This is a genomic window from Stenotrophomonas sp. A3_2, from assembly GCF_036624925.1.
In the GTDB taxonomy this organism is placed as follows: Bacteria; Pseudomonadota; Gammaproteobacteria; order Xanthomonadales; family Xanthomonadaceae; genus Stenotrophomonas; species Stenotrophomonas hibiscicola.
Window position 1 is genome coordinate 1 of the sequence record NZ_JAZKVY010000261.1, and the last position, 57,671, is coordinate 57,671.

Annotated in this window: 46 protein-coding genes and 2 pseudogenes (1 of these 48 running past the window's edge); 21 read left to right on the top strand and 27 right to left on the bottom strand. The window is 65.7% G+C overall.

All coding sequences use genetic code 11. The features are described 5' to 3' along the window. A pseudogene (locus tag R5H29_RS12030) lies at window positions 1–207 on the top strand (2OG-Fe(II) oxygenase family protein); the annotation flags it as partial. A 96-nt stretch (window positions 208–303) separates the two neighbouring features. Here R5H29_RS12030 and R5H29_RS12035 read toward each other — a convergent pair. After that, on the bottom strand, window positions 304–1,281 hold the full coding sequence (locus tag R5H29_RS12035; RefSeq protein WP_050563262.1) for an isopenicillin N synthase family oxygenase: 978 nt from the start codon (window positions 1,279–1,281) through the stop codon (window positions 304–306). Window positions 1,282–1,433: 152 nt separating this feature from the next. Between R5H29_RS12035 and R5H29_RS12040 the strand changes: the two genes are divergently transcribed. From R5H29_RS12040 to R5H29_RS12050, 3 genes are read left to right on the top strand one after another with little or no spacing between them, the layout of a single operon-like run. Next, window positions 1,434–3,320, top strand: a complete 1,887-nt coding sequence (locus R5H29_RS12040; protein ID WP_332329224.1) for a DUF3413 domain-containing protein — start codon at window positions 1,434–1,436, stop codon at window positions 3,318–3,320. Window positions 3,321–3,340: 20 nt separating this feature from the next. Continuing rightward, on the top strand, window positions 3,341–4,486 hold the full coding sequence (locus tag R5H29_RS12045; protein WP_058981121.1) for a glycosyltransferase family 4 protein: 1,146 nt from the start codon (window positions 3,341–3,343) through the stop codon (window positions 4,484–4,486). Then, complete coding sequence (locus R5H29_RS12050) at window positions 4,479–5,336, top strand: polysaccharide deacetylase family protein (RefSeq protein WP_021203418.1); 858 nt, start codon at window positions 4,479–4,481, stop codon at window positions 5,334–5,336. The genes R5H29_RS12045 and R5H29_RS12050 overlap by 8 nt, the downstream gene beginning before the upstream one ends. Before the next feature lie 79 nt (window positions 5,337–5,415). Here the strand turns inward: R5H29_RS12050 and glmM are convergent, their stop codons facing one another. The 5 genes from glmM to trpB form a co-directional block, all read right to left on the bottom strand. Continuing rightward, entirely contained in the window at window positions 5,416–6,777 is a 1,362-nt protein-coding gene (glmM, locus tag R5H29_RS12055) for a phosphoglucosamine mutase (protein WP_111102200.1), read from the bottom strand. Beyond that, window positions 6,777–7,652: an acetyl-CoA carboxylase, carboxyltransferase subunit beta gene (gene accD / locus R5H29_RS12060; protein WP_019660593.1), complete on the bottom strand. Its 876-nt coding sequence runs from the start codon at window positions 7,650–7,652 to the stop codon at window positions 6,777–6,779. Before accD ends, glmM begins: the two co-directional genes overlap by 1 nt. 214 nt (window positions 7,653–7,866) lie before the next feature. Continuing rightward, window positions 7,867–8,676: a tryptophan synthase subunit alpha gene (gene trpA, locus R5H29_RS12065; protein ID WP_019660594.1), complete on the bottom strand. Its 810-nt coding sequence runs from the start codon at window positions 8,674–8,676 to the stop codon at window positions 7,867–7,869. Window position 8,677: 1 nt separating this feature from the next. After that, on the bottom strand, window positions 8,678–9,367 hold the full coding sequence (locus tag R5H29_RS12070) for a hypothetical protein (protein WP_058981118.1): 690 nt from the start codon (window positions 9,365–9,367) through the stop codon (window positions 8,678–8,680). After that, window positions 9,364–10,581 (bottom strand): tryptophan synthase subunit beta, encoded by a 1,218-nt coding sequence (gene trpB, locus R5H29_RS12075; RefSeq protein ID WP_014647880.1) that lies wholly within the window; start codon window positions 10,579–10,581, stop codon window positions 9,364–9,366. The genes R5H29_RS12070 and trpB overlap by 4 nt, the downstream gene beginning before the upstream one ends. Window positions 10,582–10,677: 96 nt before the next feature. Between trpB and R5H29_RS12080 the strand changes: the two genes are divergently transcribed. Beyond that, window positions 10,678–11,565 (top strand): LysR family transcriptional regulator, encoded by an 888-nt coding sequence (locus tag R5H29_RS12080; RefSeq protein WP_111102201.1) that lies wholly within the window; start codon window positions 10,678–10,680, stop codon window positions 11,563–11,565. Between the two features lie 48 nt (window positions 11,566–11,613). On the opposite strand, the pseudogene R5H29_RS12085 reads toward R5H29_RS12080, so the two are convergent. The 9 genes and pseudogenes from R5H29_RS12085 to prmB all read right to left on the bottom strand — a co-directional run. Then, window positions 11,614–12,042 (bottom strand): annotated as a pseudogene (locus R5H29_RS12085) (peptidoglycan-binding protein); the annotation flags it as partial. Window positions 12,043–12,110: 68 nt separating this feature from the next. Further along, on the bottom strand, window positions 12,111–12,767 hold the full coding sequence (locus tag R5H29_RS12090; protein ID WP_019660598.1) for a phosphoribosylanthranilate isomerase: 657 nt from the start codon (window positions 12,765–12,767) through the stop codon (window positions 12,111–12,113). Continuing rightward, window positions 12,764–13,534: a tRNA pseudouridine(38-40) synthase TruA gene (gene truA, locus R5H29_RS12095; RefSeq protein WP_019660599.1), complete on the bottom strand. Its 771-nt coding sequence runs from the start codon at window positions 13,532–13,534 to the stop codon at window positions 12,764–12,766. Before truA ends, R5H29_RS12090 begins: the two co-directional genes overlap by 4 nt. A gap of 32 nt (window positions 13,535–13,566) precedes the next feature. Further along, complete coding sequence (locus R5H29_RS12100) at window positions 13,567–13,929, bottom strand: VOC family protein (protein ID WP_332329225.1); 363 nt, start codon at window positions 13,927–13,929, stop codon at window positions 13,567–13,569. 26 nt (window positions 13,930–13,955) lie between these two features. After that, on the bottom strand, window positions 13,956–16,016 hold the full coding sequence (locus R5H29_RS12105) for a FimV/HubP family polar landmark protein (RefSeq protein ID WP_329842549.1): 2,061 nt from the start codon (window positions 16,014–16,016) through the stop codon (window positions 13,956–13,958). Window positions 16,017–16,146: 130 nt separating this feature from the next. Continuing rightward, window positions 16,147–17,175 carry an aspartate-semialdehyde dehydrogenase gene (locus R5H29_RS12110; protein ID WP_134734795.1) on the bottom strand — a complete coding sequence of 343 codons (1,029 nt, stop codon included), beginning with the start codon at window positions 17,173–17,175 and terminating at the stop codon, window positions 16,147–16,149. A gap of 90 nt (window positions 17,176–17,265) precedes the next feature. Beyond that, on the bottom strand, window positions 17,266–18,303 hold the full coding sequence (locus tag R5H29_RS12115; RefSeq protein WP_171952904.1) for a D-glycerate dehydrogenase: 1,038 nt from the start codon (window positions 18,301–18,303) through the stop codon (window positions 17,266–17,268). Beyond that, window positions 18,296–19,399, bottom strand: a complete 1,104-nt coding sequence (gene aroC / locus R5H29_RS12120; protein WP_019660604.1) for a chorismate synthase — start codon at window positions 19,397–19,399, stop codon at window positions 18,296–18,298. The genes R5H29_RS12115 and aroC overlap by 8 nt, the downstream gene beginning before the upstream one ends. Further along, window positions 19,396–20,325 (bottom strand): 50S ribosomal protein L3 N(5)-glutamine methyltransferase, encoded by a 930-nt coding sequence (prmB, locus tag R5H29_RS12125; RefSeq protein ID WP_021203410.1) that lies wholly within the window; start codon window positions 20,323–20,325, stop codon window positions 19,396–19,398. The genes aroC and prmB overlap by 4 nt, the downstream gene beginning before the upstream one ends. Before the next feature lie 122 nt (window positions 20,326–20,447). On the opposite strand from prmB, the gene R5H29_RS12130 reads away from it, so the two are divergent. Both R5H29_RS12130 and asd read left to right on the top strand, forming a co-directional pair. Beyond that, the gene (locus R5H29_RS12130; protein ID WP_021203409.1) at window positions 20,448–21,098 is read left to right on the top strand and encodes an SCO family protein; all 651 of its coding nucleotides are present in this window, start codon (window positions 20,448–20,450) and stop codon (window positions 21,096–21,098) included. After that, window positions 21,095–21,937: an archaetidylserine decarboxylase gene (gene asd, locus R5H29_RS12135; RefSeq protein WP_021203408.1), complete on the top strand. Its 843-nt coding sequence runs from the start codon at window positions 21,095–21,097 to the stop codon at window positions 21,935–21,937. The genes R5H29_RS12130 and asd overlap by 4 nt, the downstream gene beginning before the upstream one ends. A gap of 107 nt (window positions 21,938–22,044) precedes the next feature. Here the strand turns inward: asd and R5H29_RS12140 are convergent, their stop codons facing one another. Together R5H29_RS12140 and R5H29_RS12145 are read right to left on the bottom strand one after the other, a co-directional pair. Then, window positions 22,045–22,392 carry a ribonuclease E inhibitor RraB gene (locus R5H29_RS12140; protein ID WP_019660608.1) on the bottom strand — a complete coding sequence of 116 codons (348 nt, stop codon included), beginning with the start codon at window positions 22,390–22,392 and terminating at the stop codon, window positions 22,045–22,047. A gap of 24 nt (window positions 22,393–22,416) precedes the next feature. Further along, window positions 22,417–24,021 carry a transglycosylase SLT domain-containing protein gene (locus R5H29_RS12145; protein ID WP_021203406.1) on the bottom strand — a complete coding sequence of 535 codons (1,605 nt, stop codon included), beginning with the start codon at window positions 24,019–24,021 and terminating at the stop codon, window positions 22,417–22,419. Window positions 24,022–24,143: 122 nt separating this feature from the next. Between R5H29_RS12145 and R5H29_RS12150 the strand changes: the two genes are divergently transcribed. Together R5H29_RS12150 and greB are read left to right on the top strand one after the other, a co-directional pair. Then, window positions 24,144–25,649 carry a helicase HerA-like domain-containing protein gene (locus tag R5H29_RS12150; RefSeq protein ID WP_171952905.1) on the top strand — a complete coding sequence of 502 codons (1,506 nt, stop codon included), beginning with the start codon at window positions 24,144–24,146 and terminating at the stop codon, window positions 25,647–25,649. Between the two features lie 93 nt (window positions 25,650–25,742). Beyond that, entirely contained in the window at window positions 25,743–26,249 is a 507-nt protein-coding gene (greB, locus tag R5H29_RS12155) for a transcription elongation factor GreB (RefSeq protein WP_164144886.1), read from the top strand. 157 nt (window positions 26,250–26,406) lie between these two features. Here greB and R5H29_RS12160 read toward each other — a convergent pair whose 3' ends face one another. The 3 genes from R5H29_RS12160 to R5H29_RS12170 form a co-directional block, all read right to left on the bottom strand. Further along, a complete protein-coding gene (locus R5H29_RS12160) occupies window positions 26,407–27,237 on the bottom strand; it encodes a DUF3025 domain-containing protein (RefSeq protein ID WP_134734801.1) in 831 nt (276 codons plus the stop codon). Beyond that, window positions 27,237–28,598, bottom strand: a complete 1,362-nt coding sequence (rimO, locus tag R5H29_RS12165) for a 30S ribosomal protein S12 methylthiotransferase RimO (RefSeq protein WP_021203404.1) — start codon at window positions 28,596–28,598, stop codon at window positions 27,237–27,239. The genes R5H29_RS12160 and rimO overlap by 1 nt, the downstream gene beginning before the upstream one ends. A 218-nt stretch (window positions 28,599–28,816) precedes the next feature. Next, window positions 28,817–29,119 carry a hypothetical protein gene (locus tag R5H29_RS12170; protein ID WP_021203403.1) on the bottom strand — a complete coding sequence of 101 codons (303 nt, stop codon included), beginning with the start codon at window positions 29,117–29,119 and terminating at the stop codon, window positions 28,817–28,819. A 228-nt stretch (window positions 29,120–29,347) separates the two neighbouring features. Here R5H29_RS12170 and R5H29_RS12175 point away from each other — a divergent pair, with 228 nt between their 5' ends. Genes R5H29_RS12175 through R5H29_RS12185 form a run of 3 tightly spaced genes read left to right on the top strand, consistent with a single transcriptional unit; the run spans window position 29,348 to window position 30,621 of the window. Further along, window positions 29,348–30,019, top strand: coding sequence for a dienelactone hydrolase family protein (locus tag R5H29_RS12175; RefSeq protein ID WP_171952907.1), 672 nt, complete (start codon window positions 29,348–29,350; stop codon window positions 30,017–30,019). Then, window positions 30,016–30,438 carry an HIT domain-containing protein gene (locus tag R5H29_RS12180; RefSeq protein ID WP_019660615.1) on the top strand — a complete coding sequence of 141 codons (423 nt, stop codon included), beginning with the start codon at window positions 30,016–30,018 and terminating at the stop codon, window positions 30,436–30,438. Before R5H29_RS12175 ends, R5H29_RS12180 begins: the two co-directional genes overlap by 4 nt. 15 nt (window positions 30,439–30,453) lie before the next feature. After that, window positions 30,454–30,621, top strand: coding sequence for a LiaI-LiaF-like domain-containing protein (locus R5H29_RS12185; protein WP_005410498.1), 168 nt, complete (start codon window positions 30,454–30,456; stop codon window positions 30,619–30,621). A gap of 95 nt (window positions 30,622–30,716) precedes the next feature. On the opposite strand, the gene dcd is transcribed toward R5H29_RS12185, so the two are convergent. Together dcd and apbC are read right to left on the bottom strand one after the other, a co-directional pair. After that, on the bottom strand, window positions 30,717–31,289 hold the full coding sequence (gene dcd / locus R5H29_RS12190) for a dCTP deaminase (protein ID WP_005410499.1): 573 nt from the start codon (window positions 31,287–31,289) through the stop codon (window positions 30,717–30,719). Between the two features lie 75 nt (window positions 31,290–31,364). Further along, the gene (gene apbC / locus R5H29_RS12195; protein ID WP_031270225.1) at window positions 31,365–32,219 is read right to left on the bottom strand and encodes an iron-sulfur cluster carrier protein ApbC; all 855 of its coding nucleotides are present in this window, start codon (window positions 32,217–32,219) and stop codon (window positions 31,365–31,367) included. A gap of 213 nt (window positions 32,220–32,432) precedes the next feature. On the opposite strand from apbC, the gene R5H29_RS12200 reads away from it, so the two are divergent. The 9 genes from R5H29_RS12200 (at window position 32,433) to R5H29_RS12240 (ending at window position 53,623) form a co-directional block, all read left to right on the top strand. Next, window positions 32,433–35,228: a TonB-dependent receptor domain-containing protein gene (locus R5H29_RS12200; protein ID WP_171952908.1), complete on the top strand. Its 2,796-nt coding sequence runs from the start codon at window positions 32,433–32,435 to the stop codon at window positions 35,226–35,228. Between the two features lie 353 nt (window positions 35,229–35,581). Continuing rightward, entirely contained in the window at window positions 35,582–38,389 is a 2,808-nt protein-coding gene (locus R5H29_RS12205; RefSeq protein ID WP_111102208.1) for a TonB-dependent receptor domain-containing protein, read from the top strand. Window positions 38,390–38,770: 381 nt separating this feature from the next. Continuing rightward, complete coding sequence (locus R5H29_RS12210) at window positions 38,771–41,578, top strand: TonB-dependent receptor domain-containing protein (RefSeq protein WP_058981090.1); 2,808 nt, start codon at window positions 38,771–38,773, stop codon at window positions 41,576–41,578. Between the two features lie 169 nt (window positions 41,579–41,747). Further along, window positions 41,748–43,781 (top strand): prolyl oligopeptidase family serine peptidase, encoded by a 2,034-nt coding sequence (locus R5H29_RS12215; protein ID WP_332329226.1) that lies wholly within the window; start codon window positions 41,748–41,750, stop codon window positions 43,779–43,781. Between the two features lie 180 nt (window positions 43,782–43,961). Beyond that, a complete protein-coding gene (locus tag R5H29_RS12220) occupies window positions 43,962–46,823 on the top strand; it encodes a TonB-dependent receptor domain-containing protein (RefSeq protein ID WP_019660622.1) in 2,862 nt (953 codons plus the stop codon). Window positions 46,824–47,011: 188 nt separating this feature from the next. Further along, complete coding sequence (locus R5H29_RS12225; protein ID WP_019660623.1) at window positions 47,012–49,114, top strand: M13 family metallopeptidase; 2,103 nt, start codon at window positions 47,012–47,014, stop codon at window positions 49,112–49,114. 222 nt (window positions 49,115–49,336) lie between these two features. Further along, on the top strand, window positions 49,337–51,343 hold the full coding sequence (locus tag R5H29_RS12230; protein ID WP_329842538.1) for a M13 family metallopeptidase: 2,007 nt from the start codon (window positions 49,337–49,339) through the stop codon (window positions 51,341–51,343). Window positions 51,344–51,468: 125 nt separating this feature from the next. Next, window positions 51,469–51,963 (top strand): VOC family protein, encoded by a 495-nt coding sequence (locus tag R5H29_RS12235; protein WP_155029909.1) that lies wholly within the window; start codon window positions 51,469–51,471, stop codon window positions 51,961–51,963. Between the two features lie 76 nt (window positions 51,964–52,039). Continuing rightward, complete coding sequence (locus R5H29_RS12240; protein WP_332329227.1) at window positions 52,040–53,623, top strand: NAD(P)/FAD-dependent oxidoreductase; 1,584 nt, start codon at window positions 52,040–52,042, stop codon at window positions 53,621–53,623. A gap of 67 nt (window positions 53,624–53,690) precedes the next feature. On the opposite strand, the gene R5H29_RS12245 is transcribed toward R5H29_RS12240, so the two are convergent. The 5 genes from R5H29_RS12245 to gorA form a co-directional block, all read right to left on the bottom strand. Next, on the bottom strand, window positions 53,691–54,281 hold the full coding sequence (locus R5H29_RS12245; protein ID WP_329842536.1) for an imm11 family protein: 591 nt from the start codon (window positions 54,279–54,281) through the stop codon (window positions 53,691–53,693). Between the two features lie 189 nt (window positions 54,282–54,470). Further along, window positions 54,471–55,145, bottom strand: a complete 675-nt coding sequence (locus tag R5H29_RS12250) for a rhomboid family intramembrane serine protease (protein ID WP_032128229.1) — start codon at window positions 55,143–55,145, stop codon at window positions 54,471–54,473. Window positions 55,146–55,238: 93 nt separating this feature from the next. Further along, the gene (locus tag R5H29_RS12255; protein ID WP_224329410.1) at window positions 55,239–55,577 is read right to left on the bottom strand and encodes an MGMT family protein; all 339 of its coding nucleotides are present in this window, start codon (window positions 55,575–55,577) and stop codon (window positions 55,239–55,241) included. Beyond that, window positions 55,574–56,494, bottom strand: coding sequence for a DMT family transporter (locus R5H29_RS12260; protein WP_029550870.1), 921 nt, complete (start codon window positions 56,492–56,494; stop codon window positions 55,574–55,576). Before R5H29_RS12260 ends, R5H29_RS12255 begins: the two co-directional genes overlap by 4 nt. Before the next feature lie 161 nt (window positions 56,495–56,655). Further along, window positions 56,656–57,671, bottom strand: the 3' portion of a protein-coding gene (gene gorA, locus R5H29_RS12265; RefSeq protein WP_332329228.1) for a glutathione-disulfide reductase. Its footprint extends 343 nt past the window's final position; the window shows 1,016 of its 1,359 coding nt (coding positions 344–1,359); the start codon falls outside the window, past its right edge; it ends in the stop codon at window positions 56,656–56,658.

Genomic DNA, 57,671 nt, shown 5'->3' on the forward strand with positions numbered 1-57,671 from the left:
GTGGTCAACATCGGCGATATGCTGCAGCGCCTGACCAACCACGTGTATCCGTCGACCATCCACCGCGTGGTCAATCCCCCGGGCGAGCGGGCGCGCCACCCGCGCGACTCGGTGCCGTTCTTGCTGCACCCCCACACCGACTTCATGATAGACGTGCTGCCCTCGTGCATAACCCCCGCGAACCCGAGCCGCGCCCCCGCGCCGCTTGGGGTTGGGGTTGGCCGGCCCGCGCCGGCCACTACCGCGGGTGCAGGGTGCAACCCTGCAAAGAAAAAGGCCGCCTTTCGGCGGCCTCGCTTCTCTTTATTTCAGCTTGATCTCGCGCAGGCGCTCCTCGAGGAAGCCGTGGGCGGTGATCGGCTCCGGGTACCGGCTCGGGTTCTCCGGGGTGATGCACGAGGGCAGCACGTCGATCAGGAAGTCCGGGTTCGGGTGCAGGAAGAACGGCACCGAGTAGCGCGGCTGGCGCGCCAGCTCGCCCGGGGGATTGACCACGCGGTGGATGGTCGACGGATACACGTGGTTGGTCAGGCGCTGCAGCATATCGCCGATGTTGACCACAATGGTGTCCGCGTCTGACGTGAACGGCACCCACTCGCCATCATGCGACTGCACTTCCAGGCCTGCGGCACTGGCACCGACCAGCAGGGTGATGAAGTTGATGTCGCCATGGGCACCAGCACGCACGTTCGGGATGTCGTCGGTGGTGATCGGCGGGTAATGGATCGGGCGCAGGATCGAGTTGCCGAAGTTGGTCTTGTCGGCGAAGAAGTCTGCCGGCAGGCCGATATGCAGGGCCAGCGCCGACAGGACGCGCGACCCCAGGTTGTCCAGTGCCTGGTACAGGCCATAGCCGCGCTCACGGAAGCCCTCGACCTCGGTCGGCCACAGGTTCGGCGCCATCACATCGCGGTACTTGGAGTCGTCGGCGATCTCGCGGCCGATGTGCCAGAACTCCTTCAGGTCGAAGTGCTTGGAGCCCTTGGCGGTCTCCACCCCAAACGGGGTGTAGCCGCGGGCGCCGCCGCTGCCGGCCACGTGGTACTTGCGCTTGACCTCTTCGGGCAGGGCGAAGAAGGCCTTGAAGGCATCGTAGGCCGCATCGATGTCGGCCTGCGGAATGCCGTGGTTGCGGATGCCCGCGAATCCCCATTGGCGGTAGGCCGCGCCCAGCTCGGCCACGAAGGCCTCGCGGTCGCTGTCGAAACGGGTGATGTCGAGGGTGGGGATCTGGCTCACAGCGGTTCCTGGCTTGTCATTGGGTCTGGGGGGCCAGCGCATTCATGGCCCACCTGAACATTGTGACAGATCGCCCGGGGGACGCCACCCGATACGAAGAAACAAACAGATACAATGCGCGACCCGCGCGCGGCCCCACGATTCCGTCACCCCGGGGATCCCGCCGCCTGCATCACCCGCCGCCCCAGTCCCTCATGCGCCCTGCTGCTCCCTCTGCCGACACCGCCCTGCCCTCCGGCCCCGCACGCCACTGGCGCCGCCTGGCGTGGTGGTCGCTGTTCGTGGCCGGCAACGCGCTGCTGGCCATGGCGATCACGCTCGGCAACGTACCGCTGGCAGACAACCCGGGGGGCAGCGTGGGCCTGGCCTATCTGGCCGTTGCCCTGCCCGGTCACCTGCTGGCATTCGGCGCCCTCGCCGGCCTGCTGCCGCTGCTGATGGGCCTTTGGCCGCGCAGCGCACGCCCCCTGAGCCTCAGCGCCGTGCTGCTGCAGGGCCTGTGGCTGTGCCTGTTGCTGGTTGATGCAAAGGTTTTCACTCTGTATCGGTTTCACCTCAATGCCATGGTGGTGAACATGGTGTTCGGCGGTGCGCTGCAGGACCAGGTCGCGTTGTCGTGGAAGACCTGGCTGCAGGCCGGACTGCTGGTGGCCGCCATCTTCACGGCTGAAGGACTGTTGGCCTGGGCATGCTGGAAGCTGCTGCCCGCCCGGCCGCGCCGCCGCCGGGTCCTGCAGGGGTGGGCCATCGTTGCGCTGCTGATGGCCGGCGGCCAAGCCGCCACGGCCTATTACGATGCCCGCGGCGACCGTGCCGTCATCGCGCAGTGGAACTACCTGCCCTGGGCACAGCCGATCACCGCCAAGAGCTTCATGCGCAGGCTCGGGGTCATAAGCGAACAGCAGGCGGGCCTGCCCGACCCGCGCCATGCGCAGCTGCTGTATCCGCTCCAGCCCCTGCGTTGCCAGAACCCACACCGCCCCAATGTGCTGATGGTGGTGCTGGAATCGCTGCGCCAGGACGTGCTGACGCCGCAGCTGATGCCCAACACGTCGGCGCTGGCGCAGGACGCGCGCGTGTTCGATCGCCATTTCAGCACCGGCAATGCCACCCGCTACGGCCTGTTCGGCCTGCTCTACGGCCTGCCCGGCGGCTACTGGCAGAGCATGCTGGACGAACAGCGCGGCTCGCAGCTGTTCCAGGTGCTGGGCCAGCAGGGCTACGACCTGCACCTGTACGGCAGCGCGCCGTTGTACAGCCCGGAATTCGATCGCACGGCATTTGCCGATGTGCGCGACCGGCTGCACCAGGGCCCTTCCGCCCTGACCCCCGACAAGCGCGACGCAGCCATCGTCGCCGCGCTGCGGAATGACATCCGCAGCAGCCAGGCGGCGCAGCACCCATGGTTCGGCTTCGTGTTCCTCGACTCCACCCACGCCGGCTACCACCTGCCCGCCAGCTACCCACCGGTAGCCACGCCGATGGCCAAGGAGATCGACTTCCTGTCCTTCGGCCCGGACCACGACCCGACGCCGGAACTCAACCGCTACCGCACTGCCGTGCACTATGCCGACAGCCTGATCGGTTCGCTGCTGGACGACCGGCGCGCGCAGGGCCTGGCCGAGGACACCATCGTGCTGGTCACCGGTGACCATGCCGAAGAGTTCAACGACCTCAAGCTGAACTACTGGGGCCACAACGGCAACTTCTCCGATTACCAGCTGCAGGTCCCGTTCGTGCTGCATTGGCCAGGCAGGGCCGCTGGCCGCGACGTCCGCACCAGCTCGCACGAAGACTGGGTACCGACGCTGATGCGCCATGCGCTGGGCTGCGAGAACGCATTGACGGACTTCAGTACCGGCCAGGACCTGCTGGCCACGCCCGCCGCCAGCGAACGTGCACTGGTGGTGGAGAGCTGGTCGCAACGCGCTGTACGCCATGGCGATGCCATCTACGTATTCGACAAGTTCGGCAACGCCACCGCGCTCGACCGGCACTACCGCCCGCTGCCGCAGCAGGCTCCGGACGCCGCAGCCATCCGCTCTGCATGGGAAGCGCTGACCCGCTTCCGCAACCGCTGATCTTCAAGGACCGATCCTGCATGAACCGTCCGCTGCGCATCCTGCATACCGAAGCCGCCAAGGGAATGGGCGGGCAGGAGATCTACATCTTCCGGCACATGCAGGTGATGCGCGCGCGTGGCCATGAGGTGTCATTGCTGTGCCAGCCCGATGCACGCCTGGCCACACTGGCACGCGAGGACGGATTCACCGTGCATACGCTGCGCATGGGCGGCCTGGCACGCCTGCTGCGCGGCATGTGGTCGGTATCGCGGCTGGTGCGCCGCGAACGCTTCGACGTGGTCAATACCACCAGCCGCCGCGATGCGCTGATCGCCGCCGCCGGTGCACGCCTGGGCGGCACGCCGCTGGTGGTGCGCTCGCGCCATCTGATGAGCCCGGTCAACTCGTTGCTGACCTATACCAAGCTTCCACACCGGGTGCTGACCGTCAGCAGCTTCGTCAAGCAACTGCTGGTCGACCGCGGCATTCCAGCCGAGCGCATTGGTATCGTGCCGCCGATCGCGGTGCCTCCACGCTGGAGTGATATCCGCAAGGCCGATCCTTGGCAGTGCCTGCAGGACGTACGCGCGGAAGTGCGTGCCGAGCTTGGCTTCGGCGAGCAGGACATCGTGGTCGGCTGCGTGGCCGTGCTGCGTGAGCCCAAAGGCCATGCCGACCTGCTGCAGGCGATGGTGCCGCTGTGCAAAGCCAACCCGGACCTGCACCTGGTGATTGTCGGTGATGGCCAGGCCGTGACGGAACGACTGCAGGCGATGTGCGCCGAGCACGGGCTGCAGCGCCAGGTCCACCTGCTCGGCTACCGCGATGGAGCCTGCAGGCTGATGGCCGGCTTCGACATCTTCGCACTGGCCTCGCACAAGGAAGCGGCCGGCACCGTATTCCTGGAAGCGGCCTACGTGGGCGTACCGATCGTCGCCACGCGGGTGGGCGGCGTGCCGGAGATGGTGATCGATGGCAGCAATGCGATCCTCACCCGTTTGGGTGACAATGCCGCCCTGACAGGTGCATTGCGCCTGCTGGTGGACGACCCGGAACGGCGACGGCAGATGGGGCGCGCTGGCTGGGAGTGGATGCACGGCGCACATCGCTTCACGCCGGACGGCCACGGTGAAGCGACCGAACACTACTACCACCAGTGGCTGAAGGAGCTGGGACATGGCTGATGCACGAACCGTTCCGGTGCTGATGCACCACCACGTCAGCCCTTCGCCGGGCATGATCACCGTGTCGCCGGAGAACTTCGAAAGCCAGATTGCGTGGCTGGCAGCCAATGGCTGGACCTCACTGACGCTGGAGCAGTACGCCGGCTTCCTGGCCGGCAAGCCGGTGCCGCGCAAGTCGATCGTCATCACCTTCGACGATGGCTATCTCGACAACTGGGTGTATGCGCACCCGATCCTGCAGAAGTACGGCATGCACGCGGTGGTGTTCGTGGTCACCGGCTGGATGGGCGAAGGCCCGGAACGTCCGCACGCCGGCATTGCCGGCGCGGCACTGCCGTCGACGCCGGACCATCGTGGCTGCGAAGCGGCGATCTACGAGCAGGACCGCAGCGACGATGTGATGATGCGCTGGAGCGAAGCACGCGCAGCCATTGCCGCCGGCACCTTCGAAGTGCATTGCCATACCCACACCCACACCCGCTGGCTGCGCCGCGACGATCTGGACCGTGCGCAGCGCCGTGCGGGCCTCAGCCGGGATCTGGCGATCTCGCGCGACGTCCTGCAGGACAAGCTCGGCGAGGTGTCCGATACGCTGTGCTGGCCCTACGGCGATTTCGACCAGGACCACATCGAGGTGGCACGCGAGCAGGGCTTCCGCTACCTGCACACCACCCACCCGTTCGGCCGCAACGTGGTCGGCGGTGATCCGGAGCGGATCTACCGCTTCGCGATCCGCAACCGCCCGGCCAGCTGGCTGCGCAAGCGCATCGCGCAGAGCTACAACCCGCTGATCGCGCCACTGTTCAATGGCTTCAAAGCGCGCCAGAAGAAGATGGTGCCGGGGCCATAAGCACCACGCCCCTGCCGGTTGAATGAAAAACGCCCCGGCTTTGCGGGGCGTTTTTCGTTGGTGCGAATGTGCACGCGCTTCAGGCAGCGGCTTCACGCACCGCTGCGGACAGGCGGTCCAGCGTGTCCTGCATCAGCGTGGCGTCATCGGCCTCGACCGTGACCCGCACCACCGGCTCGGTACCGGACGGGCGCAGGAACGCGCGGCCACGGCCGGCGACAGCCTGCTGCGCCACAGCCAGCGCGGACTGCACGCTTTCAGACTGCACCGCAGTCTTGGCCGGGACATTGCCCAGACGCACGTTCACGGTCTTCTGCGGTACCCGCACAAGGCCCTTCAGCGCCTGGCGCAGGGTCTGCCCACTGTTGCGCAGCGCGACCAGCACCTGCAGGGCGCTGACGATGCCGTCCCCCGTGGTGGCGCGGTCCAGGCACAGCAGGTGGCCGGAGGCTTCACCGCCGAGCACACCACCGCCTTCGATCAGCGCCTGGTGCACGTAGCGATCGCCGACATTGCTGCGCACGAATGGAATCTGCAGGTCGGCGAGGGCCTTCTCGATGCCATAGTTGCTCATCAGCGTGCCGACCACCGGGCCGCGCAGGCGGCCTTCGGCCTTCCAGGCACGGGCCAGGATGTACAGCAGGTCATCGCCATCGACCGGGTTGCCCTGGTCGTCGGCCATCAGCACGCGGTCGCCATCACCATCGAAGGCGATACCGAGATCGGCGCCGGTCTCGCGGACCTTGGCCGCAAGGTTGTCGATATGGGTGGAGCCCACGCCGGCGTTGATGTTGATGCCATTGGGCTCGGCGCCGATGCCGATCACCTCGGCACCCAGTTCGCGGAACAGCAGCGGCGCGATCTGGTAGGTGGCACCATGCGCGCAATCCAGCACCAGGCGCAGGCCACGCAGATCGAATGTGCGCGGCACGCTGGCCTTGCAGAATTCGATGTAGCGGCCGACCGCTTCGCGTGCACGGAATGCCTTGCCCAGCTTTTCCGATTCGGCGGTGGTGAACGGAACGTCCAGCGCCGCCTCCAGGGCCAGCTCGGTCGCATCGTCGAGCTTCTCGCCCTGGGCCGAGAAGAACTTGATGCCGTTGTCGTAATGCGGGTTGTGCGAGGCGCTGATGACGATGCCGGCGTCCACGCCCAGCGTGCGGGTCAGGAACGCCACCGCCGGGGTCGGCATCGGACCCAGCAGCTGCACGTCGGCACCGGCGGCGACCAGGCCGGCCTCCAGCGCCGCCTCGAACATGTAGCCGGAAATGCGGGTGTCCTTGCCGATCACCACGATCGGCCGGCGTCCGTCCTGGCCACGCTGGGCGAGCAGGACACGGCCCAGCGCATTGCCCAGGCGCAGCACGAAGTCGGCCGAGATCACGCCCTGCCCGACCCGGCCACGGATGCCGTCCGTGCCGAAGTACTTGCGGGCACCCATCAGGCTACCTGCGGCGCGGGCTGCCGACCCAGCATGGCGAGCAGATCGGACAGGCGGTCGCGCAGTTCGCGGCGATCGCAGATCTGGTCGATGGCACCGTGCTCCAGCAGGAACTCCGAACGCTGGAAACCTTCCGGCAGCTTCTCGCGCACGGTCTGCTCGATCACGCGCGGGCCGGCGAAGCCGATCAGTGCCTGCGGTTCGGCGATGTTGATGTCGCCCAGCATCGCGAACGACGCCGAAACGCCGCCGGTGGTCGGATGGGTCAGCACCGAGATGTACGGCAGCCCGGCTTCACGCAGCTTGCCCAGCGCAGCGGAGGTCTTGGCCATCTGCATCAGCGAGAACAGGCCTTCCTGCATGCGCGCGCCGCCACTCTGCGAGAAGCACACGTAAGGCGCACCGATCTCGACCGCGGTTTCTGCGGCCAGCGCGAAACGCTCGCCCACCACCGAGCCCATCGAGCCCCCCATGAAGGCGAAGTCGAACGACGAGGCGACCAGCGCACGGCCCTTGAGCAGGCCGCGCATGGCGATCAGCGCGTCGTATTCGCCGGTGTTCTTCTGCGCGATCTTGATGCGCTCGCTGTACTTCTTCTGATCCTTGAACTTGAGCAGGTCGGTCGGTCCCAGGCGCGCACCGATCTCGGTGGTGCTGTCGGCGTCGAACAGGGCCGCCAGGCGCGCACGCGCGCGGATCGCCATGTGGTGGCCGCACTTCGGGCAGACCTCCAGGTTCTCTTCCAGTTCCGGACGGTACAACGCGCTGCCGCAGTTGCTGCACTTTTCCCACAGGCCCTCGGGGACACTGCGCTTCTTGCTGGGGGTGTTGTCGGTGCGGATGCCGGACGGCATCAACTTGCTGAGCCAACTCATGCGGGAGGACACTTCCGTTCAGGGCGGCCCATGGGCCGCAAAGGCGGACAGTCTAGCTCCGCTTTCCCCGGCCGTGCACCCCCTTGCCAGCTACGGGGCAGCCGGAAAAACCATGCTGGGACGTACGTTTAGGTGCTGCGCGGTGCCGGCCGCTGGCCGGCGGCCCTGCACGCGGGTGGGTACGGACGATGCCCGCCAGCGGCCAGCATTACCGCTACGCGTCCAGCGCCTGCCGCAGCGGGGCGAGGAACGCCCGCGCACGCTGGGCCGCGTCTTCAGCCGAGCCCGCTTCGGCCAGCGCCGCCACCAGCGCACTTCCGACCACCACGCCATCCGCCTGGCGGGCCATGGCTGCGGCACTGCCGGCGTCCTTGATGCCGAAGCCCGCCACCACCGGCACCGAGGCGCGCGCGCGCAACGCCTGCAGGCGGGCGCTGGCGGCGTCGCTGTCCAGGCGCTCGGAGGCGCCGGTCACGCCGGCAAAGCTGACGTAATAAAGGTAGCCACGGGCCAGGGCCAGCAGCTTGTCGGCACGCGCCTGGCTGGTGGTCGGCGACGCCAGCAGGACCAGCGCCAGGCCCGCTGCATCGAAGGCCTGCTGCGCTTCAACGGCTTCTTCCGGCGGAAGGTCGACCAGCAGCACCCCGTCCACGCCGGCCTGCACGGCCGCCCCGGCGAAGGCAGCGTAGCCGTGGATCTCCACCGGGTTCAGGTAGCCCATCAGCACCACCGGGGTGTGCGCATCGCGCTCCCGGAACTGCGCCACCGCCTGCAGCACATAGCGGCTGCCGGCTCCCCGCGCCAGCGCGCGCTCGGAACTACGCTGGATGGTCGGGCCATCGGCCATCGGATCGGAGAACGGCACGCCCAGTTCAATCACGTCGGCACCAGCATCGACCAGCGCGTGCATGACCGGCACGGTGGCTTCCAGCGAGGGATCACCTGCGGTGATGAAGGGAATCAGCGCCTTGCGCTGCTGTTCGCGCAGGCGCTGGAAGCAGGCATCGAGTCGGGATACGGACATGTCAGGTACATCCTTCGATCAGATCAACGGCGCCGCTGGCGCCCCAGTACATTCGGGAGATGGTGCCGTCGACGATCTCCACACGGATCGCCAGGTCGGAACCGGGGTCCTGCCAGAGCAGGCTCTCGCCGGCCTCCGCATCATCACCATAGGGTTGCGTGGAAACGCCCTTGGGCAACTGCTGGAGTGCCTGCGCGCGTGGCATGCCCAGATGAAGGCCGAACGGCCCCGGCTGCAGCACCACCTGGCCGGAATCGTCGATGGGGGCCAGGTCGAAGCGCACCACGTCGCCGTCCTGCACCATCATCGCCACGCCCTCGGGCAGCGTGCCGCGCTCGTAGTACTCGCAACGCCCAGCGGTCGACTCGCCCAGCCCGGCCGAGTGCCACTGCGCCTCGCCCTGCAGTTCGCTGAAGGGCTGGCCGATCAGCACCTCACCGGCATGGTCCAGGGCCACCGACACCACCGCCCGGGCCGCCTGGTCCTCGCCGCCGTCGCCTGCCGTGGACATCGCCGCGCCCTCGATCGGGCGATGTGCGGCCTCATCGTCGTTGCTGGCCGGTTCGCGTGCCGGGGCGATCGCCGCGGGGGCGGCCGGGGCCGGGGCAAGCACCGGTGGATCGGGCGGCGTGCAGCCGCCCATGCCGATCACCAGCACCAGCGCCCCGCCGTGGCGCAGCACGTGATTCACAGCACAAGCCCTTCGCGCGCGGCGATGGTGTGCACGTCCTTGTCGCCGCGGCCGGACAGGTTGCACAGCACGATCTGGTCACGCGGACGCTCACGCGCCAGCTTGATTGCCTGTGCCAGCGCATGGCTGGATTCCAGCGCGGGCAGGATGCCCTCGGTATGCGCCAGCAGATGGAAGGCCTGCAGCGCTTCCTCGTCGGTGATGCCGAGGTAGCGCGCGCGGCCGGTATCGGCCAGGAACGCGTGCTCCGGGCCGACGCCCGGATAGTCCAGGCCGGCCGACACCGAATGGGTCTCGATGATCTGGCCGTCATCGTCGCACAGCACGTACGTGCGGTTGCCGTGCAGCACGCCGGGGCGGCCTGCCGCGATGGAGGCGGCATGGCGACCGGTACTGATGCCATCACCGGCGGCTTCGGCGCCGACGATCTCGACCTGGCGATCGTTGAGGAAGGCGTGGAACAGGCCGATGGCGTTGCTGCCGCCGCCGACGCAGGCGGTGATCGCATCGGGCAGGCGGCCGTACTCGGCCAGCATCTGCTCACGCGCTTCGCGGCCGACGATGGCATTGAAGTCGCGCACCATGCGCGGGTACGGGTCCGGTCCAGCCACGGTGCCGATGATGTAGAAGGTGTCCTGCACGTTGGTCACCCAGTCGCGCATCGCTTCGTTGAGCGCGTCCTTCAGGGTGGCCGAGCCGGAGGTGACCGGCACCACCGTCGCACCGAGCAGCTTCATGCGGTAGACGTTGATCTTCTGCCGCTCGATGTCGGTGGCGCCCATGTAGACCACGCATTCCAGGCCCAGACGCGCGGCAACGGTGGCACTGGCCACGCCATGCTGGCCGGCACCGGTCTCAGCGATGATGCGCTTCTTGCCCATGCGTGCGGCCAGCAGTGCCTGGCCGATGGTGTTGTTGATCTTGTGCGCACCGGTGTGGTTCAGGTCCTCGCGCTTGAGCAGGATCTGCGCGCCGCCGACGTGATCGCTCAGGCGCTGGGCGTGATAGATCGGGCTCGGCCGGCCCACGTAGTGCGCCAGGTCGCGGTCATAGGCCGCCTGGAACGCGGGGTCCTGGCGGGCCTGGTCATAGGCCTGGGCCAGTTCCTGCAGCGGGCCGACCAGGGTTTCGGCAACGAAGCTGCCACCGTAGCGGCCGAAGTGGCCCTGGGCATCCGGGAAGGCGTGGTAGTCGGCAATGGGGGAGGCAGACATGGATACGACCGGTGGTTCAGACAGGTGGATACTCTAGCGCACGGGTCATGACCGGAAAATGGATATTATCTGGCACATATCGTCAGGAAATCTCACGTGAGCCGCTCCCTGCTGCCTCCCCTCAATGCGCTGCGCGCGTTCGAAGCCACTGCCCGCCTTGGCGGCGTCGGGCGCGCCGCACAGGACCTGCACGTCACCCACGGCGCGGTCAGCCGGCAACTGAAGCTGCTGGAGGATCACCTCGGCCTGGCGCTGTTCCAGCGTGCCGGTCGCGGCCTGCGCCTGACCGCTGCGGGTACGCGCCTGCAGGCAGCGTGCAGCGAGGCCTTCGCCGGGATCGAAGGCTGCGTGCGCGAGCTGCGGCGGCCCGCGGCCTCCCCAGCACTGGTACTGGGCTGCAGCGGCAGCGTACTGGCACGCTGGATGATTCCGCGCCTGCCCGTGCTGCAGGCCGCCCTGCCCGGCGTGCGCCTGCAGTGGTCGGCGCTGGACGGCAGTTTCACCGAAGCGCAGGCGGCGCTGGACGCCGTGCTGTTGCTGGCGCAGGGACCGTGGCCACGCGGCTGGCAGGTCCGCGAGCTGGCACCGGAACGGGTCGGTGTGGTGGTGGCCCCGTCACATCCGGCGGCGCAGCGCCTGCGGCAGGCACCGCCCTCGGCACTGCTGCAGGAAACCGTGCTGCACACCACGTCACGTCCACAGGCTTGGCCCGCCTGGGCGCAGGCACACCGCCTGGACCCGTCAAAGCTGCAGCTGGGCACCGCTTTCGAACATCTCTATTACCTGCTGGAAGCAGCCGTGGCCGGGCTGGGCCCGGCAATCGCGCCCGAGCCGCTGGTGGCCGAAGATCTGGCAGCAGGCCGGCTGGTCGCACCGTGGGGGTTTGCGGCCACCGGCGGCTTCTGGGTGCTGGCGCGGCCGGATGGCCCGGCCGATGCACGGGTAGACGCCCTGGCCGACTGGGCAGCAGCGCAACTGCGATGAGACGAGGCCCCGGGCGGCATCCACCTCCCGGAGCCGGCAATGCAGGCCTCAGCGACCGCCCATCGCGACCCGCTGCTGCTCCTCATGCACCTGCTGCTGGTGCGACGGATCTGCCAGCAGCTTGGCACTGGTCTGCTCCAGCGACGGCGGCGCCTGGGCCAGATCGACAGCGGTGCGGAAACCCGGCGTCGTGCCCATCACGAACGGCTTGCCATCCTGCACCGTGATGCTCTGCAGCTTGTCGGCCGCGTCGATACCGTTCTGCTTTGCATGCAGGGTGATATTGGCCGCAGCCTCTTCGGAAAACACGCTGGGAAGCTTGCTGCGGCCAGCGTTGTGCAGTGCGTGGTCCGGATGCGATGCATCGTTGAGCGACGGCCCTTTGGGCACAGCCGCTGCGGGTTCATGACCCTGCACACGCCACGCCGCCAGGGCGGCAGCGGTGTGGCGACCGACGATGCCGTCGGCGGACAGTCCCTGGTTGAGGGTCTGCTGCAAGGCTCACCGTCGACGATGACATCCCGGCGCCCCTCAGGTGACGCGGATCACTCCAGGACGGTGCAATCGGCGCGCCGCACTTCCTCGACGAAGGTGCGCATCTTGTAACCGTCCTTGATGCCCGGCTCCAGTTCGATACCGCTGGAGACGTCCACGCCCCACGGCAGCGTCGCCAGCACGGCGTCGTAGACGTTTTCCGGGTTCAGGCCACCGGCCAGCAGGAACGGCCGATGCAATCCGGTCGGGACGCGGCCCCAGTCGAACGCCACGCCGGTGCCGCCACCGCCACCCGGCGCGTGGCTGTCGAACAGGAAGCCGGCAGCGCTGGGATAACGCAGTTGCAGGGTGCGGGCATTGACCTCTTCGCGCCCCCCCATGGCAATCGCCTTCAGGTACGGCATGTTGAAGCTGCGGCAGAAGCTCTCGTCCTCCTCGCCATGGAACTGCAGCAGCGTCGGTCGTACCGTGCGCAGCACCTCGCGCACTTCTTCCTTGCTGTTGTTGCGGAACAGCGCAACCACGTCGACCATCGGCGCGATTGCCTGGCGCATCGCGCGCGCCTCGGCAGGCGCGACCCGGCGGCTGCTCTCGCGGGCAAAGATGAAACCCACCGCGTCCACGCCCAGCTCACCGGCCAGGCGGACATCGCCGGCGCGGGTCATTCCACAGAACTTGATGCGTGTACGGTAGTAGGAACGGCTCATAGCGTGACCTCGGCGGGCAGATGCCAGTTGTCGGGGTACAGGGGCCCAAGGAACACCAGGCCCTGCGGCGGTGCGGTGGGACCAGCTACGGTGCGGTCGCGCCCAGCCAGCAGTTCGGCGATCCATTCCACCGGTTTTTCGCCGCTGCCCACCAGGATCAACGATCCGACGATATTGCGGACCATGTGATGAAGAAATGCATTGCCACGCACTGCGACTTCGATCACTTCGCCCTGGCGGCTGACCTGCAATGACTGCAGCTCACGCCGGGCATGCAGCGCCTGGCACTGCACCGAACGGAACGCGCTGAAATCGTTCTCGCCGAGCAGGGCCTGGCCGGCGGCGTGCATCAGGGTCTCGTCCAGCGCGCGGCGCTCCCAGCTCAGGGTCTGCCGGTCCAGCGCGGGCCGCACCTCGCGGTTGAGCAGCCGATAGCGGTAGCGGCGCGCACGTGCCGAGAAGCGCGCATGAAAATCATCGGCCACCGGCACGCACCAGCGCACCGCGATCGAACGCGGCAGGCGGGTGGTGGTGCCGAGCATCCAGGCGCGCGGGTCACGCACCACGTCAGTGTCGAAATGCACGACCTGGCACTGGCCGTGCACACCGGCATCGGTGCGGCCGGCGCAGACCACCTGCAGCGGCGCATCCGCCACCGATGACAAGGCCTGCTCGAGGCTGGCCTGCACGCTGGGACCACCCTCGCCCAGGTTCTGCCAGCCCCTGAAATCGCTGCCGTCGTACTCGACGCCAAGCGCATAACGCATGTGCTACCTCGATGTTGCGGGTGGGGCGGCGCTCAGGCCGGATCGCGTTCGGACCAGACGGCCAGTTCGTTGCCACCGGGCTCGACGAACTGGAAGCGGCTGCCACCGGGGAAGGAAAACACCGGGCGTACGATCTGGCCGCCGGCGTCGCGCACGGCGGCCTCGACCGGAGCCAGATCGTCGGCATACAGCACCAGCAGCGGTGCACCGCTGTCGTCGGCCCGCTGCGGCTGGCCACGGAAGAAGCCGCCCTGCAGGCGGCCATCGTCGAAAGCCGTGTAGTCGCTGCCGTAGTCGACGAATGACCAGCCGAACGCCGTTTCGAAAAAGGCACGGCTGACGGCCGGGTCGCTGGAGGCGAATTCAACGTAGTCGATACGGCGCTCGCGGCTCATGGCAGGGTCCTTGTCGGCGGGTTCGGTCACGGCAGGCGGGCAAGCAGTTCGCGGGCCTGCGTCTGGCTGTGCAGGTCACCGCCCTCGGCCACTTCCAGCAACAAGGTGCGCGCCGTCTGCGCGTCACCCAGATCGAGGTAGGCAATGGCCAGTTCCAGGCGCTCCTGGCCGGCACGTGGCGACCAGCCCGCGTCATCGGCAGGCGCGGGTGCGCTCGACGCGGTGTCGTCGGAATGAGCAGCCTCGGTGCTGACACGGTCGATGCCGTCGATGGCTTCGGGACCTGCGGCATCCGCCGGAGACGGGTTCTCATGCGCGTCGGCCGGCAGATCGAACACACCGCGGAACTGCGGCTGCCGTTCGGCATGCAGTGCGTAGTCGGGCACCACCACCTCGGCCGGCACCTGCGGTACAACGCGATCGTCCTGCAGCGGCTCGGCCGGGACCACCTCGTCGCCGGTGGTTGCGGGATCGTCCCAGCGCGGCAGATCGGTCACCGCTTCGGGCAATGCCACCGCGTCCTGGTCGCGCAGCGTGTCGGACTCCTGGTCGGCCCGCACCGCGTGCTCAGCGGTGGGTTCGGCGACCACCACGTCGTGCGCTTCGGTTCCGGTCGCCCACGCAGGCATCGCCGGTTCCTGGCGGCCGTTGCCGGCACCAGGCGACGACCACGAGGACTGCTCGGCCAGCGCATCCAGCGCGGCACCTGCCGGCACCGCTGCGGCCAGGCCGGCGGCATCGTCTTCCTCACGCAGCGGAGGCAACGGCGACGGCTTGCGACGACGCAGCAGCCAGGCAGCCCCAGCCACCAGCAGCAGTACCGGCAGCCCCAGCCAGTACCACGGTGTCGCCGCATCACGAGCACCCGGCGCCTGCGCCAGGCGCTGCTGCGCAGCGGCCAGGTCGTTGTCCTTCATCGCGATCAGCGACTGCTGCTGTTCCCTGAGTTTCTCCAGGTCGGCCACGCGCTGCTTCAGCTCGCCGATCTCGGCATCACGGGTGGCGATGTCCTCACGCGCCTGGCGCAGTTGTTCGTTGCCCAGCATGTCACCCTCGCTGCCGGCAGCGGTGCCGGTGGTTGTGCCCGCGTGCGCGGCGTCTGACGCCAGCGCCGGAGCGATCTCAAGCCGTGGCCCGTTGGCCGCAGCCGGGGAAGAAGCGTTCGTGGCTGCCGCCCTGGCAACCGGTGCGAGCATGCCCGCCGGTTGCGGCACGGTACGCGCCTGACGCCATTGCGCGGCGTGCTCGCGCACCAGCGTCGCCGCTTCGGCGGCGTCGACCGCCGCAAGCGCATCGCTGCCCGGCATGCGCAGCACCGCGCCCTGCTTGAGCAGGTTGACGTTGCCACGGATGAAGGCTTCGGGATTGGCACGCAGCAGGGCGATCATCGCGCGGTCGCGACTGACCTGGCTGCCACGCGCCACCACCCTGGCGATCTGCGACAGGGTCTGACCGCGCTGTACGGTGACGCTGCCATCGGCCGCCGGTGCAGCGACCGGCGCGGAGGCCGCACGCGGGCGTGCTGCTGCAGCCGCCACCGCAGATGGCGGCGCAGCGGGCGCCTCTGCGGCTGGCACCGTTGCCAAAGCCGGTGCAGGTTCGCGCACGATCGCATTGGAGAGCGTGCCTGCCGGCGCGACGATTTCCGGCTCGGCCACGGCCAGCGCACTGGGCGGCGCATCGACCAGCGCCGAGTACTCGCGCACCAGGCGGCCCTGGCCCCAGTCGGCTTCGATCAGGAAGCTCAGCGACGGCGTCTCCACCGGTGCCTGCGAGGTCACCCGCACCACCGCTCTGCCCTGCGTGTCGCGGGTCAGCTCGAACTGCAGTTCGCTGACCAGTCCGGTCGGCCGCTGCAGGCCGACACGCTCGAAAGTGACCGGCGAGGCCAAGGCCACCCGCAGGTTTTCCAGCTCGGACGGATCGGCCGAAACGACCGGGATTTCTGCCAGCAGGGGCTGGCCCGGCCTGGACAGGACGCGGATGTCGCCCAACCCCAGGGCGAGCGCCGAACTGCTGGCCAAGGCGAGCAGCGCTGCGGAAAGATAGGTGAGCGGGCGCTTTGCGCCCCTGGCCCGTTTATTCATGGGCGACACTATAAAGCGTGCGGACCAAGGTCCGCACCCATGTAGAGCCGAGCCCATGCTCGGCTGCATGGCCTGAGCCGAGCGTAGGCTCGGCTCTACAGAAAAGGCCGGGCATTGCCCGGCCTCTCCATCAACGCTGCTCGGCGGCAACCAGCTCGGCCAGCTGTACGGCATTCAGGGCTGCGCCCTTGCGCACGTTGTCCGACACGATCCACAGGTTCAGGCCACGCGGGTGCGAGAGATCCTCGCGGATGCGGCCGACGTACACCGCGTCGGTGCCTGAGGCGTGGGTGACCGGGGTCGGGTAACCACCGGCCTCGTGGCGATCCACCACTTCGATGCCCGGCGACTGCTCCAGCAGCGCGCGCGCTTCGGCGACCGTGACCTTGTCTCGGGTCTCGATCGCCACCGACTCGGAGTGGCCGTAGAACACCGGCACGCGCACCGCGGTCGGGTTCACCAGGATGCCGTCATCGCCGAGGATCTTGCGGGTCTCCCAGATCAGCTTCATTTCTTCCTTGGTGAAGCCGTTGTCCTGGAAGTCATCGATGTGCGGGATCAGGTTGAAGGCGATCTGCACCGGGAAACGCTGCGGATCGATCTCCTGGAAGCTGAGCAGCTGGCCGGTCTGCTTGCCCAGTTCCTCCATCGCCGAGCGGCCGCCGCCGGACACCGACTGGTAGGTGGAGACGTTGATGCGCTCGATGCCGTACTTGCGGTGCAGCGGTGCCAGCGCCACCAGCATCTGCATGGTCGAGCAGTTCGGGTTGGCGATGATGCCGCGCGGACGGTTGGCGACCTGTTCCGGGTTGACCTCGGACACCACCAGCGGCACGTCATCGTCGTAACGGAAGGCCGAGGAGTTGTCGATCACCACCGCGCCTGCTGCGGCGAACTTCGGTGCGTACTCCTTGGACACGCTGCCACCGGCCGAGAACAGGGCGATCTCGACGCCGGTGGGATCGAAGGTGGCCAGGTCCTGGACCTTGACCTTCTGGCCGTTGAACTCGATCTCGCCGCCGGCCGAACGCTCGGAGGCGAGAACGCTCAGGGTGCCGACCGGGAAATCACGCTCGGCCAGGATCGACAACATGGTCTCGCCGACGGCGCCGGTGGCACCGACGACGGCGACGTGGAAACTGCGCTGTGCATTGCTCATGGAGGAACTCTCACGAAAACGGGAATGGGGAAAAACACGCACGACAGCTGGGTTCGGGGAACCTCCTCAAGCGGGGCGCGCGGAGGTTCCCTATCGTTTCCCGGTTTTTTTGCCCAGCGTCACGCGCGCGGCCATCGCCGCATCAGCGTTGATCGCGCTCGGCATGCGCGACGGGCCGCCGTTCAGGCCGAGCCCAGCAACCAGGTTATCCACGGCCAGCTGTACCATCGCCGTGCGCGTGGCCAGCGAGGCGCTGCCGATATGCGGAGTGAGCACGACGTTGCGCAGCGCCAGCAGTTCCGGGCGTACCGTTGGCTCGCCTTCGTACACATCCAGGCCCGCCGCAGCCAGGCGACCGTTGGCCAGCGCGTCGGCCAGCGCGATCTCATCGACCAGGCCACCGCGGGCGATATTCACCAGCGTCGCCGACGGCTTCATCTTCGCCATTGCGGCGGCATCGATCAGATGATGCGAGGCCGGCGTGTACGGCAGCACCAGCAGCAGGTGGTCGGACTGTGCCAGCAGCGTATCCAGATCCACATAGGTCGCGCCCAATTCCGCCTCGGTCGCCGCCGGCAGCTGCGAACGGTTGTGGTACAGCACCTTCATGCCGAAACCGTGCGCGCCGCGACGGGCGATGCCCTGGCCGATGCGGCCCATGCCAAGGATGCCCAACGTGCTGCCGTGGATATCGGCACCGAGCATGGTCTGGAACGACCACTGCTGCCACTGCCCTTCGCGCAGCCAGCGCTCGGACTCGGTAATGCGGCGCGCGGTGGCCATCAGCAGGGCGAAACCGAGATCGGCGGTGGTTTCGGTCAGGACGTCCGGCGTGTTGCTGGCCAGGATGCCGGCCGCGCTGAGCGCGTCCACATCCAGGTTGTTGTAGCCCACCCCGACATTGGCGATCACCTGCAGCTGCGCGGCGCCGGCCACCTGGGCCGCGCCGATGCGCTCGTTGAGCGTGATGATCGCGCCGTCGGCGCTGGCCAGTTGTTCGGCGATCTGGTCCGGCGCCCAGGCGGTGACGGTGTCGGTGCTGCGCAGCTGCACGCGATCGCGCAGCGGCGCGATGGCCGCGTCGATCAGCGGCTGGCTCACCCACACGATCGGCCGCGTGTCAGCCATCGATCTGCCCGGGAATGCGCGGGGTGACCGTGCCGACATCGCCGCACTGCGCGCGGTGGCGCAGCGCCTGGTCCATCAGCACCATCGCCACCATCGCCTCGGCGATCGGGGTGGCGCGGATGCCGACGCAGGGGTCGTGGCGGCCGGTGGTGACCACCTCGACCACGTTGCCGGACGTATCCAGCGACGGGCCCGGCAGGCGCAGGCTGGAGGTCGGCTTCAACGCGATCGAGGCGACCACCGGCTGGCCGGTGGAAATGCCACCGAGGATGCCACCCGCGTGATTGCTGGCGAAGCCCTGCGGGGTCAGCAGGTCGCGGTGTTCGGTGCCCTTCTGCGCGGCGCTGGCGAAACCGTCGCCGATCTCCACGCCCTTCACCGCGTTGATGCTCATCAGCGCAGCAGCCAGTTCACCGTCGAGTTTGCCGTAGATCGGCTCACCCCAGCCCGGCGGCACGTTGTCGGCGACCACGTCCACGCGCGCACCGACCGAATCTCCGGACTTGCGCAGCGCGTCCATGTACGCCTCCAGTTCGGGCACCTGTGCAGCGTGCGGCCAGAAGAACGGGTTGTCTTCCACCGCCGACCAGTCGAAACCGGCCGGGGTGATGTCGCCCAGCTGCGACAGGTAGCCGCGCACGGTCACGCCGAAGCGCTCGGCCAGCCACTTCTTGGCGACCACCCCGGCGGCTACGCGCATGGTGGTTTCGCGCGCCGAGGAACGGCCGCCACCGCGCGGGTCACGGATGCCGTACTTGTGCCAGTAGCTGTAGTCGGCATGGCCCGGCCGGAACTGCTGGCCGATGTTGGCGTAGTCCTTGCTGCGCTGGTCGGTGTTGCGGATCAGCAGCGCGATCGGGGTGCCGGTGGTCAGGCCCTCGTACACGCCAGAGAGGATCTCGACCTCGTCGGCCTCGCGCCGCGCGGAAGTGTGCCGGCTCTTGCCGGTGGCACGGCGCTGCAGGTCGTGGGCGAATTCGGCCGCGTCCAGCGCCAGCCCCGGAGGGCAGCCATCGATCACGCAGCCGATGGCCGGCCCGTGCGACTCGCCGAACGTGGTGACGGTGAACAGCTTGCCGAACGAATTGGAGCTCACGGGCGCTGCGCCGCCAGTTCGGTGATGCGTGCGCTGTGGGCGATCAGCTCGCGGCATTCGACCGCGAAGATGCCCATCTGGCCGACCTTGAACTCGATCCAGGAAAAATCGACTTCCGGCAGCAGCTTGATCAGGTGCTGCTCGGATTCGCCCACTTCGCAGATCAGCAGGCCGTCCTCGCTCAAGTGCAGCGGCGCGTCACGCAGGATCTTCAGCACCAGGTCCAGGCCGTCGTCGCCGGCACGCAGGCCCATCTCCGGCTCGTAGGAGTATTCCTGCGGCAGGGCGTCGGTCTCGTCGTTGGTGACGTACGGGGGGTTGGTGACGATCAGGTCGTAGTGGCGGCCGGTCAGGCCGTTGAACAGGTCCGACTTGATCAGGGTGACGTTGTGCGCCTGCAGGCGTTCCTTGTTTTCCTCGGCCAGCGACAGTGCTTCGTCACTGAGGTCGACGCCATCCACTTCCCAGTTCGGGTAGTAGTGGCCCATGGCGATGGCGATGCAGCCCGAACCGGTGCACAGGTCCAGCGCACGGCTGACATCGCGGCCGGCGAGCCACGGCTCGAAGCCGCATTCGATCAGTTCGGCGATCGGCGAACGCGGCACCAGCGCGCGCTTGTCGCTCTTGAAGCTCAGGCCGGCGAACCAGGCCTCACCGGTCAGGTAGGCGGCCGGGATGCGTTCATCGATGCGACGCTGGAACAGTTCCAGCACGCGCAGCTTTTCGGCCTGCAGCAGGCGCGCCTGGCCATAGGCCGGGCCCAGATCGTGCGGCAGGTGCAGGCTGTGCAGCACCAGCTGGGTGGCCTCGTCCAGCGCATTGTCGTAGCTGTGACCGAAGGTCAGCCCGGCTTCGTTGAAACGGCTGGTGCCGTAGCGGATCAGATCGATGATCGTGTGGAGTTCGGCGGCCGTTTCAGCGGTCATGGCGGTACTGCGGGCAAAGTGGGCCCCGATTATAGGGGCTGGCGCCCGCGGCAGCATCCGTTGCGGCGGAAACGATCCGGCCTCACCCGGTATGATGGAGCCCACTTCGCGCGGGGGCACCCATGTTCAATCGCAATGCCGGCATCATCCTGCTGATCGCCCTGGCGGCGGGCCTGGGCCTGCTGGCCGCCCAGCAGGTGTTTGCGCCGAAGCCGCCGGCCAATGCCCCGGCCACCGAAGCGATCACGCTGTACCCGCAGCCGCGCGAACTGCCCGACTTCAACCTGGCCCAGTCCGACGGCACCCGCCTGATACCGGGCGAGCTGAAGGGCCACTGGACGCTGGTGTTCCTGGGCTTCACCTTCTGCCCGGACGTCTGCCCGACCACCCTGGCCGAGCTGGCTGGCGCGCAGAACCAGTGGGAGGCCCTGCCCGACAGCCTGCGCCCGCGCGTGCTGTTCATCTCGGTCGACCCGGATCGTGACAGCGCCACCCGGCTCGGCGAATACGCGCACGGCTTCCACAAGGACACCCTGGCCGCCACCGCCGATATCCCGTCGCTGGAGCGCTTCGCCACCTCGCTCGGTTTCGTGTTCCAGAAGGTGCCGGGCAAGCACTTCGACGAGAACCCCGAGGATTACACCGTCGAGCATTCGGCCAGCCTGGCCGTGCTCGACCCGCAGGGCCGCCTTGCCGGCCTGGTGCGCCCCCCGTTCAACGCGCCGGCGATCGCCCGCGACCTGCAGAAGCTGACCGAGAAAACCGCCCCATGAGCCTCACCACCGCCCTGACGTACGCCCTGCCCCACCGCCTGCTGTCTTCGATGGCGCGTTCGCTGGCGTACTCGGACGATCCGCGCGTGTCGCGCTGGCTGATCGACACGGTCACCCGCAAGTTCAACGTGAACCTGGACGAAGCGGCCAACCCGGACCCGCGCAGCTATGCGACCTTCAACCAGTTCTTCACCCGCGCGCTGAAGCCGGGCGCGCGCGTGGCCGACGCCGATCCGCGCAGCCTGGTGATGCCGGCCGACGGCCGCATCAGCCAGCTCGGCAGGATCGAGGCCGGCCGCATCTTCCAGGCCAAGGGCCAATCGTTCACCGCCGCCGAACTGCTGGGCAGTGACGAGGATGCCAAACCGTACAACGACGGCCTGTACGCGACCGTGTACCTGTCGCCGCGCGACTACCACCGCGTGCACATGCCGTGGACCGGCACCCTGCGCGAGACCGTGCACGTGCCGGGCCGCCTGTTCAGCGTCGGCCCGGCCGCAGTGAACGGCGTGCCGCGCCTGTTCGCCCGCAACGAGCGCCTGGTCTGCCACTTCGACACCAGCTTCGGCCCGATGGTCAGCGTGATGGTGGGTGCGTTGCTGGTATCGGGCGTCGAAACCGTGTGGAGCGGCGAGGAAATTCCGCATTATGGCGACCGCATCACGCGCAAGGACTACCGCGGCCAGGGCATCAGGCTGGAGCGCTTCGCCGAGATGGCGCGCTTCAACTACGGTTCGACCGTGATCGTGCTGCTGCCGCCGGGCGTGGCTGAGTTCGCCCCGCAGCTGGCCGCTGAAAGCCCGGTGCAGCTGGGCCAGGCGCTGGCGAAGCTGCGCTGAGGTACATGTAGAGCCGAGCCCATCCTCGGCTACTGGCTGCAACCGGCCATGCATTTCTGTGGGCAAAGGAAGCCGAGCATGGGCTCGGCTCTACAGCCAGAAGCGCGTTACTGCAGGACCGGGGCCGGACCGACGTCCATGCCGTCGTAGTCTTCCACGCCCTTCTCCGCGGCCAGCGCTGCGAATTCCTGGTTGCGGCGGTCCAGCGAGGCTTCGTCGTGGATCTCCACGCGCTCTACATGCAGCACGTGGAACGGCGCGTCGCCCTCTTCCGGCTCCTGCTCGAACAATTCCACGAAGGTATAGCCCTCCGCCTGCAGGTGCTCTGCCAGCGCCTGCAGCGGCTCAGCGGTGGAGTGCACGAAGAAGTACCCCCACAGCAACGGGCCCTTGATGTCCCAGTCGGTGTTTTCGCGGAGGTTGGCGAACAGGTTGCGGGTGTCTTCGAGGTCCATTGCAGATTCCAGCGGTCGTGGGAATTACTTGTCGCAGCCCTGCAGCTTCAGCGTCTGGCCCTGGCGCAGGCTGTAGGCCGGGGCCTTCAGGCCGTTGGCGCGGGCCAGGGTCGGCACATCGCACTGGAACTTCGCGGCAATGGCGCCCAGGGTTTCACCCCGGCCCACCTTGTGGCTGCGCGGCGGCTTTGGCCGTGCGGCCGGGCGCGGCGCGGCCACCGGAGCGACCGGGGTGGTCGGCACGCTGGTGGAGGCTGCGGCGTCGGCCACCGGCACCACGCCGCCCACGGCCACGCTGCCGGTGTAGCCGGCGGCGGCCGGGCGCTTGATCGCCGCGTTCAGGTCGGCGGTGATCAGGGTACGGGCCAGGTCGGCACGCGGGCCGCTGACGCAGTTGCGCTGGTACAGGCCGGCGATGCGGGTGGTAGCGTTGATCAGCGTGCCGGCCGGAATCCAGCCGTCGGCTTCATAGCGCGGGTTGAGGTTGCGCAGCGCGCGCATGTAGCCATCGCGGGTGCCGTGGCTGCCCAGGCAGATGGTCAGTTCGTAGATGGTGGTGGACTTGGCCAGGCGCAGCGTGGCCGGCTGCGCGCTGATCTTTGGGAATTCCACGCCGTACTGCTGCGGGTGCAGGAAGATCCAGGCCGCCGCGATCACCATCGGCACATAGTCCTTGGTCTCGCCGGGGAACTGGTTGTAGACACTGTCGGTCCAGAAGCTCTGGCCCGCACTCTGCTTGAACACGCGCGCGGCACGGCCTTCACCACCGTTGTAGGCGGCCACCGACATTTCCACGTTGTTGTTCAGTTCGCGCAGGCGCTCGTTGAGGTAACTGGCGCTGGCTTCGGCGGCGCTGCGCGCGTCAAAGCGGGTGTCGAAGCCGGTGCCATCCGGGCCAAGGCCGAAGCGGCGGCCGGTAGCCGGCATGAACTGCATCAGGCCGGCGGCGCCGGCGCGCGAGGAGGCATGCACGCGGCCGTTGGACTCCTTGGCCATGATGCCGAACAGCAGCGCCTCGGGCAGGCCGCGCTTTTCCCACTCCGGCCACATCACCGCACGCAGGTTCTGGTAGTTCTCGTAGCTGGTCAGCAGCGCCGGGCGCATGTCGGTCAGCCAGCGGCGGATGCCCGCCTGCACGGCCGGGTTGTATTCGACCATGCTGTCGAAGGCGTGCCGCTTGTCGTTGAGCAGCGCAGCGGCGCGGGCCGCCTCCGGCACGTCGGCGGTAAGCGGGCCGATATGGTCGGGGTCGGCTTCCAGCCGGTCACCGCCCTCGTCGGCCACCTCATCGCTGCCCGCCGCATCGGCGTCGTGCTTGAGCAGGCGCTTGTAGCTGGCCAGCAGCGTGCCCATCTGGCAGCCCTTCTGCTTCACGCAGTCGTTGAGAACGTCTTCCATGTCCTCCAGCGCGGCGTCGGCCTCGTTGCTGCCCTTGGGGTCGGCATTGGCGACCAGCAGCAGCGCATCGCTGTAGCGCTTCTCGGCGACGGTCATGCGCTGCTGCAGCGCATCCACCTTCGCCTTGTCCCGGGCCGAGACCCGCTGCGCATGGGCGTCGGGCGCCAGGGAAACCAGGCCGGCCAGGGCCAGCAGCGGCCAACCGCGGGAAATCAGGACAGAAACGGGCATTGATGGCACTGTGTGCGAAACAGGCAGGCAGAGTAGCGGCGCCGCCAAGGTCGGGGCAAGCCGACCTTCGGACTGCCACTGCCGGCGGTTAACATTGGGCTATTCACCACAAGGGCTGGACCATGGATCCGATTCTGCTCGGCAAAGGCATCACCGACGATGTGGCCGTCACCCTGCTGCCGAAACTCGGCAACCGCCACGGCCTGGTGGCCGGCGCCACCGGCACCGGCAAGACCGTGACCCTGATGACCCTGGCCGAAGGCTTTTCGCGACTGGGCGTACCCGTATTCCTCGCCGACGTGAAGGGCGACGTGTCCGGCCTGGCCGTGCCGGGCACCGGCGCCGAGAACCTGCTCAAGCGCGCCGCCGAGATCGGCGTGGCCGACTACGCACCGGCCGCCAGCCCGACCATTTTCTGGGACCTGTACGGCAAGCTCGGGCATCCGGTGCGCACCACGGTCAGCGAGATGGGCCCGACCCTGCTGGCGCGCATCCTCGAGTTGAACGACACCCAGTCCGGCGTGCTCGACATCGTGTTCAAGCTGGCCGACGACCGTGGCCTGCTGCTGCTGGACATGGACGATCTGCGCGCCCTGCTTGGCCTGGTGGCCGAGGAGCGCAAGGACATTTCCACCGAATACGGCCTGGTCAGCGCGCAGTCGATCGCCGCGATCCAGCGGTCGGTGCTGCGCCTGGCGCAGGATGGCGGCGAGAACTTCTTCGGTGAGCCGGCCCTGGAACTGGCCGACATCATGCGGGTCAATCTCGACGGCCGCGGCATGATCGGCATCCTCGCCGCCGACCAGCTCGTGCTCAAGCCCAAGCTCTATTCCACCTTCCTGCTGTGGCTGCTGTCGGAGCTGTTCGAACAACTGCCGGAGGTGGGCGACCTGGACAAACCGAAGCTGGTCTTCATCTTCGACGAGGCCCACCTGCTGTTCGACGACGCACCGCCGTCGCTGGTGCAGCGCATCGAGCAGGTGGTGCGCCTGATCCGCTCCAAGGGCGTGGGCGTGTACTTCTGCTCGCAGTTCCCCGACGACGTGCCGGGCAACATCCTCGGCCAGCTCGGCAACCGCGTGCAGCACGCGCTGCGGGCGTTCACCCCGCGCGACCAGAAAGCGGTGAAGACCGCGGCCGAGACGTTCGTGCCGAACCCGAAGCTGGACGTGGCCAAGGTACTGAGCCAGCTCGGCACCGGTGAGGCCTTGGTTTCCACGCTGCAGGACAAGGGCGTGCCGATGCCGGTGCAGCAGACGATGATCGCGCCGCCACGCTGCCGGATGGGGCCGATCACCGAAGCCGAGCGCGCCCAGGTGCGTGCCGGCAGCCCGGTCGGCAGTCGCTACGACACCGCGATCAACCGCGAATCGGCTGCCGAACTGCTGGCCCAGCGCGCACAGAAGAGCGTCGAGCAGGCGCAGGCGCCAGCCGCGCGCAGCCGCGAACAGGACGATGCGCAGGAAGGCGGTTTCGGCCAGGCGATCAAGGATGCGATTTTCGGCACCAAGCGCCGCCAGGGCATGATCGAGACCATGGCCAAGCAGACCACGCGCACGGTCGGCACCAAGCTGGGCAACCAGATCGTGCGCGGCCTGCTGGGCGGCATCTTCGGCGGCAAGCGCTGATCTGATCCGCCGCTGCCGGGGTCAGAGCCCTTCCCGCGGGAGCGGAGTCTGACCCCACCCTCCGTTCGTCCTCCGGAAAAGAAGTCGTATTGCATGTCGCGCTGGCGTCCCCCTGCAGAAAAGAGCACCGCCCTGATCACCGCCTCCGGCCACGCTCGGCTGAAGGCCGAACTGGATGACCTGTGGCGGGTACGGCGGCCCGAAGTGGTGAAAGCACTGGCCGCAGCCGCCGCAGAAGGCGACCGTTCGGAAAATGCCGAGTACACCTACCGCAAGAAGCAGCTGGGCGAGATCGACCGCCGCGTGCGCTACCTGACCAAGCGGCTGGAATCACTGCGCGTGGTCGACACTACGCCAACCGATCCGCGGGCGGTGTTCTTCGGCGCGTGGGTGGAGCTGGAGAACGTGGACAGTGGCGACACCAGCCGCTACCGCATTGTCGGCCCGGACGAGACCGACGCAGGCCTGGGCTGGATCAGCATCGATTCGCCGCTGGCGCGTGCGCTGCTGAAGAAGCGGCTGGATGACGAGTTTTCGGTGGAGCTGCCCGGCGGGCGGTTCACCTTTGCGGTGATCGGCGTGGAATACGAGACGGTGTAGAGTCGCCTGTCAGTCGACTATCGCGCGAAGCGCGGCACAAACCTCCACAGCGGGACGGCAAACGCACCGCGATCTTCATCGCGGTTGATGACTCGCCAAAGCCATCTGTCAGGCGCTCACGGCCTCGGAACGAAGAGCAGTCGACTGACAGTCGACTCTACATGGCCCCGTGCAATGGCGGCGGGTACGCGCGGCCGGCACGCAGCGGGCGGAAGTAGTCGGCATTGCGATAGAAGGCGGCATCCTGTCCCTCGTGCCACCCCGGGATTCCAGCCAACGGCAGCGGACGCAGCTGCAAGGGATCGGTCACCGCCCTGCCCTCGGCGATGGCCACGGCCACCGCGTCAACGCAGGCCGCATCGGCATCGCTGTGCACCACCACGCACTTGCCCACCAGCAATCGCCCCGGCAGCAGTGCCTGTTCCATCAGCGCATGCCCGAATACCGCGGTGATGGCGATGTCATCGCTCTGCCAGTTCACCGGGTCAAACAACGCGGGCCAGTCGTGTGCATCCCAGGCAGCCCGCAGTGAGTCATCGCGCACGCGCACGATCACACCGGTTTCGTCGAACTGGGTCAACGCGGCCTGCGCGCGGTTGCGCTGGCCAGGCGGCATGGCCTCGATATGCCCGCACTGCTGCACATTGAGCGCACGCTTCAGCTGTGGGCATGAGGCCCAGACCAGCGCATTGAACAGGTCGTGCCAGTTGTCTGCGCGGGTGGCGATGCGCCCCTGCGCGATGCGGGCTTCGTAGTGCAGGCCATCGGCCAGCAGCGCGGCGTCCTGTTCAACCAGGCGCTTCCCGGGCAATGCCAGGCGCGCATCAAGTGCAGCGATGGACGGCCAGCGAGGGCCGAGCAGCAGATCCCGGAAATCCTGCAATCCGGCAAACAACGGATGCGCGAACACCTGCGGATCGACCGCCGCACGCGGCGGCGGCACGAAGCGCCGGACACCGCTGCCGTCACCGGCGGCGGCCGTTGCGATCACAGTACCTTGAGGTCGAACGCCGGGCGGGCATTGGCCGGCAGCGCATCGCCGTACAGGTCGTGCTCGTCGCTCTCGGTGATTTCCACGTCGACGAACTCGCCCACCCGCAGCGGCACCTGATCGGCGTTCTGGATATGCACCAGGCCGTCGATCTCCGGCGCATCGGCCCTGGAGCGGGCCACGGCGATATCGCCTTCGATGGCATCGACCAGGCACTGCTGCACGGTCCCGATCTTGGCTTCCAGGCGCGCGGCGGAAATCTGCGCCTGCTTCTCCATGAAACGGGCCAGGCGTTCCTGCTTCACCTCTTCCGGCACGGCGTCAGGCAGGTCGTTGGCGGTGGCACCCTCGACCGGTGAGTAGGCGAACGCACCGACGCGATCCAGCTGCGCTTCGTCAAGGAACGACAGCAGTTCCTCGAACTCGGCTTCGGTTTCGCCCGGGAAGCCGACGATGAAGGTCGAACGCACAGTGATGTCCGGCGCGATACGGCGCCAGTTCTGCACGCGCTCCAGGGTCTTCTCCACCGCGCCGGGGCGCTTCATCAGGCGCAGGATGCGCGGGCTGGCGTGCTGGAACGGGATATCCAGGTACGGGAGGATGCGGTTCTCGGCCATCAGCGGCACCACTTCGTCCACGTGCGGATACGGGTAGACGTAGTGCATGCGCACCCACGCATCCAGCTCCGACAGGCCTTCGCACAGCGCCTTCAAACGGGTCTGGTAGGCCTTGTCGCGCCACATCTTTTCGGCGTACTTCACGTCCACGCCGTAGGCCGAGGTGTCCTGCGAAACCACCAGCAGCTCGCGCACGCCGCCACGCACCAGGCGCTCGGCTTCACGCAGCACCTCGTCGACCGGGCGCGAAACCAGCTTGCCGCGCATCGACGGAATGATGCAGAAGCTGCATTTGTGGTTGCAGCCCTCGGAAATCTTCAGGTACGCGTAGTGCCGCGGGGTCAGCTTGATGCCGTAGTCGGGCACCAGGTCCACGAACGGATCGTGCTTGGGCGGCAGTGCTTCATGCACCGCTTCCATCACGCTCTGGTAGTCCTGCGGGCCGGACACCGCCAGCACGTTCGGGTAGGCCTCGCGGATCTGCTCCGGGCGCTTGCCCAGGCAGCCGGTGACGATGACCTTGCCGTTCTGGTTCATCGCCTCGCCGATCGCGTCCAGCGACTCGGTCACCGCAGAATCGATGAAGCCACAGGTGTTGACCACCACCACGTCGGCCGAATCGTAGGACGGGACGATGTCGTAGCCTTCCGAGCGGAGCTGGGTGAGGATGCGCTCGGAATCGACAAGGGCCTTCGGGCAGCCAAGGCTGACGAAGCCGACTTTGGGGTTCAGCTGGGACATGGAATCGCGGGACTCTGGGGGCCTGGGCCCCTGCCGGCATGGCAGGGGGTCCTGGGGGCCGGGGCCTGAAAGGGCGCCAGTATACCGGGGTTGGCGGCGGCGCTCTGAACGGCCAGCCGCCCCAGTGAGGATACCGGGCTGGCCTGATGGCTCGCCGCTATCGTCCCGCGCCCTGAGACGCGCCCCGAGGAAGGGGCCGTCGTTCGGCCCCTTGTACCTCAGGAGCTGGACAATCGCTTGGCCATCGCCACAGCAAGCTCCAGCCTGCCTGTCGGAGCCTCGCGCCCGCCCGCGTCCAAGGCAGATGGGATGCCCACTACCGGGATCTCCCATGCGCAGATCTGATCGCATACGAGTTGCTTGTGCTGACAGATCGGGTGATCAGCACCGTTGTTTGCTACACACTCGGCCCAGCCCCTGGAGCACGCGGTGCACCTCGGATAAGGGTCCGCAGCCTTGGCAGGCCCCATCACCGCAAGCAATGAAATGCCCATTACTGCCATCACGATCATGCTCTTCATCAATCACTCCGTTAATTTGACGAAAAAACGCACGTGCGGCGCCAACTACGATCAAGCGCAGTGGTGCCCCGCCATCTAACCACCCTAGGCCATGGTTTCCAACCCTGCCCGCAGATAGCTGGAGACGCCAGGCAGCTGGAGATCACCGATCCGGCCCAACTGCCGACATGACGTGCACTGACGCGCACCGGATAATCGGGTTTCAGTTTCCAAAGCGAGTCAGCCGCGATGAACGAATGGATCACCCTGGATACGCACCACGGCACGGTACGGGCCTGGCAGGCACTCCCCGAGGGCACCGCGCGAGGCGGGCTGGTGGTGGTGCAGGAAATTTTTGGCGCCAACCCGCACATCCGCGGCGTGGCCGAGCGCTTCGCCGCCGAGGGCTATGCGGTGCTGGCTCCTTCGTTCTTCGACCTGGTCGATGGACCCGATGCCGACCCGGATGCCCTGCCCTACGACGCCGACGGCGTGAAGCAGGGCCTGGAAAGGGTCAGCGCGCTGGGCATGGAGAAGGCGCTGGAAGTGGTCCGCGCGGCGGCCACCCGGCTGGCCCCCTACGGCAAGGTCGGCACCGTCGGCTACTGCTGGGGCGGCACGGTGGCGATGCTGTCGGCGCTGCGGCTCGGGCTGCCGTCGGTCAGCTACTACGGCGCACGCAACGTCCAGTTCCTCGATGAGACACCCAAGGCGCCGGTGATCTTCCACTTCGGCACCCAGGACAGGAGCATCCCGCCGGAGGCCGTCCAGGCCCACCGCGACAAGCTGCCGCAGATGGCCACTTTCGTCTATCCGGCCGACCACGCCTTCAACCGCGAGGTCGGACATGCGTATGATCCAGACAGCGCCGCCCTGGCGCTGCAACGCACCCTGGACTTCTTCTCGGAGCATCTTGGATGAGCGAATTCGAACTCGATTCACGCCTGGCCACCGATAGCGTGCTGGTGGCGGAAGGACCGTTGTCGCAAGTGCGGCTGATGAACGACGAACGATTCCCCTGGCTGGTGCTGGTACCACGCCTGGCCGGGGTGACCGAGTGGATCGAGCTGGACGGCGAGCAGCAGGACAAGCTGCGCACCGAGCTCAACCGCGCCTGCAAGGCCCTGAAGGGCCACGACGGCGTGGAGAAGATCAATATCGGCGCGCTGGGCAACATCGTGCGCCAGCTGCACTTCCATGTGATCGGCCGCCATGACGGCGATCCGGCCTGGCCCGGCCCGGTCTGGGGCAGCGGCCCGGCGCACCGCTACGAGCCTGCGGCGCTGGACCAGCATGTCGCCTACTGGAAGGAACGGCTAGGATATCCAGCCCGTTCCTGAGCCTTGCCCGACCCGATGCGATTCAACCTCGTTGCCGCCATCCTGCTGATCCTGATCGGCCTGTTCATGCTCGCCAGCAACCTCGGCTGGACGCACCTGAACCTGTCCAAGCTGCTGCTGACCTGGTGGCCGGTGGCACTGGTGGGCGTGGGCATTGCGATGCTGTTCGGTCGCGGCAAATGACGTAGCGCCGGGTCGTGCCCGGCGAACGCACCGCGTGGACCATGCGAAAACGCCGGGCACGGCCCGGCGCTTTCGTCATGCAATGACGCGGGCGATCAGGTCCGCGGCAGGGTCACGCCGGTCTGGCCCTGGTACTTGCCGCCACGATCGCGGTACGACGTCTCGCAGATGTCATCGGCCGCGGCCTGGAAGAACAGCATCTGCGCCACGCCTTCGTTGGCATAGATGCGGGCCGGCAGCGGCGTGGTGTTGCTGAATTCCAGGGTGACGTGGCCTTCCCACTCCGGTTCCAACGGGGTCACGTTGACGATGATGCCGCAGCGCGCGTAGGTGCTCTTGCCCAGGCACACCACCAGGGTGTCGCGCGGGATGCGGAAGTACTCCACGGTACGCGCCAGGGCGAAGCTGTTCGGCGGGATGATGCACTCATCGGCCGTGATGTCGACGAAGCTGCCCGAATCGAAATGCTTGGGATCGACAATCGTCGAGTTGATGTTGGTGAACACCTTGAACTCGCGCGAGCAACGGACGTCGTACCCGTAGCTGGAGGTGCCGTAGCTGACGATGCGCTCGCCATTGGCCTGCTTGACCTGCCCGGCCTCGAACGGCTCGATCATGCCGTGCTGCTCGGACATGCGGCGGATCCAACGGTCACTCTTGATGCTCATGCTTTGTCCTGGGTACGAGGGGGCGCGTGGATTCTAGCAGGGGGCCGGGCGTCGCCGGCGGCCCTGCCCTGGCACCTACAGCAGCGAAGAGAGAATCGGAATGGAGGCACGCGGGCGCTTGCCCACTTCCTCGATCAGGCGCTGGGCGGCATGGCGGTAGGCCTGGGCTGGCACCGAATCGGGCTGCGCCACGGTGATCGGAGTGCCAGCATCCCCCTGCTCGCGGATGCCGATCTGCAGCGGCAGCGAACCCAGCAACGGCACACCATACTGCGCGGCCATGCGCTCGCCGCCGCCCTCGCCGAACAGGTGCTCGACATGCCCGCAGCTGCTGCAGGTATGTACCGCCATATTCTCGACGATGCCCAGCACCGGCACCTCCACCTTCTCGAACATCTTCAGCGCCTTCTTCGCATCCAGCGTGGCGATGTCCTGCGGCGTGGTAACGATCACCGCACCGGCCAGCGGAATCTTCTGGGTCAGGGTCAGCTGGATGTCACCGGTGCCCGGCGGCAGGTCGATCAGCAGGAAATCCAGGTCATCCCACAGCGTGTCATTGAACAGCTGGGTCATCGCCGAGGTGGCCATCGGCCCACGCCAGATCATCGGCGTATCCTCTTCGATCAGGTAGCCGATCGACATGGTGTCCACGCCGAACGCGCGCAGCGGCTCGATGCTCTTGTTGTCAGGGCTTTCCGGACGACCGGACAGGCCCAGCATGGCCGGTACGCTCGGCCCATAGATGTCCGCGTCAAGCACGCCCACGCGTGCGCCGAGCTGCTGCAGCGCCACGGCCAGATTGACTGCGGTGGTCGACTTGCCGACGCCGCCCTTGCCCGAACCAACCGCGATCACGTTGCGGATGCGGGCATGCGGCGTGAGTCCCTTCTGGACCTGGCTTGCATGGGGACGGCGGGGAGAACTGTTCACAACGAGCACCGGCGGGTCAGGGGGAATAACCCAACATCATACAAGCTGGACACAAGCTGACTGAAATTCAGGATTGCTACAGATTCGTGCACAGGTTGTTAAGTTCATGTTACGTTCGCTAAGCACTGGTTTTGGGCTGCGTCGCTGTTTCATTGCACGCACGATGGCGCATGCGCAGTGCCGTATTTGTATTTGCTCTTTGAACGGAACTACATGAAAGACCTTCGCAATTCCGCACGTCGCAACACCCTCGCCGTCGCCTTGATTTCCGCCCTGGTCGCCGCCTCGCCGGCAATGGCCCAGGACAAGGCCACCAACCTGGACAAGATCACCGTCACCGGTTCGCTGATCCCGCAGACCCAGGTTGAAACCCAGACCCCGGTCATGACCATCAGCGCTGAAGCCATCCAGTCGCGCGGCTTCAACAGCGTCGCCGAAGTGCTGCAGCAGTCTTCGCTGACCACCGGCGGCATCCAGGGTGGCCAGACCTCCGCCTCGTTCACCCAGGGCGCTGAAGCCGCTGGCATGTTCGGCCTGAATCCGGGGTACACCAAGTACCTGATCAACGGCCGCCCGATGATGTCCTACCCGGCGCTGTACAACGGCGGCGACGCGTTCAACAACATCAGCGGCATTCCGATCGACATCGTCGAGCGCATCGAAGTCCTGCCGGGCGGCCAGTCCTCCCTGTACGGTTCGGACGCGATCGCCGGCGTGGTCAACATCATCCTGAAGGACCACATGGAAGGCGGCAGCCTGTCCGTGCGTGGCGGCACCTCCACCGAAGGCGGTGGCAGCAGCTTCCGCGTCAGTGGCGCGCACGGCTTCTCGGCGCTGGACGACCGCTTCAATGCGCTGGTCAACGTGCAGATCGAAAGCAGCAACCCGATCTGGGGCTACCAGCGTGACCTGACCAAGCAGAACAACACCCACGGCTATACCGCACAGCTGCCGTCGAACGACTTCGCCGTCATCGACGCCAAGACCAATGCGCTGTACATGATGGACCCGGGCAACTGCGCCAATGTCGCCGGCCAGTTTGGCGGCACCACCGTGCTGGCCAACCGCCCGACCGGCCAGTCCTGCGGCTCGGTGTTCGGCGCCGGTTACAAGACCCTGAAGAACGGCAAGGACAGCGGCCAGTTCTATTCGTCGATGACCTTCGACGTGAACGACAACTTCCAGCTGTTCGCCGACGTGCTGTACAGCAAGGAAAAGACCGAGTACACCTCGGGCTCGAACTACCTGTGGTGGGGCACCAAGAGCACCATGGGCGGCTTCTACGACCAGGCGTCAGGCAAGCTGGTCAACCTGCAGCGCGCCTTTGCTCCGGAAGACATCGGCGGCGAAGGCTACAAGAGCATCCTGAACAACGACAAGAGCCGTGCCTACCAGGTCACCCTGGGCGGCAAGGGCGCAGTGGGCAACTGGGACTACAGCCTGAGCTTCACCCGCGGCGAATATCGCCTGGATGAAAGCAAGTTCCAGCGCTTCGGCAATGCCATCAACAGCTACTTCGCCGACAAGGTGCTCGGCCCGCAGCTGGGCACCAAGGATGGCTTCGGCATCTACAACACCAACTGGGGCGCGTTCTACTCGCCGATCTCGCCGGAAGATTTCGCTGGCTTCACTGGTTACACCACCAACCACAGCCGCACCTGGCAGAACCTGGCTCGCGCGCAGGTCACCAACGGTTCGCTGTTCTCGCTGCCGGGTGGCGACGCGGGCCTGGCCGTGGTCGTCGAAGGCGGCAGCGAAGGCTGGGACTACAGCCCCGACCAGCGCCTGCTGGACGGCGACGTGTGGGGCTCGTCGGCTGTTGCCGGCAACGGCCATCGCAGCAACTATGCGGTGACCAGCGAACTGCGCATGCCGCTGCTGGAGTCGCTGACGGTGACCGCTTCCGGTCGCTATGACGCCTTCAAGATCGCCGACAACACCGTCGACAAGGCCACCTACAGCGTAGGCGTGGAGTTCCGTCCGATCGAAAGCCTGCTGTTCCGCGGCAAGTACGGCACCGCCTTCCGCGCGCCGACCCTGCCCGACGCCTTCCAGGGTCGCAGCGGCTACTATGCTGCCAACTCGACCGACTACTACCGTTGCGGCGAGCTGGGCTACACCCCGGGCAACACCGACGCCTGCCGCTACGCCGACAGCGTCTCGGTCTATTCCGAGCGTGCCGGCAACCCGGACCTGGAGCCGATCACCGCCGACGTCTGGAACGCGGGTATCGTCTGGGCACCGATGGCAAACCTGTCGATCTCGGCCGACTACTACAACTGGAAGATCGAGAACGAAGTCGATACGGCCAGCACCGACCAGCTGCTGCTGGCCGAGTACTACTGCCGCAACGGCCTGCCGAATGGCTCCTCGGCCACCTGCCAGAACGTGGCCGACTGGGTCGTGCGCGATTCGGCCGGCAACCTGAGCTCGCTGTACACCCCGAAGATGAACGTGGCCCGCCAGAACCTGCAGGCCGTGACCGTCGGCTTCAAGTACCTGCAGGACATCGGCCGCTTCGGTTCGCTGCAGTTCTCGGGCAACTACACCAACATGCTGAAGCGTGAAGTGCAGGCGCAGCCGGGTGAGGACTTCCAGGACCTGCTGGGCAACCCGAAGTCGATGTGGAACTACGACAGCTACGCCAAGGTCCGTTCCGACGCGTCGGTGGCCTGGTCGCTGGACAAGTGGACCACCACGCTGTACGCGAACTACATCGGCCACACCCCGAACTACCTGGCAGGCCTGAACGGCTACGAGTACACCCACGCCGCATCGGGCTACAAGGCAGGCAAGTGGGGTTCGTACACTACCTACAACCTGAGCGTGAACTACCGTGCGCAGGATGACCTGACCCTGTCGCTGATGGTCAACAACGTGTTCAACAAGATGCCCGAACAGCAGGCCCACAGCTACCAGGGCACCTCCGGCACGCCGTTCAACAACTACCTGTACAACGTCTACGGTCGCACCGTGTACGTGCAGGCCAAGTACGACTTCGGCAAGTAATCCCGTCGTTTTCCGGGTTTGATTCCGGACCAGGCCCCGCTTCGGCGGGGCCTTTTTTTTGGATCGATATTCAGCGCGGAACAGCGACTTCCGCCGCCAGCCAGCATTTATTTACTCATCATTCATTCAGCCAGATTCGGCAAAGTCCACTGATTAATGCAACCCATTGTTTTTTAAAAGGAAAATATTATTCAAGGCCAGCCCCAGCTCAACACATTACAAAGTCGCGCAAATCAGGTTAAGCGTGTGTTACGTTCGAAAAACGCCGCCATTCTGGTTTTGAAGGCTGCTGAACCATCCATGAGTTCCCAGGAAAGGGAAAACGCGTTTCTCACGACCACACGGAGTACCGCATGTCTCGTAATGGCTTCCCGCGTCACCCGCTCACCCGCGCCGTCCTCAGCGGCCTGATCCTGGCCGGCAGCAGCGCGATCGCGCTCGCCCAGGAAAACACGCCCACCGATCTCGGACGCGTAACCGTCACCGGCTCACTGATCCCGCAGACACAGATCGAGAACCACACGCCGGTCCTGACTGTTACCGCCGAGGACATCCAGACCCGCGGCTTCACCAGCGTGGCCGAAGTACTGCAGCAGAATTCGCTGACCACTGGCGGGCTGCAGGGCGGCCAGACCTCAGCTTCGTTCACCCAGGGCGCCGAAGCCTCAGGCATGTTCGGCCTCAGCCCGAGCTACACCAAGTACCTGATCAACGGGCGGCCGATGCTGTCCTACCCCGCTCTCTACAACGGCAGCGACACCTTCAACAATCTCAGCGGCATCCCGATCGACATCGTCGAGCGCATCGAGATTCTGCCGGGCGGCCAATCGTCGCTGTACGGCTCGGACGCGATCGCCGGCGTGGTCAACATCATCCTCAAGGACCACATGGACGGCGGCGTACTGAACGTGCGTGGCGGCGCCTACACCGAGGGTGGCGGCAACGATTTCCGAGTCAGTGGCGCGCATGGCTTCAACGCCTTCGATGACCGTTTCCATGCGCTGGTCAACGTGCAGTACGAGAAGAGCAGTCCGATCTGGGGTTACCAGCGCGACCTGACCAAGCAGAACAACACCCGTGGCTACACGCCACAGGTTCCGACCAACGACTTCCTGGTCTACCTGCCGGACCAGCAGAACGCCTACGTGATGATGGATCCAAGCCGCTGTGCCAACGTGGCCAGCCAGTTCGGCGGCACCACCGTACTGGGCACGCGCGCGGTCGGTGAATCTTGCGGCTCGCCCTTCAGCGCTGGCTACAAGACGCTGAAGAACGGCAAGGAAAGCAGCCAGATCTATTCGTCGATGTCCTTTGATGTCAACGACAACTTCCAGCTGTTCGCCGATGCGCTGTACAGCCTGGAGGAGGTCCAGTACAACGCCGGTTCGGGCTACGCGTTCTGGGGCAGTGATGTCGGCTTCGGTGCGTTCGTCGACCAGGCCAGCGGCGAATACATGAACCTGCAGCGCGCGTTCGCGCCGGAGGACATCGGTCCCGCCGGCTACCGTGACACCATGAGCACTGATCGCAACAAGGCCTACCAGGTCACGTTGGGAGGGCGTGGCAACTTCGGCAACTGGGATTACAGCGCCAGCTTCAGCCGAGGTGAGTACAAGCTGACCGAGCGCAGCTTTGCGCGCTGGGCGAACGAGATCGACAGCTACTTCGAAGACCGCGTGCTGGGCCCGGTACTGGGCATCACCGACGACGGCTACAACATCTACAGCCCCAATTGGAGCGCGTTCTATTCGCCGCTGCCGGCCGGTGATTTCCAGACCTTCACCGGCTTCACCTACAACAAGAGCCGCACCTGGCAGAACCTGGGCCGCGCGCAGATCACCAACGGTTCGCTGTTCAAGCTGCCTGGTGGTGATGCCGGACTGGCCGTGGTGGCCGAAGCCGGCAGCGAAGGCTGGTCGTACACCCCTGACCAGCGCCTGCTGGACGGTAGCGTGTGGGGCACAACCTCGGTGGCCGGTGCCGGCCATCGCAGCAACTACGCGGTGACCAGCGAGCTGCGCATGCCGCTGCTGGAGTCGCTGACCGTGACCGCCTCCGGACGTTACGACGCGTTCAGGATCGCCGAAAAGACCGTCGACAAATCGACCTACAGCATCGGTATCGAGTTCCGCCCGATCGAAAGCCTGCTGTTCCGTGGCAAGTACGGCACCGCCTTCCGCGCGCCCAGCCTGTCCGACGCGTTCCAGGGGCGCAGTGGGTACTACGCCAATGGTTCGATCGACTACTTCCGCTGTGGACAGCTCGGCTTCAACCCCAGCGACACGGTGGGTTGTCCCTATGCCAATGAATCGGTGTTCGGCGAGCAGTCAGGCAACCCGGAGCTGGAAGCGATCACCGCCGACGTCTGGAATGCCGGCATCGTGTGGGCGCCGATCAACAACCTGTCGGTGTCGGTGGACTACTACAACTGGAAGATCAAGAACGAGGTCAATACGCTCAGCTCCGACCAGTTGCTGCTGGCCGAGTACTACTGCCGTAATGGCCAGACCAACAACACCTCGGCCAGTTGCCAGAACGTAAACGACTGGATCACTCGCGATGGCGCCGGCAAGCTGGAACAGATCTACACGCCCAAGATGAACATCGCCAGCCAGAACCTGCAGGCGGTAACGGCCAGCTTCAAGTACGTGCAGGACATCGGCCGCTTCGGCGCGCTGCAGTTCTCCAGCAACTACACCAACATGATCAAGCGCGAGCTGCAGCCGCAACCGGGCGATGAGTATCTGGACCTGCTGCGCGACCCGTACGCGATGTGGAACTATGACCAGTACGCCAAGGTGCGTGCCGACGGTGCGGTGGGCTGGGCGAAGGACAAGTGGACTACCACGTTGTACTTCAACTACATCGGCAAGACGCCAAACCGCATGGCGTACCTGGGCAAGGGCTACGACTACGTGCATCCGTCCGGCTACCAGGCCGGCAAGTGGGGCTCATACACCACCTACAACCTGAGCGTGAACTATCAGGCGATGGACAACCTGACGCTGTCGATGATGGTCAACAACGTGTTCAACAAGATGCCCGACGGTCAGGCACACAGTTACGCCGGCAACGTCGGCGCTCCCTATAACAGCAGCATCTACAACCCTTACGGCCGCGCCGTCTACGTGCAGGCCAGGTACGAGTTCGGCGGGAAGTAAGCAGCACACGTCTGTTGGACCAACGGCCCCGCTTCGGCGGGGCCTTTTTTTAACAAATGTTGCACGAATCCACATCCACACCATTTGTTAATATTTCATTAGCATGCCGGCCGTTACGTAAGCTATTGATTTATATATTGAATGTAAAAGTGAACAACACCGTTCCGCAGCGCAACATTTTGAAACATTCCCAAACAAGCAGCCTTAGCTTTTGATTTAAAAGAACTTTTTCAGAGAAAGCCAGCCTGTTGTTGTGACTGGACTATTTTGTCTACGTGAACGCCGTGTTACGGTCCAGCTGAATGGATTGCAACTGAACAAATCATGAAAGCTGTCAGGGAGGACGTCAGCCAGCCGACAACGCTTATACGGGGATCCATCATGTCTTGCCATCGCTCCACGCCGCTGCGCCACCCACTGACCCTCGCCCTGCTTGGCACCCTGCTCGCCTCCGGTACCGCGCTGGCGCAAAGCGGCAACGCACCGACCCAGCTTGACCGCGTCACCGTCACCGGCTCGCTGATTCCACAGACCGAAATCGAGAACCACACGCCGGTCCTGACCGTCACCGCCGAGGACATCCAGACCCGCGGCTTCACCAGTGTGGCCGACGTACTGCAGCAGTCCTCACTGTCCACGGGCGGCCTCCAGGGCGGCCAGACCTCGGCCTCGTTCACCCAGGGCGCCGAAGCGGCCGGCATGTTCGGCCTCAGCCCGGGCTACACCAAGTACCTCATCAATGGCCGCCCGATGCTTTCGTATCCAGCGCTGTACAACGGCGGCGATACGTTCAACAACATCAGCGGCATTCCCATCGACATCGTGGAGCGCATCGAGATCCTGCCGGGTGGCCAGTCCTCCCTGTATGGCTCGGATGCGATTGCCGGCGTGGTCAACATCATCCTCAAGGAACGCATGGACGGCGGCGTTCTCAACGTCCGTGGCGGCGCCTACAGCGAAGGCGGTGGCAACAGTTTCCGCCTGAGCGGCGCACACGGGTTCAATGGCGTCGATGACCGCTTCCACGCGCTGGTCAACGTGCAGTACGAAAAGACCAGCCCGATCTGGGGTTACCAGCGCGACCTGACCAAGGTCAACAATCCAGACGGCTACAGCCCGCAGTACGTTTCCAACGATTTCCTGGTGCTGCTGCCGGCCGCCAACAACCGCTACGCCATGATGGACCCGAACCTCTGCGCCAACGTGGCGGGCCAGTTCGACGGTACCACCGTACTGGGCACCCGCCCGACCGGCCAGGCATGCGGCTCGGTGTACGGCACCGGCTACAAGACCATCAAGAACGGCAAGGAAAGCGCACAGATCTACAGCTCTGCCACCTTTGACCTCAATGACAACCTGCAGCTGTTTGGCGATGCGCTGTACAGCCTGGAAGAGGTCAAGTATGCGACCGGCTCCAACTACACCTGGTGGGGCACCTCGTCCGGCTGGGGTCGCTTCTACGACCAGGCCAGCGGCCAGTACATGAACCTGCAGCGCGTGTTCGCCCCGGAAGACATCGGCGGCGCCGGCTACCGCGACATCATGAACACCGACCGCAACAAGGCCTACCAGGTGACACTGGGCGGCCGCGGCACGGCCGGCAACTGGGACTACAGCGTCAGCTTCACCCGTGGCGAGTACAAGCTGACCGAGCGCAACTTCGTGCGCTGGAACGATCCGATCAACGACTACTTCGAGCAGCGTGTGCTGGGCCCGGTGCTGGGTACCACCAGCACTGGCTACAACATCTACAGCCCGAACTGGGAAGCGTTCTATGCGCCACTGCCGGCAGGTGATTTCCAGACGTTCACCGGCTACAGCTACAGCCAGAGCCGTACCTGGCAGAACCTGGCCCGGGCCCAGGTCACCAACGGGTCGCTGTTCAAGCTGCCCGGTGGCGACGCCGGCCTGGCGGTGGTGGTTGAGGGTGGCAGCGAAGGTTGGGACTACACTCCCGATCCGGGCCTGATGGATGGCAGCGTCTGGGGCACCACGGCGGTCTCCGGCGCCGGCCACCGCAGCAATTACGCCGTGACAGGCGAACTGCGCCTGCCGCTGCATGACATGCTGACCGTGACCGGATCCGGCCGCTACGACGCCTTCAAGATCGGCAGCAACACCGTCGACAAGTCCACCTACAGCATCGGCATCGAGTTCCGCCCGATCGAGAGCCTGCTGTTCCGTGGCAAGTACGGGACGGCCTTCCGCGCGCCGACCCTGTCCGATGCCTTCCAGGGCCGCAGTGGCTACTATGCCAACGGCTCCACCGACTACTACCGTTGCGGCCAGTTGGGGTATGCCCCGAGCAACACCGCTGGCTGCCCGTATGACAGCGTATCGGTGTTCGGTACGCGTTCGGGCAACCCGGACCTGGAGCCTATCACCGCCGACGTGTGGAACGCGGGCGTGGTGTGGGCTCCGATCAATAACCTCTCGCTGTCGGTTGACTACTACAACTGGAAAATCAAGAACGAGGTCGACACCCTCAGTTCGGACCAGTTGCTGCTGGCCGAGTACTACTGCCGTAACGACCAGGCCAACAACACCTCTGCAAGCTGCCAGAACGTCAACGACTGGATCACCCGTGATGCATCCGGCGTGCTGGACGAGATCTACACCCCGAAGATGAATGTTGCGCGCCAGAACCTGGAAGCTTTGACCGCCAGCTTCAAGTACGTGCACGACATGGGTCGCTTCGGTTCGTTGCAGTTCTCGGGCAACTACACCGACATGCTCAAGCGCGAGCTGCAGCCGCAGCCGGGCGATGAGTTCCTGGACCTGCTGCGTGACCCCTACGCGATGTGGGTGTACGACTCTTACGCAAAGGTGCGCGCGGACGGCTCGATCGGCTGGGCCAAGGACAAGTGGACCACTACCCTGTATGCCAACTACATCGGCAAGACGCCGAACTACATGGCATACCTGGGCAATGGCTACGACTATGTGCACAGCTCCGGCTACAAGGCGGGCAAGTGGGGCTCCTACACCACCTACAACCTGAGCGTGAACTATCGCGCGCTGGACAACCTGACCCTGTCGCTGATGGTCAACAACGTCTTCAACAGGATGCCGGACAACCAGCGCTTCAGCTTCGCCGGCACCAGTGGCCAGCCGTACAACAATTACCTGTACAACGCCTACGGGCGAGCCATCTACGTGCAGGCCAAGTACGAGTTCGGTGGCCGCTGATCCGCTGACGCCACTTGTGCTGCAGAAGGCCCCGCTCCAGCGGGGCCTTCTGCTTTGGAACGCAACCAGGGCCGGCCAGAGTTGTAGATTTCACGCCAAGTTGACGAACCGGGCGCCCTCGTTCATCTTCAGGTCATCTTCCAGTCAAACTGCCAAGGATGCCCTGTACATGAAAGCCACACGCCTCTTCGCCCATGTGGGCGCTGCTGCTGCGCTGCTGGGCCTGGCCGTGGGCCAGGCGCTGGCTACACCGCTGCCGGTCGACGACTTCGCCAAGATTCCCGCCATCCAATCGGTCACCATGAGCCCCGATGGCAAACAGCTGGTTGCGATCATCGCTGCCCCGGGAAGCAACAACGGTGACACCGCGCTCGCCAACTGGAACCTGGACAATCTCGGCGCAGGCCCGGTGGCCATCACGCCCTCCGGCGACCGCATGAAGTTCATCGCCGCCAGCGCATTGAAGGCCGGCCGCAGCCTTGTCATCGGCCGCCAGGAACTTACCGCGCAGCTGGCCGGTTGTGGAGAAGGCAACTCGGTGGGAAACACCAAGACTTTCCTATCGAAGGCTTACCTGACCGACACTTCCCAGACCAAGTTCGACGAAGCATTCGCCGATAATTCACGCAAGCTTGGCATCAGCGAACAGACACAACGCTGCCTGGAACTGGCGGGAACTGCATCACTGGTTCACTCGCTCCCAATGGACCCTGACAAGGTCATCATTTCACAGATCAATCAGTCAACGTTCTCGGCAGGCTACTACCTGTTCAATCTCAAGACCGGACAGACCGAGCTGCTCTTCCGTGGCGACGCGCGCTCGACGCCCGGGTTGTTCCATCCCCGCAGCGGCGAACTCCTGACAAGGACCCAGATCGAACCGGCCGGGTCGAGCGAGTACGAACAGCAGATCCTGATCAAGGACAAGGCAAGCGGAAAGTTCGAGAAGCACGATGCGCTGACAACCAAGCTCAGCGAACGCTACACGATGGACGTGGCCGGCATCGATGACCAGACCGGCAAGCTCTACATCCTCACCGACAGATTTTCCGAGCAGGTGCAGGCCCGCCTGTACGACCCAGCAACCCGGACCTTCGACAAGGAGCCGCTGGCCGCCCACCCGCAGTATCCGATCAGCGGCCTCATCCTCGGCAGCAAACCCAGCAACTTCAATCAGGTTCTGGGCTTCTATGTGGATGGGCCGCGGCGCGAAGCGATCTATGTCGACCCGCAGATGAAGGCCCTCTTCGACGGCCTCAAACAGGCCTATCCGGGGAAGTACGTCGCCATCACCGGCTACAACGACGATCTCTCCCGCGTGCTCTTTACCACCAACAGTGCCGACACGCCGACGACCTATCACATACTCAGCGACCGCAAACAGGTGACCACCCTGGGCAGTGAGCGACCCTGGATCGATGGCAGGCAGATCGGCCAGCAACGCTGGGTCACCTATACCGCCCGCGACGGACGAAAGATTCCCGCCATCCTTGATCTGCCCGCGGGCTGGAAGGAAGGGGGAGAACCACTTCCAGCGCTCGTGCACCCGCACGGTGGCCCATGGGCTCGTGACTATGCCGGCTGGGATGCATCTGGCTGGGTGCCTTACTTCACCTCGCGTGGCTACGCTGTCATCCGCCCCCAGTATCGAGGCTCAACCGGCTTTGGACGCGACCACTGGCTCGCGGGTGACAGGCAGTGGGGGCTGACCATGCAGGACGACAATGACGATGCGGCTGCGTGGCTGGTGCAGCAGGGCATCGCCGCAAAGGACCGCCTGGCCATCTTCGGGTACTCCTATGGCGGCTTCGCAGCCGCTGCTGCCACGGTCCGCAGCCCCTCGCCTTTCCAGTGTGCCATTGCCGGAGCGCCCGTCACCGATCTCGGCAGAGTCGGCATGTCATGGAGCGAGAACCGCCTGCAGCGCATCCTGCAGGGGCAGACCGTCAAGGGAATGGACCCGATACAGAACACGGCCAAGGCGACCATCCCGGTACTGCTTTACGTCGGAGATCGTGACGTACGTACTCCGGCGTTCCACGCCCGATCGTTCTACAACGCAGTCCAAGGCAAGGTTCCGGCGAAGTTCGAGTTGATCGCCGACATGCCGCACAGCATGCCGTGGTACCCGAGCCACTACCGGGCCACGCTGCCGCTGATGGCCGACTTCCTGGCCAAGGACTGCGGCCCAGGCGGCCTGTAGGCCGCCCAGGGAGGCACCCTGCCGTCGTCCACGCAGCTGGGGAGCTCTGCAGGTCCCCACCGGTACATGAATACGCCATTAGCAAAAGCGCGTTACATACGGGGAATGTTCATGTTGCATTTACTTTACGCCGTACATACACTCCGTTAACCGAAGCATAACAAGTGGGGATCCGACACAATGCGCAAGACCAACCGCCTTATTACGCCCAGCCGCCTGCCGCTCGCCCTGGCAGTGATTGCCTGCCTGCAGGCAGCCCCGGTGCTGGCCCAGGAATCCACCCGCGAGGAAGCAGCGGCGTCAAGTGCTTCGACGTCTGACAAGAAGGCCACTGATCTTGACAAGGTTACGGTCACCGGCTCCCTGATCCGTCGCGCGGACTATGAAACCACCTCGCCGGTGTTCACCATCGACACCGAGCGCAATGCCGCCCAGGGCCAGACCAGCGTCAGTGAATTCCTGCAGAAGTCGGCGATCGGCGCCGCCGAAACGCAGATCACCAATCAGTTCGGCGGCTTCACCACCAATGGTGGTACCGGCGTACAGACGTTCTCGCTACGCGGCCTGGGTGCCAATCGCACGCTTATCCTGCTTGATGGCCAGCGTCCGGGCCCGGCCGGTACCCGCGGCGCGGTCGGCGCGTTCGACCTGAACGTGCTGCCCACCGCCGTCCTGCAGCGTGCCGAGATCGTGAAGGATGGTTCGTCCTCCATCTATGGCTCCGATGCCGTCGCCGGCGTGGTCAATCTGATCACCAAGAAGAACTTCGACCGTCCCGAGCTGACCGTCAGCGGTCGCGTTCCGACCGAAGGCGGCGGTGAAGTATTCTCGGCGTCGCTGGCCAACGGCTGGAACTTCGACAATGGCAGCATCGTCGCCGCCGTGGAATGGTACCGCCAGAACGAACTGACCCGCGGTGACCGCGATTTCTTCAAGTGCGCCGAAGATATCGTCTGGGACGACAAGGGCAACCGCATCGACCGCGTCGACCGCTCCATCCTGGCCGGCACCAACCTGGCCAACTGCCAGAACATGCTGCACAACGTCATCGACGTCGGTTCCGTCCGTTACGTGCCGAGCACCGATGGCAGCACGGTTGGCCCGTTCCCGGGCTATCGTCCGCGCGCCAACCAGACCTATGCCAACGGCAACCCCGTGGCGACGTATCAGGAGCCGTACAACTTCCAGGCTTACGGCCAAGCCCAGATCATCAACCGCCAAGAGCGCAAGACGGTCTACTTTGCCACTGACTTCGGCTTTGATTCGTTCAACTGGAAGACCCAGTTCCTCTACAACAACCGCACCACGGACAACTTCTCGTGGCGCCAGTTCTTCCCGACAGTGCTGATCCCCGGCACCACCACCCGCGCTCAGCCGGTGCTGCCGTTCAAGTCTGCTTCCGAGACCGAAGTTGATTACTACTACTTCGCCAACAAGTTCGATGGCGGCTTCGGCAGCAGCACCTGGGGCTGGGAAGTCAATGCCAACTACAGCCACTCCAGTGGCAAGTACAGCAACCTTGGCATCCGCAACTCGATCAGCGGCGACATCGGCCGTCCGGGTACCGGCACTGCAGCTGCGAACTACTTCGACCCGGGCTATCTGAATGGCTCGAAGGTCGACGAGCTGGTCTCGATCCTCGGCGTCTGGGCCAAGGGCAAGACCACCTACGATCAGACCACGGTCAACGCCGTGTTCAGCGGTGAGCTGTTCGATCTTCCGGCCGGTGCCGTGGCTTCCGCAGTCGGTGTGGAGTACCGCAACTACAAGATCGACGACCAGCCGGGTGCCGATTTTGCCGACATCTGGGGTTCGACCACCGCCGGTCGCACCAAGGGCGACGAGAAGGTGAAGGAAGCGTTCGTCGAACTGGATGTGCCGGTCTTCAAGGGAGTTCCGGGCATCGAGTCGCTGTCGCTGAACGGCTCGGCCCGCGTCTTCAAGTACGACACGGTGTCCGGTTCGGACAAGGTGTGGAAGTTCGGTGTCAACTGGCAGATCATCCCGTCGCTGCGCCTGCGCGGCACCATCGGTACCTCCTACCGTGCACCGGGCCTGTATGAGCTGTACCTTGGCAATCAGACCGGCTTCCAGGCGCAGACCGCGATCGATCCCTGCATCCGCTGGGCTGAAGGCAACAACAGCAACGCTGCTGCCAACTGCGCCGCTGCCGGTATCCCGGGCGACTACACCGCCGCAGGCAACAGCAGCGCCACCGTCTTCACTCGTGGCGGCGCTGGCGGCGACCTGAAGCCGGAGACCTCGCGTGCACGCAGCATCGGCCTGGTGTTCACCCCGGAATTTGCTGACCTGAGCGTTGCGATCGACTACTTCGACTACGAAGTCAGCGACCAGATCACCGCGCTGAGTGCAGCGTCCATCCTGGAAGGCTGCTACGAGTCGACCACCTATCCGAACCGCTACTGCGACCTGATGCGTCGTAATCCGAATTCGGGTACCAACGCGAACATGATCACCGAGGTGTATGCGCAGTACCTGAACATCAACCGCCAGCGCACCCGCGGCTGGGATCTGACCCTGAACTGGGAACACGAGTTCAGCTTCGGCAAGTTCTCGCTGGACTCGCAGGTCACCTACACGGTTGAAGACACCGCCGAGCTGTTCGACAGCGCAGCGGCCAGCGGCCTGTCCTCGTCGGACCAGCTGGGTGATTTCGGTCGCCCGGACCTGGTCGGCAACCTGGGCCTGAGCCTGGAGCGTGGCGACTGGACCTACAACTGGATGACCCAGTACATCGCGTCGACCAAGGACCCGGACCTGCTGGAGACGTTCACCTATCAGGGCCGTCCGAATTCCTACCGCGACATCACCGCTGGCAGCCGCTGGTATCACACCGCCTCGGTGAGCTACGAGCAGGCCGATTGGCAGATTCTGGTGGGCGTCTCCAACGTGTTCGATGCCAAGCCGCCGCTGATCTCCAGCAGCGTCTACTCTTCGCGCTACGGCAACACCCACCCGTTCGCCACCCAGTACGACTACTACGGTCGCACCCCGTTCGTGCGCCTGAAGTACAAGTTCTGATCCACCGCTGACCGCAACACCCGACAGACCCGGCTTTTGCCGGGTCTGTCTTTTCCGGGCCACCAAGCGGCCCCCTTGCACCCGGCCATGACCTTCGACACCCTTGCAGGTCTGGCCGGCGGCGTATCGTTCGGCCCACGGCCGTCCCACGGCCTTTCCCTGACTCACTCGGCCTGGAGGCCATCAAAGTGACCCGTACTCCCAAGATCGTGCTGCTGACCCTGGCCGTTTCGGCCGCGCTGGTCGGCTGCGGCAAGACTGAAACCCCGGCCAAGGACGCCACCGCCTCCACGCCGGCCGCGGCCGAAGCCACCAACTACACGCTGGACGAAAGCAAGCTGCCGGCCTACAACGCTTTCCAGCCCAGCGATCTGGATACCACCAAGGACGCCTGCGGCGCCTTCGGCGACTATGTGAACAGCAAGTGGCTGGCCGCCAATGAAATTCCGGGCGACCGCACCAGCTGGGGTGCGTTCACCATCCTCGACGAGCGCTCGGTGGCCGTGCAGCACCAGCTGGCCGAACAGGTGGCGCAGGTCAAGAATCCGAACCACATCGAGAAAATCGTCGGCGACCTGTGGGCCACCGGCATGGACGAGGCCAAGATCAATGCCCAGGGCATCGAGCCGCTGAAGGCCGACCTGGCCGCCATCGACGGCCTGCAGGACAAGGCGGCCATCGCCGATTACCTGCGCACCAGCGCGGCCAGGGGCGACAACGTCCTGTTCGGCTTCGGTGCCGAAGCCGACTTCAAGAACTCGGCCGTGAACATGGCCTACGCCAGCCAGGGCGGCCTGGGCCTGCCGGACAGCACCTATTACACCGACGCCAAGAATGCCGACAAGCTGAAGGCCTACCAGGCGCACGTCGCCAAGGTGCTGGAGCTGTCCGGTGTCGCCGCTGCCGACGCCGCCAAGCAGGCCGAGGACGTGGTCAAGTTCGAGACCCGCCTGGCCAAGGCCTCCAAGTCGCGCGTGGAGCTGTCGCGCAACGTCGAGCTGTACTACAACCCGGTCACCCTGGCCGATGCCGACAAGCTGACCCCGAACTTCAGCTGGACCGAGTTCTTCAAGTCGCAAGGCGTGGCCGCGCCGGAGAAGTTCTCGCTGGCCATGCCGGCCTTCCATGAGGAAGTGAGCAAGGCGCTGGGCGATACCGACCCGTCGGTGTGGCGCGCCTACCTGCGCTTCCACACCGTGGACAGCGCCTCGCCGTACCTGGCCGATGCCTTCGTGCAGGAAAACTACGAGTTCTACGGCAAGACCCTAAACGGCCAGAAGGAACAGAAGCCGCGCTGGAAGCGCGTGCTGGGCACCATCGAAAACGATGCGGGTGAAGCCTTCGGCCAGCTGTACGTGAAGGTTGCCTTCTCGCCGGAAGCCAAGGCGAAGATGGAAGAACTGGTGAAGAATCTGGCCGCCGCGCTGAAGGAGCGCATCCAGGGCTTGAGCTGGATGAGCGAGGAGACCAAGGCCAAGGCCATCGCCAAGTGGGAAACCTTCACCCCGAAGATCGGCTACCCGGACAAGTGGCGTGACTGGTCGGGCCTGCAGACCCAGCGCGACAGCTTCCTGGGCAACGTGCGCGCGGCCAACGAGTTCAACTACAAGTTCAACCTGTCCAAGATCGGCAAGCCGGTGGACAAGACCGAGTGGGGCATGACCCCGCAGACGGTCAATGCCTACTACAACCCGCTGCAGAACGAGATCGTGTTCCCGGCCGCCATCCTGCAGCCGCCGTTCTTCGACCCGAAGGCCGACGACGCATTGAACTACGGCGGCATCGGCGCGGTGATCGGCCACGAAATGACCCATGGTTACGACGACCAGGGCGCGCGCTTCGGGCCGACCGGCAACATGGAAGACTGGTGGACCGCCGCTGACAAGAAGAACTTCGAAGGCCTGACCGGCAAGCTGGTCAAGCAGTTCGACCAGTACAAGGTCGACGGCCAGGCGGTGAACGGCCACCTGACCCTGGGTGAGAACATCGCCGACCTGGGCGGCCTGGCTACCGCCTACGATGCCCTGCAGAAGGCCAGCGCCGGCAAGGAAGACCCGAAGGTGGACGGCTTCACCCGCGACCAGCGCTTCTTCTTCAACTGGGCCACCGTGTGGCGCACCAAGTACACCCCGGAGAACGCCAAGGTCCGCCTGGCGACCGACCCGCACGCCCCGGCACAGTTCCGCGCCATGGGTGCACCGTCGAACCTGCCGACCTTCGCGGCCGCGTTCCAGTGCAAGGCCGGTTCGCCGATGGCCCGCACCGGCGAGCAGCAGGTGGTGATCTGGTAAGTCCTGGCTGACGCTGTTGCAGACCTGCAAAGGCCCGGGAATTCCCGGGCCTTTGTTTTTCCGGGGTGTCTTTCATCCACGCATGGCGTGGATCTACTGATCCCGGCGCTCCCCGGTAGCTGCCGACCTTGGTCGGCGAATGCACCGCGACGCGTGCATCCCGCGCCCATGCCTGGCTTGCTATAGTGCGCGCGCCCTCAATCCATCACGGATTCGTTCCACATGCCCAACTTCCGTCCGCTTGCCATCGCCCTGGGCATCAGCCTGGCGACCCTGGTCCCGACTCACGATGCGTTCGCCGCCAAGAAGAAGGCCGCACGCGCTCCGGCCGTCAGCGCCCAGTGCAGCGACTTCTACGACGCCACCAATGCAGGCTGGCTGAAGGCCAACCCGGTGCCGCAGACCGGCGCCGTCACCGCGCTGGGACAGCTGGTTGACCGCAGCCGCCAGCAGCAGCGTGAACTGCTCGACGCCGCGATGAAGTCGCCGCAGGGCAATGTGCAGAAGCTGCTGGGCGACTTCTGGGCCAGTGGCCTGGACGAAGCCGCCGTGGAAGCAGACGGCTCCAATCCGATTGCGCCGCTGCTGACCCGCATCAACGCCATCAAGAAGGCCAAGGATGTGCCGGCCTCGATCGCCGCGCTGCACCAGGTCGGCATCCCGGTGGCCTTCAACTTCGGCCCGGACGTCGACCTGAAGGCGCTGGATCGTCACATCGGCTACTTCATGCAGGGCGGCATGGGCCTGCCGGATCCGGCGTTCTATACCCGCACCGACGCCGACACCGTGGCGCTGATGGGCCGCTACCGCAACTACGTCAAGCAGATCCTGGCGCTGACCGGTACCCCGGCCGCCAAGCTGGATGCCGAGTCGCAGGCGGTGATCGCGCTGGAAACCGAACTGGCACGCAATGCGCAGTCGCTGGCCGGCATCAACAACCCGTTCAACAACTACGCGCCCATCTCCACCAAGGAGCTCAACAGCCGCTACCGCAACCTGCAGCTGGATGCCTTCCTGAAGGCACAGGGCGTGGACGATGACCTGGTCTCGCTGGCCGACCCGGGCCTGTTCAAGCAGCTCGATGGCATGGTCACCAAGCTCAAGCCGGAGCAGTGGAAGGCGTACCTGCGCTGGCGCGTGGGCGACTCGATGGCGCCGTACCTGTCCAAGGCCTACCGCGACGCCGAGTTCGAATTCCGTGGCCGTGTGCTGCGTGGCCAGACCCTGCCGCCGCAGCGCTGGGAATCCGTGCTGGATGCAATCAATGTGGCCGCCGGCCCGATGGTCGGCCGCGAGTACGCCGCCCGCTACCTGTCGGCCGAAGATCGTCGCCAGGCCGCATGGATCGTCGACAAGGTGCGCGAAGTACAGATCGAGGCGGTAAAGAACAGCAGCTGGATGAGTGCCGAAGCCAAGACCGAAGCGCAGGCCAAGCTGGCTGCGCTGAAGATCGAGATCGGCACTCCACTGCGCGACCTGGACTACAGCGTGCAGCCGATGGGCCGCGGCTCGTTCGGTGGCAATATGCTGATCGCGTCGACCTGGCGCCATCGCGAGGAAATGAAGCGCATCGGCAAGGGCAACGCCGACCGTCGCTGGGACGTGCTGCCGCAGCAGCCGTCGCTGGCCTATGACCTGGCGCAGAACCGCCTGATCGTCACCGCCGCGATCCTGCAGGGCCCGGTGTTCAACGCCAAGGCCGACGCCGCCGACAAGTTCGGCAGCTTCGGTGGTCTGGTCGGCCACGAGCTGACCCGTGCGATCGATGCCAAGGGCGCACTGGTCGATGCCAAGGGCGAACTGCGCAGCTGGTGGACCCCTGCCGACAAGACTGCCTGGACCCTGCTGGGCAACCGCGTGGCTGCCCAGTACGGCGCCTACGACTTCCCGGGCGTGAAGGGTGCCAAGGTCAACGGCACGCTCACCCAGGAAGAGAACCTGGCCGACATCGCCGGCCTGGAACTGGCCTGGGCCGCATACACCGCGCAGGAGCCGAAGGCCAAGCCGGCACAGCAGCAGGGCTTCTTCCGCGCCTGGTCGACGTTGTGGGCGCAGCAGCTGTCGCCGAACGAGGCCGCGCGCCGCCTGACCGCCGACATCCGCGCGCCGGGCCTGTGGCGCAGCAATGGCACGCTGGCCAACCTGCCGGCGTTCGGTGCCACCTTCAGCTGCAAGGCCGGCCAGCCGATGCAGCGCAGCGAATCCGAGCAGATCAAGGTCTGGCGCTGAGCCAGCCGTCACGCTGGGGATGCAGAGGGCGCCTTCGGGCGCCCTTTTTTTTGCGGATGCAGCACGATCCCGGGTTAACACCGCCCGTGCTATCGCTGCGCCTTCGTCCGCTGCGGAGCCCGACCATGGCACACAAGAACACGATCTGTATCTGGTACGACAACGGCGCGCTCGAGGCCGCCACCTTCTATGCCAACACCTTTCCCGACAGCGCGGTGAGCGCTGTCCACCACGCCCCGGGCGACTACCCGGACGGCAAGGAAGGCAACGTACTGACGGTCGAATTCACGGTCTGCGGCATCCCCTGCGTCGGCCTCAACGGCGGCACCGCGTTCAAGCACAGCGAAGCCTTCTCCTTCCAGATCCAGACCGAGGACCAGGCCGAGACTGACCGCTTGTGGGACGCCATCGTCAGCAACGGTGGCCAGGAGAGCCAGTGCGGCTGGTGCAAGGACCGCTGGGGCATTTCCTGGCAGATCAGCCCGCGCATGCTGATCGAAGCGGTGACCAGCAAGGACAAGGCGCTGGCCAAGCGGGCCTTCAACGCAATGATGCCAATGAAGAAGATCGACATCGCCAGCATCGAAGCAGCAATCAAAAAAGGGGACGGAGGGGATTAAGTCGTTTTTCCCCATTGTCTGTGACCCAATGCGAATTGCGACTTAATTCCCTCCGTCCCCTTTTTCCGAGGTGCTGATGTCCTGGGATGCGATCATCATCGGTGGCGGCCACAACGGCCTGGTCTGCGCGGCCTATCTCGCACGCGCTGGCAAGAAGGTGCTGGTGCTGGAACGTCGTGGCGTTCTCGGCGGCGCGGCGGTCACCGAGGAATTCCACCCCGGGTTCCGCAACTCGGTGGCGTCCTACACGGTGTCATTGCTGCAGCCGAAGGTGATCGACGACCTGCAGCTGCATGCGCATGGGCTGCGCATCATCAATCGCCCGGCCAACAACTTCCTGCCATTGCCGGACGGCCGCTACCTGCTGTCCGCACCGGGCCGCACCCAGGTCGAGGTCGCGAAGTTCTCCGAGCGGGATGCACAGCGGCTACCCGAATACGAAGCGCGACTGGAGATTTTCGCCGACGTGCTGCGTGCGTGGGCCCTGCGTACACCACCGGACCTGGGCGTGGCGGGTGGTTGGCGCGCACTATCCGCGCTGTGGCAGATGGGAAAGCTCGGCCGCGAACTGGCGGCGTTGGATGCACCACTGCGACAGGAGCTGCTGGACCTGTTCACACTGTCGGCGGCGGAGTACCTGGACCGCTGGTTCGAGAGCGAGCCGATCAAGGCGCTGTTCGGCTTCGATGGCATCGTCGGCAACTACGCCAGTCCGTACACGCCGGGCAGTGCCTACGTGTTGCTGCATCACGTGTTCGGCCAATGCAATGGCGTGAAAGGTGCGTGGGGCCATGCGATCGGTGGCATGGGCGCGATCAGCCAGGCCATCGCCGCCGCTGCACGCGAGGCCGGTGCGGAACTGCGCGTGGATGCCGGCGTGCAACGGGTAGTGACCGAACAGGGCCGCGCCGTGGGGGTGGAACTGGCCAACGGCGAAACCCTGCGAGCACGCGCGGTGGTCGCCAACGTCAATCCGAAGCTGCTGTACGAACAGCTGCTGGAGCCGGCGCAGGTACCGGCTGCGACACGCGAGCGCATGGCGCAGTGGCGCTGTAGCTCGGGCACCTTCCGGATGAACGTGGCGCTGTCGCGGCTGCCGGACTTCCGCGCCCTGCCCGGCCCCGGCCCGCACCTGAGCGCGGGCATCATCCTGGCCCCCAGCCTGGACTACATGGACCGCGCCTGGCTGGATGCGCGCCGCGATGGCTGGTCACGCGAGCCGATCGTGGAAATGCTGATTCCCAGCACGCTGGACGATTCGCTGGCACCACCCGGACAGCATGTCGCCAGCCTGTTCTGCCAGCACGTGGCACCGGTTCTGCCTGAGTGCCGCCATTGGGATGATCATCGGGATGCGGTGGCTGACCTGATGATCACCACCGTCGATCACTACGCCCCCGGCTTCGCCGACAGCGTGCTCGGTCGGCAGGCGCTTTCACCGTTGGATCTGGAGCGGACGTTCGGGCTGATCGGCGGCGACATCTTCCACGGCGCGCTCAGTGCCAACCAGCTGTTTTCGGCACGGCCGATGGTCGGCCAGGCCGGCTATCGCGGCGCCCTGCCCGGCCTGTACCTCTGCGGTGCGGGTACGCATCCGGGTGGCGGGGTGACCGGTGCGCCCGGGCACAATGCGGCGCAGGTAGTGCTCCAGGACCAGTAGATCCACGCCATGCGTGGATGAAGCCTTCACCCCACATTTGAATAAACCGTTCGAAGGACAGAATTGTCTAGCAACGCTCGCAAACAGTTCTGTCTTGCGGCGTTAGATCCAGCGCTTTGTAAAAAGCCAATCCCGACAAACCACTCTTCATCAACAGGTCTTTCGTGCGGCTACTTACGATGATGGAATTTGGGCGTTCGCGACACCCGACAACATCGAAATCGTCGGGCGACTCTTCCTTGATCACTGTGTACAAGAACATGTAGGTCGGGTTCACAGGGTCAAAGTTCGTAAGCTCGTACTCGCTTGCCGCCATGTCGCAGCAATTGACGAGATTCGGGATATTGATCGCGCTGTAGCCATCTACTACATCGCCACCGCAGACGACTGTGGCGTCGAAAAACTCGACATCAGAAGGCGCCAAGGCTTCCAAGGCTGTCTTAAGCTCTCTGCTGACTAGGTCAGGCCCAGTGCTTGAGACAATGTGGTGCTTCCTTAAGCGCTTCAGAGCCGCCCGACTCTTAACTTGATAGAGAAGCACGGGCTTCAGCCCTTCAAGTCGGATGCCTGCCCTGAACAGGAGATAGTCCTCCGACCCATCATGATCGTAGTTCAATAGTCCGTACGAATTTCCGACAGTCGTCAGCAGGTAGCCCATGCCGAATCTCTACATGATGTAAGAAACATCATTCTCAGATCAGAGATTCAAAATCAACGGCCTGGTTGCCTGAGCAGGACCTTTCAGTGCCATCGAGCAACGACAGGGAACGGCGCCCCAGCATTGGGGGCTTCGTCCAAAGCGTGCCAACCAAGGTTGGCACCTACCCGCGTCAAATGAGCCTGCGGCTCATTTGACGCTGCGCAGATGGTTCGGGCGCTTCGGGGGGCCGGGCGGGCGGCGCTTGTTGAACGGCGATTGCCCGCGCCAGTAACGGATCAGCAACCAGCCAAACAGCATGCCGCCCAGGTGCGCGAAGTGGGCCACGCCTGGCTGCCAGCCGGTCATGCCCAGCACCAGTTCGCCCACACCGAACAGGATCACGAAGGTCCGTGCCTTCATCGGGATCGGCGGGAACAGCAGCATCACCCGCTGGTTCGGGAACAGCATGCCGTAGGCCAGCAGCAGGCCGAACACGCCGCCGGAGGCGCCCAGCACCGTGGCCGGATTCTCCAGCAGCGTTCCCACCAGCAGCTGGCAGACACCGGCACCGGCCACGCAGACCAGGTAGTACAGCAGGAATCGCTTCTCGCCCCAGGTCTGCTCCAGCGGCGCACCGAACATGAAGACCGCCAGCATGTTGAAGAACAGGTGGCCGAAGCTGCCATGCAGGAAGCCATAGGTCAGCAGCTGCCACGGCTGGAAGTTGCCGCCCGGCGAGAACGCATCGAAGCCCTGCTGCAGCGGTTGCAGCATGAACGGCTCGAAGGTCTGCATGCCGAGCAGGAACGGCTGCTGCAGCAGGAACAGGATCGCGTTGGCGATCAGCAGGGCCTTGGTGACGGTTGGCAGTCGCGGGAACATGGGAGCACCGGCATGGAACGGCCTCCATCATAGCCGCAGCACCGTGTGTTGTTGGCGACCGGCAGGCGCAGCCTGTTCAGTCGCCAGCGGTGCTCAGCCCGGGCCCCACACGGCGGCATCCAGCGCCGCGGCCGGATCGGTGGCAGGCATCCGCACCCGGCCGTTCTCCACCACCACACCTTCGGCACGCAGCCGTTGTGACTGCTCGCGCCAACCAGCCGACCCTTCTTCCATGGCAATGCGCCCGTCCGAACGCAGCACGCGATGCCAGGGCAGGTCGGGATCGTCGTTCTGGCCGAGGATGCGCGCGGTCAAGCGCGCACGCCCCGGCAGGCCGGCACGCATCGCCACCTGGCCATAGCCCATCACCTGCCCCGCCGGGATCGCGCGGATCACCGCCAGGATGCGCGCCCGCGCCTGCTCCGGCGTCAGCGCCGCAGGCGGGTCACCAGTAGTACACCGATCAGCACCAGCACGGTGCCGGCGATCTGTGCCGGCCCCATCGGTTCGTCGAGCAGCCATAGGCTCATCACGATGGTGGAAACAGGGCCCAGCATACCGACCTGCGCGGCAAGCGACGAACCCACGCGCTGCACCGCCAACATGATCGCCAGCACCGGCAGCACCGTACAGACAGTGGCATTGACCAGCGACAGCCACTGTACCGGCGCCGGTGCCTGCCACAGCAACGGCAGCGGATGGGTCACCGCGAAATGCAGCAGCACCAGCACGCTGGCCACGCAGCTGGCGTAGGCGGTGAGGCGCACCGCACCGATGCGCGCGACCACCTGGCCACTGCCGAACAGGTACAGCGCGTAGCTGAGCGCACTGCCCAGTACCAGCAGGCTGCCGACGATGATCTGCCCGCCCTCGCGCTGAAGATCGTGGCCGAAGGCGAGCAGCACGCCCAGATAGCTCAGCACCAGCGCACCGATCTGCCAGCGGCCCGGGCGCTGCCGTGCCAGCAGCACGTTGATCAGCAGCACCAGGGTCGGGTTCAAGTAAAGAATCAGCCGCTCCAGGGTCACGCTGATGTACTGCAGGCCCTGGAAATCGAGCAGGCTGGACAGGTAGTAGCCGGTGAAGCCCAGCCACAGCACGCGGGCGCGGTCGGCCCAGGACAGCGGCTCTGCCCGGCGCGCAGCCCACAGTGCCATCAGCACGAACAGCGGCAGCGCCATCAGCATGCGCAGGGCGAGCAACGTGGTGGCATCGACGCCGTGGCGCAGGCCGAGCTTGACGATGATGGCCTTGCCGGAGGCGGCGATGGCGCCGATCGCGGCCAGGCCGATACCCCCCAGCGCGATGCGCGGGGAAGCGGTGGCGATACGGGAAGCGGGGCTGGACATCAGGACGACGGCGGGCCGCATAGGGCGGCCCGGAAACGCATTGGGGGGCGCCCAGTATCGCATGGGGGCGCCAGGTTCCCTGTAGAGCCGAGCCTGCGCTCGGCTGCACCATGTCTGCACGGAATGCAGCCGAGCATAGGCTCGGCTCTACAACTGCGGGCTCAGCGCATCAGCACCACTTCTTCGGCCGAGGTCGGGTGGATCGCCACAGTGTCGTCGAACTGGGCCTTGGTCGCGCCCATCTTCACCGCCACGGCAAAGCCCTGCAGGATCTCGTCGGCCGCTTCGCCCAGCAGGTGGATGCCCACCACGCGTTCTTCCGGGCCGGCACAGACCATCTTGAACAGGCTGCGCTGGGGGCCGTTGGCCAGCGCCTGCAGCATCGGGCGAAAGCGGCTGTGGTAGACGCTCACCTGGTCGAAACGCCGGCGCGCTTCCTCCTCGCTCATGCCCACCGCGCCCAGCGGCGGATGCGAGAACACCACGCTGGCCACGTTCTCGTAATCCATCTTCGACTGCGGGCGGCCCCCGAACAGCCGGTCCATCAGCCGCCGCGACGCGGCCACCGCCACCGGGGTCAGGCCGACGTTGCCGGCGATGTCGCCGACCGCATGCACGCTCGGCACACGGGTGGTCTGCCACTCGTCCACCTGCACCTGCTCGTGCTCGCCGATGTCGATGCCGAGCGCTTCCAGACCCAGGCCACGGCTGTTGCCGCGGCGGCCGGCAGCGAAGAACACCGCATCGAACACGCTGTCGAGCGGGCCATCATGGCCGAATGCACGTACGCGCTCACCATCGCGCTGCAGTTCGCGCAGGCGATAGCCGAAATGGATGCGCACGCCCTGCTGCTTCAGGTTCTCGGCCAGCTGATCGGTCAGCTCGTAGTCGAAGCGATCCAGCAGCCGCTGACCGCGCACCAGCAGGCTCACCCTGCTGCCCAGTGCCTGCAGCAGGCCAGCCAGCTCCACCGCGATGTAACCGCCACCGATGATCGCCACCTCGGCCGGTGCCGCGCGCAGATCGAAGAAATCATCGGAAACCAAGCCCAGTTCCGCGCCGGGAATGTCCGGGCGCAGCGGGTGCGCGCCGGTGGCGATCAGGATGTGTTCGGCGCTGTAGCGCACGCCATCGCTGCAGGCCACGGTGTGCGCATCGAGCAGATGGCCGCGCGCCG

Coding starts and splice junctions, on each gene's coding strand:
- R5H29_RS12260 (WP_029550870.1), bottom strand. CDS start 56,494: ATGTCCAGCCCCGCTTCCCGTATCGCCACCGCTTCCCCGCGCATCGCG.
- asd (WP_021203408.1), top strand. CDS start 21,095: ATGAGCCTCACCACCGCCCTGACGTACGCCCTGCCCCACCGCCTGCTG.
- R5H29_RS12105 (WP_329842549.1), bottom strand. CDS start 16,016: ATGAATAAACGGGCCAGGGGCGCAAAGCGCCCGCTCACCTATCTTTCC.
- accD (WP_019660593.1), bottom strand. CDS start 7,652: ATGAGTTGGCTCAGCAAGTTGATGCCGTCCGGCATCCGCACCGACAAC.
- R5H29_RS12220 (WP_019660622.1), top strand. CDS start 43,962: ATGCGCAAGACCAACCGCCTTATTACGCCCAGCCGCCTGCCGCTCGCC.
- R5H29_RS12170 (WP_021203403.1), bottom strand. CDS start 29,119: ATGAAGAGCATGATCGTGATGGCAGTAATGGGCATTTCATTGCTTGCG.
- R5H29_RS12185 (WP_005410498.1), top strand. CDS start 30,454: ATGCGATTCAACCTCGTTGCCGCCATCCTGCTGATCCTGATCGGCCTG.
- R5H29_RS12240 (WP_332329227.1), top strand. CDS start 52,040: ATGTCCTGGGATGCGATCATCATCGGTGGCGGCCACAACGGCCTGGTC.
- R5H29_RS12110 (WP_134734795.1), bottom strand. CDS start 17,175: ATGAGCAATGCACAGCGCAGTTTCCACGTCGCCGTCGTCGGTGCCACC.
- R5H29_RS12040 (WP_332329224.1), top strand. CDS start 1,434: ATGCGCCCTGCTGCTCCCTCTGCCGACACCGCCCTGCCCTCCGGCCCC.
- R5H29_RS12215 (WP_332329226.1), top strand. CDS start 41,748: ATGAAAGCCACACGCCTCTTCGCCCATGTGGGCGCTGCTGCTGCGCTG.
- R5H29_RS12250 (WP_032128229.1), bottom strand. CDS start 55,145: ATGTTCCCGCGACTGCCAACCGTCACCAAGGCCCTGCTGATCGCCAAC.
- greB (WP_164144886.1), top strand. CDS start 25,743: ATGTCGCGCTGGCGTCCCCCTGCAGAAAAGAGCACCGCCCTGATCACC.
- R5H29_RS12150 (WP_171952905.1), top strand. CDS start 24,144: ATGGATCCGATTCTGCTCGGCAAAGGCATCACCGACGATGTGGCCGTC.
- rimO (WP_021203404.1), bottom strand. CDS start 28,598: ATGTCCCAGCTGAACCCCAAAGTCGGCTTCGTCAGCCTTGGCTGCCCG.
- trpB (WP_014647880.1), bottom strand. CDS start 10,581: ATGTCTGCCTCCCCCATTGCCGACTACCACGCCTTCCCGGATGCCCAG.
- R5H29_RS12200 (WP_171952908.1), top strand. CDS start 32,433: ATGAAAGACCTTCGCAATTCCGCACGTCGCAACACCCTCGCCGTCGCC.
- R5H29_RS12115 (WP_171952904.1), bottom strand. CDS start 18,303: ATGGCTGACACGCGGCCGATCGTGTGGGTGAGCCAGCCGCTGATCGAC.
- R5H29_RS12045 (WP_058981121.1), top strand. CDS start 3,341: ATGAACCGTCCGCTGCGCATCCTGCATACCGAAGCCGCCAAGGGAATG.
- R5H29_RS12210 (WP_058981090.1), top strand. CDS start 38,771: ATGTCTTGCCATCGCTCCACGCCGCTGCGCCACCCACTGACCCTCGCC.
- R5H29_RS12245 (WP_329842536.1), bottom strand. CDS start 54,281: ATGGGCTACCTGCTGACGACTGTCGGAAATTCGTACGGACTATTGAAC.
- R5H29_RS12180 (WP_019660615.1), top strand. CDS start 30,016: ATGAGCGAATTCGAACTCGATTCACGCCTGGCCACCGATAGCGTGCTG.
- dcd (WP_005410499.1), bottom strand. CDS start 31,289: ATGAGCATCAAGAGTGACCGTTGGATCCGCCGCATGTCCGAGCAGCAC.
- R5H29_RS12175 (WP_171952907.1), top strand. CDS start 29,348: ATGAACGAATGGATCACCCTGGATACGCACCACGGCACGGTACGGGCC.
- R5H29_RS12035 (WP_050563262.1), bottom strand. CDS start 1,281: ATGCGCTGGCCCCCCAGACCCAATGACAAGCCAGGAACCGCTGTGAGC.
- R5H29_RS12140 (WP_019660608.1), bottom strand. CDS start 22,392: ATGGACCTCGAAGACACCCGCAACCTGTTCGCCAACCTCCGCGAAAAC.
- R5H29_RS12230 (WP_329842538.1), top strand. CDS start 49,337: ATGCCCAACTTCCGTCCGCTTGCCATCGCCCTGGGCATCAGCCTGGCG.
- trpA (WP_019660594.1), bottom strand. CDS start 8,676: ATGTCCGTATCCCGACTCGATGCCTGCTTCCAGCGCCTGCGCGAACAG.
- R5H29_RS12090 (WP_019660598.1), bottom strand. CDS start 12,767: ATGAGCCGTTCCTACTACCGTACACGCATCAAGTTCTGTGGAATGACC.
- R5H29_RS12050 (WP_021203418.1), top strand. CDS start 4,479: ATGGCTGATGCACGAACCGTTCCGGTGCTGATGCACCACCACGTCAGC.
- R5H29_RS12205 (WP_111102208.1), top strand. CDS start 35,582: ATGTCTCGTAATGGCTTCCCGCGTCACCCGCTCACCCGCGCCGTCCTC.
- truA (WP_019660599.1), bottom strand. CDS start 13,534: ATGCGTTATGCGCTTGGCGTCGAGTACGACGGCAGCGATTTCAGGGGC.
- R5H29_RS12235 (WP_155029909.1), top strand. CDS start 51,469: ATGGCACACAAGAACACGATCTGTATCTGGTACGACAACGGCGCGCTC.
- R5H29_RS12130 (WP_021203409.1), top strand. CDS start 20,448: ATGTTCAATCGCAATGCCGGCATCATCCTGCTGATCGCCCTGGCGGCG.
- R5H29_RS12145 (WP_021203406.1), bottom strand. CDS start 24,021: ATGCCCGTTTCTGTCCTGATTTCCCGCGGTTGGCCGCTGCTGGCCCTG.
- prmB (WP_021203410.1), bottom strand. CDS start 20,325: ATGACCGCTGAAACGGCCGCCGAACTCCACACGATCATCGATCTGATC.
- R5H29_RS12100 (WP_332329225.1), bottom strand. CDS start 13,929: ATGAGCCGCGAGCGCCGTATCGACTACGTTGAATTCGCCTCCAGCGAC.
- glmM (WP_111102200.1), bottom strand. CDS start 6,777: ATGGGTGCCCGCAAGTACTTCGGCACGGACGGCATCCGTGGCCGGGTC.